The organism is Pseudomonas fontis (genome assembly GCF_028656955.1).
GTDB classification, from domain to species: domain Bacteria; phylum Pseudomonadota; class Gammaproteobacteria; order Pseudomonadales; family Pseudomonadaceae; genus Aquipseudomonas; species Aquipseudomonas fontis.
Genome location: NZ_JAMDGY010000007.1, coordinates 54,800 through 111,829, shown reverse-complemented (window position 1 = coordinate 111,829; position 57,030 = coordinate 54,800). Strand labels below are relative to the sequence as shown.

The 57,030-nt window shown below is 57.1% G+C and carries 57 protein-coding genes and 1 tRNA gene (1 of these 58 running past the window's edge); 49 read left to right on the top strand and 9 right to left on the bottom strand.

The window, feature by feature from the left end:
- Positions 1–367 precede the first annotated feature (367 nt).
- Complete coding sequence (locus M5G11_RS01760; RefSeq protein ID WP_273911835.1) at positions 368–1,093, top strand: amidotransferase; 726 nt, start codon at positions 368–370, stop codon at positions 1,091–1,093.
- Positions 1,094–1,102: 9 nt separating this feature from the next.
- Here the strand turns inward: M5G11_RS01760 and M5G11_RS01755 are convergent, their stop codons facing one another.
- The 3 genes from M5G11_RS01755 to M5G11_RS01745 all read right to left on the bottom strand — a co-directional run bounded on the left by M5G11_RS01755 (position 1,103) and on the right by M5G11_RS01745 (position 3,771).
- A complete protein-coding gene (locus tag M5G11_RS01755) occupies positions 1,103–2,074 on the bottom strand; it encodes a magnesium and cobalt transport protein CorA (RefSeq protein ID WP_273911836.1) in 972 nt (323 codons plus the stop codon).
- Between the two features lie 66 nt (positions 2,075–2,140).
- On the bottom strand, positions 2,141–2,863 hold the full coding sequence (locus M5G11_RS01750; RefSeq protein ID WP_273911837.1) for a lysophospholipid acyltransferase family protein: 723 nt from the start codon (positions 2,861–2,863) through the stop codon (positions 2,141–2,143).
- Positions 2,864–3,081: 218 nt separating this feature from the next.
- On the bottom strand, positions 3,082–3,771 hold the full coding sequence (locus M5G11_RS01745; RefSeq protein ID WP_273911838.1) for a crotonase/enoyl-CoA hydratase family protein: 690 nt from the start codon (positions 3,769–3,771) through the stop codon (positions 3,082–3,084).
- A 256-nt stretch (positions 3,772–4,027) separates the two neighbouring features.
- On the opposite strand from M5G11_RS01745, the gene M5G11_RS01740 reads away from it, so the two are divergent.
- Positions 4,028–4,117: transfer RNA gene (locus M5G11_RS01740), tRNA-Ser, on the top strand.
- A gap of 159 nt (positions 4,118–4,276) precedes the next feature.
- Here the strand turns inward: M5G11_RS01740 and M5G11_RS01735 are convergent.
- Together M5G11_RS01735 and M5G11_RS01730 are read right to left on the bottom strand one after the other, a co-directional pair.
- Positions 4,277–6,436: a TonB-dependent siderophore receptor gene (locus M5G11_RS01735; protein WP_273911839.1), complete on the bottom strand. Its 2,160-nt coding sequence runs from the start codon at positions 6,434–6,436 to the stop codon at positions 4,277–4,279.
- Positions 6,437–6,662: 226 nt separating this feature from the next.
- Complete coding sequence (locus tag M5G11_RS01730; protein ID WP_273911840.1) at positions 6,663–7,055, bottom strand: hypothetical protein; 393 nt, start codon at positions 7,053–7,055, stop codon at positions 6,663–6,665.
- Positions 7,056–7,523: 468 nt separating this feature from the next.
- On the opposite strand from M5G11_RS01730, the gene M5G11_RS01725 reads away from it, so the two are divergent.
- The 5 genes from M5G11_RS01725 (at position 7,524) to M5G11_RS01705 (ending at position 13,904) form a co-directional block, all read left to right on the top strand.
- Complete coding sequence (locus M5G11_RS01725) at positions 7,524–8,981, top strand: serralysin family metalloprotease (protein ID WP_273911841.1); 1,458 nt, start codon at positions 7,524–7,526, stop codon at positions 8,979–8,981.
- Between the two features lie 63 nt (positions 8,982–9,044).
- Positions 9,045–9,425: an AprI/Inh family metalloprotease inhibitor gene (locus tag M5G11_RS01720; RefSeq protein ID WP_273911842.1), complete on the top strand. Its 381-nt coding sequence runs from the start codon at positions 9,045–9,047 to the stop codon at positions 9,423–9,425.
- A 56-nt stretch (positions 9,426–9,481) separates the two neighbouring features.
- Positions 9,482–11,224 (top strand): type I secretion system permease/ATPase, encoded by a 1,743-nt coding sequence (locus M5G11_RS01715; RefSeq protein WP_273911843.1) that lies wholly within the window; start codon positions 9,482–9,484, stop codon positions 11,222–11,224.
- Entirely contained in the window at positions 11,221–12,549 is a 1,329-nt protein-coding gene (locus M5G11_RS01710) for an HlyD family type I secretion periplasmic adaptor subunit (RefSeq protein WP_420793830.1), read from the top strand. Before M5G11_RS01715 ends, M5G11_RS01710 begins: the two co-directional genes overlap by 4 nt.
- A gap of 11 nt (positions 12,550–12,560) precedes the next feature.
- Positions 12,561–13,904 (top strand): TolC family outer membrane protein, encoded by a 1,344-nt coding sequence (locus tag M5G11_RS01705; protein ID WP_273911845.1) that lies wholly within the window; start codon positions 12,561–12,563, stop codon positions 13,902–13,904.
- A 100-nt stretch (positions 13,905–14,004) separates the two neighbouring features.
- On the opposite strand, the gene M5G11_RS01700 is transcribed toward M5G11_RS01705, so the two are convergent.
- A complete protein-coding gene (locus M5G11_RS01700; RefSeq protein WP_273911846.1) occupies positions 14,005–15,195 on the bottom strand; it encodes an MFS transporter in 1,191 nt (396 codons plus the stop codon).
- A gap of 103 nt (positions 15,196–15,298) precedes the next feature.
- On the opposite strand from M5G11_RS01700, the gene M5G11_RS01695 reads away from it, so the two are divergent.
- Complete coding sequence (locus tag M5G11_RS01695; protein WP_273911847.1) at positions 15,299–16,186, top strand: LysR family transcriptional regulator; 888 nt, start codon at positions 15,299–15,301, stop codon at positions 16,184–16,186.
- A 6-nt stretch (positions 16,187–16,192) separates the two neighbouring features.
- Here the strand turns inward: M5G11_RS01695 and M5G11_RS01690 are convergent, their stop codons facing one another.
- Positions 16,193–16,942 carry a 3-oxoacyl-ACP reductase family protein gene (locus M5G11_RS01690; RefSeq protein WP_273911848.1) on the bottom strand — a complete coding sequence of 250 codons (750 nt, stop codon included), beginning with the start codon at positions 16,940–16,942 and terminating at the stop codon, positions 16,193–16,195.
- A 125-nt stretch (positions 16,943–17,067) separates the two neighbouring features.
- Between M5G11_RS01690 and M5G11_RS01685 the strand changes: the two genes are divergently transcribed.
- Complete coding sequence (locus tag M5G11_RS01685) at positions 17,068–17,994, top strand: LysR family transcriptional regulator (RefSeq protein WP_273911849.1); 927 nt, start codon at positions 17,068–17,070, stop codon at positions 17,992–17,994.
- A 146-nt stretch (positions 17,995–18,140) separates the two neighbouring features.
- Here M5G11_RS01685 and M5G11_RS01680 read toward each other — a convergent pair whose 3' ends face one another.
- Together M5G11_RS01680 and M5G11_RS01675 are read right to left on the bottom strand one after the other, a co-directional pair.
- Positions 18,141–18,623 (bottom strand): GreA/GreB family elongation factor, encoded by a 483-nt coding sequence (locus M5G11_RS01680; RefSeq protein WP_273911850.1) that lies wholly within the window; start codon positions 18,621–18,623, stop codon positions 18,141–18,143.
- Between the two features lies 1 nt (position 18,624).
- Positions 18,625–19,035: a hypothetical protein gene (locus M5G11_RS01675; RefSeq protein WP_273911851.1), complete on the bottom strand. Its 411-nt coding sequence runs from the start codon at positions 19,033–19,035 to the stop codon at positions 18,625–18,627.
- Positions 19,036–19,170: 135 nt separating this feature from the next.
- Between M5G11_RS01675 and earP the strand changes: the two genes are divergently transcribed.
- From earP to M5G11_RS01485, 40 genes are all read left to right on the top strand, one after another.
- Positions 19,171–20,310: an elongation factor P maturation arginine rhamnosyltransferase EarP gene (gene earP, locus M5G11_RS01670; protein ID WP_273911852.1), complete on the top strand. Its 1,140-nt coding sequence runs from the start codon at positions 19,171–19,173 to the stop codon at positions 20,308–20,310.
- A 194-nt stretch (positions 20,311–20,504) separates the two neighbouring features.
- On the top strand, positions 20,505–21,773 hold the full coding sequence (locus tag M5G11_RS01665; protein WP_273911853.1) for a tyrosine-type recombinase/integrase: 1,269 nt from the start codon (positions 20,505–20,507) through the stop codon (positions 21,771–21,773).
- A 342-nt stretch (positions 21,774–22,115) separates the two neighbouring features.
- A complete protein-coding gene (locus tag M5G11_RS01660; protein WP_273911854.1) occupies positions 22,116–22,454 on the top strand; it encodes a hypothetical protein in 339 nt (112 codons plus the stop codon).
- Positions 22,455–22,949: 495 nt separating this feature from the next.
- Entirely contained in the window at positions 22,950–23,129 is a 180-nt protein-coding gene (locus M5G11_RS01655; RefSeq protein ID WP_273911855.1) for a hypothetical protein, read from the top strand.
- Positions 23,130–23,204: 75 nt separating this feature from the next.
- Positions 23,205–23,630, top strand: coding sequence for a hypothetical protein (locus M5G11_RS01650; protein WP_273911856.1), 426 nt, complete (start codon positions 23,205–23,207; stop codon positions 23,628–23,630).
- Positions 23,631–23,759: 129 nt separating this feature from the next.
- Positions 23,760–24,476, top strand: coding sequence for a 2OG-Fe(II) oxygenase family protein (locus M5G11_RS01645; RefSeq protein WP_273911857.1), 717 nt, complete (start codon positions 23,760–23,762; stop codon positions 24,474–24,476).
- A complete protein-coding gene (locus tag M5G11_RS27735) occupies positions 24,473–24,865 on the top strand; it encodes a hypothetical protein (RefSeq protein ID WP_476453914.1) in 393 nt (130 codons plus the stop codon). Before M5G11_RS01645 ends, M5G11_RS27735 begins: the two co-directional genes overlap by 4 nt.
- Before the next feature lie 184 nt (positions 24,866–25,049).
- On the top strand, positions 25,050–27,743 hold the full coding sequence (locus M5G11_RS01640) for a DNA-directed RNA polymerase (RefSeq protein WP_273911858.1): 2,694 nt from the start codon (positions 25,050–25,052) through the stop codon (positions 27,741–27,743).
- 151 nt (positions 27,744–27,894) lie between these two features.
- Complete coding sequence (locus tag M5G11_RS01635) at positions 27,895–28,041, top strand: hypothetical protein (protein WP_273925235.1); 147 nt, start codon at positions 27,895–27,897, stop codon at positions 28,039–28,041.
- Positions 28,041–28,295: a hypothetical protein gene (locus M5G11_RS01630; protein ID WP_273911859.1), complete on the top strand. Its 255-nt coding sequence runs from the start codon at positions 28,041–28,043 to the stop codon at positions 28,293–28,295. Before M5G11_RS01635 ends, M5G11_RS01630 begins: the two co-directional genes overlap by 1 nt.
- On the top strand, positions 28,295–29,317 hold the full coding sequence (locus M5G11_RS01625) for an ATP-dependent DNA ligase (protein WP_273911860.1): 1,023 nt from the start codon (positions 28,295–28,297) through the stop codon (positions 29,315–29,317). Before M5G11_RS01630 ends, M5G11_RS01625 begins: the two co-directional genes overlap by 1 nt.
- Positions 29,318–29,381: 64 nt before the next feature.
- A complete protein-coding gene (locus M5G11_RS01620) occupies positions 29,382–29,579 on the top strand; it encodes a hypothetical protein (RefSeq protein ID WP_273911861.1) in 198 nt (65 codons plus the stop codon).
- The gene (locus M5G11_RS01615) at positions 29,572–30,243 is read left to right on the top strand and encodes a nucleoside/nucleotide kinase family protein (protein WP_273911862.1); all 672 of its coding nucleotides are present in this window, start codon (positions 29,572–29,574) and stop codon (positions 30,241–30,243) included. The genes M5G11_RS01620 and M5G11_RS01615 overlap by 8 nt, the downstream gene beginning before the upstream one ends.
- Positions 30,243–30,434, top strand: a complete 192-nt coding sequence (locus tag M5G11_RS01610; RefSeq protein ID WP_273911863.1) for a host cell RNA polymerase inhibitor — start codon at positions 30,243–30,245, stop codon at positions 30,432–30,434. Before M5G11_RS01615 ends, M5G11_RS01610 begins: the two co-directional genes overlap by 1 nt.
- Positions 30,431–30,790, top strand: coding sequence for a hypothetical protein (locus M5G11_RS01605; RefSeq protein ID WP_273911864.1), 360 nt, complete (start codon positions 30,431–30,433; stop codon positions 30,788–30,790). The genes M5G11_RS01610 and M5G11_RS01605 overlap by 4 nt, the downstream gene beginning before the upstream one ends.
- Positions 30,791–30,898: 108 nt before the next feature.
- Complete coding sequence (locus tag M5G11_RS01600) at positions 30,899–31,594, top strand: DUF2815 family protein (protein WP_273911865.1); 696 nt, start codon at positions 30,899–30,901, stop codon at positions 31,592–31,594.
- 2 nt (positions 31,595–31,596) lie between these two features.
- Positions 31,597–32,046: an endodeoxyribonuclease gene (locus tag M5G11_RS01595; RefSeq protein ID WP_273911866.1), complete on the top strand. Its 450-nt coding sequence runs from the start codon at positions 31,597–31,599 to the stop codon at positions 32,044–32,046.
- A 3-nt stretch (positions 32,047–32,049) separates the two neighbouring features.
- Entirely contained in the window at positions 32,050–32,496 is a 447-nt protein-coding gene (locus M5G11_RS01590; protein WP_273911867.1) for a peptidoglycan recognition protein family protein, read from the top strand.
- Between the two features lie 81 nt (positions 32,497–32,577).
- Positions 32,578–33,132 (top strand): hypothetical protein, encoded by a 555-nt coding sequence (locus M5G11_RS01585; RefSeq protein WP_273911868.1) that lies wholly within the window; start codon positions 32,578–32,580, stop codon positions 33,130–33,132.
- Positions 33,119–34,813, top strand: coding sequence for a DnaB-like helicase C-terminal domain-containing protein (locus M5G11_RS01580; RefSeq protein WP_273911869.1), 1,695 nt, complete (start codon positions 33,119–33,121; stop codon positions 34,811–34,813). The genes M5G11_RS01585 and M5G11_RS01580 overlap by 14 nt, the downstream gene beginning before the upstream one ends.
- Positions 34,814–34,824: 11 nt before the next feature.
- A complete protein-coding gene (locus M5G11_RS01575) occupies positions 34,825–35,019 on the top strand; it encodes a hypothetical protein (RefSeq protein ID WP_273911870.1) in 195 nt (64 codons plus the stop codon).
- A 90-nt stretch (positions 35,020–35,109) separates the two neighbouring features.
- Positions 35,110–35,562: a hypothetical protein gene (locus tag M5G11_RS01570; RefSeq protein ID WP_273911871.1), complete on the top strand. Its 453-nt coding sequence runs from the start codon at positions 35,110–35,112 to the stop codon at positions 35,560–35,562.
- Positions 35,549–37,696: a DNA polymerase gene (locus M5G11_RS01565; RefSeq protein ID WP_273911872.1), complete on the top strand. Its 2,148-nt coding sequence runs from the start codon at positions 35,549–35,551 to the stop codon at positions 37,694–37,696. Before M5G11_RS01570 ends, M5G11_RS01565 begins: the two co-directional genes overlap by 14 nt.
- Positions 37,697–37,719: 23 nt before the next feature.
- Positions 37,720–38,064, top strand: a complete 345-nt coding sequence (locus M5G11_RS01560; protein WP_273911873.1) for a hypothetical protein — start codon at positions 37,720–37,722, stop codon at positions 38,062–38,064.
- A gap of 205 nt (positions 38,065–38,269) precedes the next feature.
- On the top strand, positions 38,270–39,148 hold the full coding sequence (locus M5G11_RS01555) for a hypothetical protein (protein WP_273911874.1): 879 nt from the start codon (positions 38,270–38,272) through the stop codon (positions 39,146–39,148).
- Positions 39,149–39,295: 147 nt separating this feature from the next.
- Positions 39,296–39,544, top strand: coding sequence for a phage protein (locus M5G11_RS01550; protein WP_048731864.1), 249 nt, complete (start codon positions 39,296–39,298; stop codon positions 39,542–39,544).
- 11 nt (positions 39,545–39,555) lie between these two features.
- Positions 39,556–39,828 (top strand): DUF5476 domain-containing protein, encoded by a 273-nt coding sequence (locus tag M5G11_RS01545; RefSeq protein ID WP_048731862.1) that lies wholly within the window; start codon positions 39,556–39,558, stop codon positions 39,826–39,828.
- A gap of 21 nt (positions 39,829–39,849) precedes the next feature.
- Entirely contained in the window at positions 39,850–40,101 is a 252-nt protein-coding gene (locus M5G11_RS01540) for a hypothetical protein (RefSeq protein ID WP_273911875.1), read from the top strand.
- Positions 40,102–40,111: 10 nt separating this feature from the next.
- Positions 40,112–41,737: a portal protein gene (locus tag M5G11_RS01535; protein ID WP_236238529.1), complete on the top strand. Its 1,626-nt coding sequence runs from the start codon at positions 40,112–40,114 to the stop codon at positions 41,735–41,737.
- Between the two features lie 32 nt (positions 41,738–41,769).
- Complete coding sequence (locus tag M5G11_RS01530) at positions 41,770–42,711, top strand: capsid assembly protein (RefSeq protein WP_273911876.1); 942 nt, start codon at positions 41,770–41,772, stop codon at positions 42,709–42,711.
- Between the two features lie 102 nt (positions 42,712–42,813).
- Positions 42,814–43,839, top strand: coding sequence for a major capsid protein (locus M5G11_RS01525; protein WP_273911877.1), 1,026 nt, complete (start codon positions 42,814–42,816; stop codon positions 43,837–43,839).
- Positions 43,746–44,099, top strand: a complete 354-nt coding sequence (locus tag M5G11_RS27475; RefSeq protein ID WP_420793878.1) for an Ig-like domain-containing protein — start codon at positions 43,746–43,748, stop codon at positions 44,097–44,099. Before M5G11_RS01525 ends, M5G11_RS27475 begins: the two co-directional genes overlap by 94 nt.
- Positions 44,100–44,181: 82 nt before the next feature.
- Complete coding sequence (locus M5G11_RS01520; RefSeq protein WP_273911878.1) at positions 44,182–44,760, top strand: hypothetical protein; 579 nt, start codon at positions 44,182–44,184, stop codon at positions 44,758–44,760.
- Positions 44,761–44,782: 22 nt separating this feature from the next.
- Positions 44,783–47,167, top strand: a complete 2,385-nt coding sequence (locus M5G11_RS01515) for a phage nozzle protein (RefSeq protein ID WP_273911879.1) — start codon at positions 44,783–44,785, stop codon at positions 47,165–47,167.
- 26 nt (positions 47,168–47,193) lie between these two features.
- Positions 47,194–47,634 (top strand): phage protein Gp13 family protein, encoded by a 441-nt coding sequence (locus tag M5G11_RS01510; protein WP_273911880.1) that lies wholly within the window; start codon positions 47,194–47,196, stop codon positions 47,632–47,634.
- Positions 47,635–47,649: 15 nt separating this feature from the next.
- On the top strand, positions 47,650–48,225 hold the full coding sequence (locus M5G11_RS01505) for a virion core protein, T7 gp14 family (protein ID WP_273911881.1): 576 nt from the start codon (positions 47,650–47,652) through the stop codon (positions 48,223–48,225).
- A complete protein-coding gene (locus tag M5G11_RS01500) occupies positions 48,225–50,429 on the top strand; it encodes a hypothetical protein (protein ID WP_273911882.1) in 2,205 nt (734 codons plus the stop codon). The genes M5G11_RS01505 and M5G11_RS01500 overlap by 1 nt, the downstream gene beginning before the upstream one ends.
- Positions 50,430–50,449: 20 nt before the next feature.
- Positions 50,450–54,499 (top strand): transglycosylase SLT domain-containing protein, encoded by a 4,050-nt coding sequence (locus M5G11_RS01495; protein ID WP_273911883.1) that lies wholly within the window; start codon positions 50,450–50,452, stop codon positions 54,497–54,499.
- 89 nt (positions 54,500–54,588) lie between these two features.
- On the top strand, positions 54,589–56,814 hold the full coding sequence (locus M5G11_RS01490) for a phage tail fiber domain-containing protein (protein ID WP_273911884.1): 2,226 nt from the start codon (positions 54,589–54,591) through the stop codon (positions 56,812–56,814).
- 24 nt (positions 56,815–56,838) lie between these two features.
- Positions 56,839–57,030, top strand: the 5' portion of a protein-coding gene (locus M5G11_RS01485) for a phage holin family protein (RefSeq protein WP_273911885.1). Its footprint extends 9 nt past the window's final position; 192 of the gene's 201 nt are visible here — the first part of the coding sequence; its start codon is at positions 56,839–56,841; the stop codon falls past the right edge of the window.

Genomic DNA, 57,030 nt, shown 5'->3' with positions numbered 1-57,030 from the left:
GGCTGACTGCCTTTTTTGTTGTTATTCCTGATTGCCGAATGGCGTCCTTGTCCAGGGGCCGGAACACATGAAAAGGGTCTGCAGCCCTTATGCCCCGAGCCTGCTACCTATTCGGTATACAACTAACCTTAGGGTCAACGTCACCTACGTTTTAGAACGCTTTAATCTTTATATATTTCTTGTCCTTTGAAATGGCTATGAGGCCCATTGCCATCCAGGGAGAATCCGGCCAGCTAGACGTGTTGCTTTGTGACAAGGTGGGATCCCGTGCCGATGACCGTTCGTCCGACTCCGCTATTGCTTACAGCGGCCTTTCGCGGCAGGCTCTACGGGGCATTTCCGCCTTCTGTCGTTCAGGACTAAATCTATGTCGTTACGCATCTGCATCCTGGAAACCGACGTCCTGCGACCTGAGCTGGTAGATCAGTATCAGGGCTACGGACGGATGTTCGAGCAGTTGTTCTCCCGCCAGCCAATTGCCGCTGATTTCGATGTCTACAACGTGGTGACGGGCGTGTACCCAACGGAGGACCAGGTATTCGATGCCTACCTGGTGACGGGCAGCAAGGCCGACTCGTTTGGCGGAGATCCGTGGATCGAGAAACTCAAGGTATTCCTGCTGGATCGCTACCAGCGCGGCGACAAGCTGCTGGGCGTGTGCTTCGGCCACCAGTTGCTGGCGCTATTGCTCGGCGGCAAGACCGAGCGCGCAACCCAGGGCTGGGGCGTGGGCACCCACCGCTACGTGATGAACGCCAAGGCGCCATGGATGAACCCTCAGGTCGAGGAGCTGACCCTGCTGATCAGCCACCAGGACCAGGTCACCCGCCTGCCAGAAAACGCCACGGTGATCGCCTCCAGCGATTTCTGCCAATTTGCCGCGTACCACATCGGCGATCAGGTGCTGTGCTTCCAGGGCCACCCGGAATTCATCCACGACTACTCGCGCGCGCTGCTTGAACTGCGCAAGGAGAGCCTGGGTGACAAGGTTTACCGCAACGGCGTCAACAGCCTGAGCGAGGAACACCAGGGCAGCACCGTGGCCGAATGGATGATGCGTTTCATTGCGCACAAACCCCACACTTCGGCCTGAGGGCAACAGCTAGAGCCAGCCGGAGCGCTTGAAGCTGGCGAACAGCCCGACACAGCCAAACACGATCACCCCCAGTACGGCGAAATAGCCGTAATGCCAGGACAGCTCCGGCATGTTCTGGAAGTTCATCCCGTAGATCCCGGCAATTGCCGTGGGGAAGGCCAGGATCGCCGCCCAGGCGGCGAACTTGCGCTGGGTGATGCTTTGCCGTGACGACTCCAGCAGCATGCCGATCTCGATGGTCTGGCTGGCGATATCGCGAATCCCGGCCAGGTCTTCCATCTGCCGGGTGACGTGGATCTGCACATCGCGAAAGTACGGACGCATGTTCTTGTCGATGAACGGGAAGGTCAGGCGCTGCAGTTCCTCGCTGATCTCGACCATCGGCGCCACGTAGCGGCGCAAGCGCAGGATGTCGCGGCGCAGGCCGTGGATGCGGCGGATATCCGCTTCCTGCAGCGAGCCGCCGAGCACGCTTTGCTCCAGCTCTTCGATCTCGCCATGAATGGCTTCGCTGACCGGCTGGTAGTTCTCGGTGACGAAGTCGAGCAGGGCGTAGAGCACGAAGTCTTCGCCGTGCTCCAGCAGCAGGGGCCGGGCCTCGCAGCGCTGGCGCACCAGGGCGTAGGATTTCGAGTGGCCGTTGCGGCAGGTGATGATGTAGCCGTTGCCGGCAAAGATGTGCGTCTCGATGAACTCCAGCTTGCCTTCATGGCGCACCGGCGAGTAAGTGACGATGAACAGCGCATCGCCGAATGTCTCGAGCTTGGGCCGGCTGTGCTTTTCCAGGGCATCTTCGATGGCCAGTTCGTGCAGGTTGAACTGGCGTTGCAGGTTGGCCAGCTCCTGGGCGTTGGGCTCTTCCAGGCCAATCCAGACGAAATGCCCGGGCTTTACCGCCCATTGAGCACCTTCGTCGAGGTTGATATTGGTGACTTTCCTGCCGGCGCTGTACACCGCTGCCGCAACGACTCGACCCATGGTTATCCGCTTCTGCTGGTATTCGTGACCCGTAGCTTGGTCCGACTACCGACAAACGGCAACTGTTCAGGCGATCTGCAGCTCGTTTTCCATGCTATCGATGCAGCGTTGCATCTGCGCGCGGCACTGCTCCATCAGCTCGGGCACGTCCTGGTGGGTCAGGCCGGCGGTGGCGATGGGGGGCAGGGAGCGGATGATGACCTTGCTGCGCCGCCAGCCATTGAGGTTGACCCGACGGGCGTAGCGGCTGACGCACACCGGCACGATCGGCACACCGGCGTCGACCGCCATGTGGAAGGCACCTTTCTTGAACGGTGCCAATTGATCGGCAGGGTTGCGCGTGCCTTCCGGGAACACCCAGATGGAGGTGTTCTCTTCCTGCAACGTCAAGGTGGTCTTTTGCATGGCGCGGCGGGCCAGGTAGGCGTTGCCACGGTCGATCAGCACATTGCCGCCGAGCCAGAACAGCTGGCCGAACAGCGGTACCCACTTGAGGCTTTTCTTGCCGATGCACACGGTGCGCGGCGGCACCACGTGGCCGAGCACGAACAGGTCGTAGTTGGACTGATGGTTGGCGACGATGACGCAGCCCGGCGGCTGGTCGAACAGCGGGCCGACTTCTGCCCGAATGTCCATGCGCATCAGCCAGGTGGCAGGCCAGCCATAGATGCGGGCATACAAGCGGCTGTTGTCCGGGTTGAACGGACGGCACAGACCAATCAATACGCCGAGAATACCGGCCAGAATAAAGTGCAGCGCCAAGAGCGGCACGCGGATCAGATAAAGCATTTGTACGACTCACACCAGGCAAACGCGGCGCAGTGTACGGTTGTGCACAGCCTTCAGCAAACGATGGTTTTTCTTGTTACAAATACAGCGCCGGCAAGGCTGACCCCCTCAAATGAATATCCATCAATTCACTGTGGGAGCCGCTGACTTGCACCACTATTTGTAGCCGCTGCCGACAGGCTGCGCTGGAGCCCGTGAGGGCTCCCAAAGGCGGCGAATTAGCCCATATGTTTCTGGTCGCGGATGATCGCGTCATCCAGCAGCTCAAGCAGGGCTTTGCGCACTTTCAGCTTGGTGTGCTTGTGCGCATTCATATTGATCTTCTTCAGGCGGCGCGCTGCGCTCAGGGCGGCTTCGTGCAATTGCTCGGCCGGCACCACCTGGTCGAGGAAACCGGCATCTACCGCGCTGGCCGGGTCGAACATCTCGGCGCAGATCACCGAGCGATGGAATGCCGAGCGACGCAGGCGATCACGGGCCAGCTCGATGCCGGCATGGTGCATGGTCATGCCGATCTGCACTTCATTCAGGCCGATGCTGAACGGGCCTTCGACGCCGATGCGGTAATCCGCCGACAGCAGCAGGAATGCGCCCTTGGCCACGGCGTGGCCTGGGCAGGCGACGATCACTGGGAAGGGGTGCGAGAGCAGGCGACGCGCCAGGGTGGAGCCGGCGGTCACCAGCGCCACGGCTTCTTTAGGGCCGGCGGTCATGACCTTGAGGTCGTAGCCACCGGAGAGGATGCCTGGCTGGCCGGTGATGATTACCACGGCGCGGTCCGTCACGGCCTGGTCCAGTGCGGCATTGAAGGCGGCGATGACGTCGGGCGAAATGGCGTTGACCTTGCCATTGCTCAGGGTCAGGGTCGCGATGCCGTCGTCCAGGTGGTAGGTAATCAGCTCACTCATGACAGGGTTCCTTTATAAGAAGTGAGCAGACGTTACCCAGCCGCCGCGTTCTGGTAAAGCACGAAGGTTGACCGATAAGTCACGTGCTTGAGGGGTTTGCTGAAGCACGCCCGCGTTTGGCGGCTTTGCCCTGTACCGAGGGGGATTTTGCATAAAGTGCTTAAGCGCATGAAAATTCTGAAAAAAACCTTTGCCATCTGTAAGGCTCTCGACTATATTAGCGCGCCTCGACAGGCTGAATAGCTTGAAGAGATACGGTGAAGTGTCCGAGTGGCTTAAGGAGCACGCCTGGAAAGTGTGTATACAGGAAACTGTATCGAGAGTTCGAATCTCTCCTTCACCGCCATATTCGATACGCGAAAAGCCCCCGAACTTGAGAGAGTTCGGGGGCTTTTTGTTTGTGCTGGGTTTCTGTAGGCGTCGGCCTCATCGCCGGCAAGGCCGGCTCCCACAGGTTTGAGCATCACCCCGCTCACTGTGGGAGCCGGCCTTGCCGGCGATGCTGTTAGAAGCTGACCGTCGCGGCCATGCGCGCCGTGCGTGGCGCACCCGGGAACAGGTAGCCATCCCCCAGATACTCCCCGGCATCGCGCCAGTAAGTGCGGTCAAACACGTTGTCGACCATCAGGTGCAGCACCGTGTCGTAGCCGCCAATGCGCGTGCGGTAGCGGCTGCCCACATCAAACACCGCATAGCTACCCACCTCGACCGTCCCGGCATAGTTGGCATGCTTGCTCGCGCTGTACCGCGCGCCAGCCAGCAAGGCCAGGCCCGGTACCTCGGCAATGCTGTAGTCAGCCTGCAACGCTGCACGCAAGTTCGGCACGTTCAGCGCTTGATGATCGTCATAGGCATCGGTGCCGCTGCCCTCGACCCGCGCGCGGATCGCCGCGGCACTGGCGTTGATCTGCAACTGCGAGGTCAGCCAGCCGCTGGCGCTCAGCTCCAGGCCGATATTCTTCTGCTCGCCCTGCTGCACATAGGTGAAGCTGCCATCCCCCTCAGGCCGCGCGTACTGGTACGCCTGGCGCAGCTGGAACAGCGCGGCGCCGAAGCTCATGCGCTGCCAGTCGCGCTTGATGCCCAGTTCGAGTTGGTGCGAGGTGGTGGGGGCGAGGATCTCAGCCGCATTGCTGGCAAACCACGGTGAGGTGCCCCCTGCCGAGAGGCCCTTGCTGTAGCTCACATAAAGCGAGGTGTCCGGGCGCGGCTTGTAGATCAGTGCTGCATTGGGCAGCAGCTCATATTGCTGGGTATGGCGGCGCGGCTCACCCTGTTCGCTGAAGGTCTTCTCGTCCAGGCGCACCACGCGTGCGCCAAGCACGGTCTGCCACTGCTCATTGAAGCTGATCCGGTCACTGGCAAATACACCGTACTGACGGCTGTCCAGGCGACGGGTGCTTCGCCCCGGCGTGCCGTCAAACGGTTCCACTGCGGGGGTCGGCTGGTAGATATTGCCGCTGCCGACCCACTGGTTGAAGGTCGGGCGCTGGTCCAGCGTGCGGCGCTGCGCGCTGCTGCCCACGGTCAGCTCGTGGCTCAGCCCAAGGGCCGTGAAGTGGCCATTCAGTGAAGCCTGGGCCTCGTCGATCCGGCGGGTGTCGTCAGGGCTGCGGAAGTCATAGACGTCGTAGTCGCCTTCCGGGCTGAAGTGGTTTGGCACGGCACTACCGGCGCAACTGGCGGCGCCGTAGCAACCCCAGGCAAACGAGCTGTAGTCATCAATCACCACCCGGCTACGCGACGCACTCAAGCTCCCGGTCCAGGCCTCGCTGAAGCGGTACTCGAACCGTCCACCGAGGTTCAGCGAGTCGATCTGCACCGGCTTCGCCCAGCGCTGATAGGCCAGCCGGTCCTTGGGGTCGACGTCGTGCGGCAGGCTGTTGCCGCCCAGCAGCTGATACCCCGGCACCGAACGCTGCTCGCGTTGCTGGTACTCGACGTCCAGTTGCAGCAGGGCGTCCGGGTTGATCTGCCAGTCGAAAGCCAGCGAGGCGAAGTCGCGCTGGCCATCGGCATGGTCGACATACGAGCGGATATCCTCGTGCGCCAGGTTGGCGCGCAGGCCGAACTGGCGCTCGCTGCCAAACCAGCCGCCCAGGTCGGTGGCGATATAGCGCTCACCCTGTTCATTGCTCGACACGGTTACGCTGCGCACGTCGTCCGGGCGCTTGGTCACGTAGTTGATCAGCCCGCCCGGTTCCGACACGCCGCTCTGCAGGCCGGACAGGCCCTTGAGCAATTCGACCTGCTGCTTGTTCTCCAGCGCCACGTTCTGCTCGCCGGCGATGGTCTGGCCGTTGATCTTGTAGCTGTTCGCCGCATCCAGGCTGAAGCCGCGCACCATGAAGTTCTCGTAGTACCCCACCGGCGCATAGCTCTCACCCACCGAAGCATCGCTTTGCAGCACTTCGCTGAGCAGGCGCACCTGGCGGTCCTGCAGCAATTGTTCGGTAAACACCGACACCGAGGCGGGGGTGTCCAGCAGTGGCGCCGGGGCGAAGCCTGCGACCGAGGCCTGGCGCGGCTGATAGCCATCGCGGTACTCATCGGCAATGGTCAGCGGGGCCAGGGTGACGTTCGGCGCGGCCAGGGCGGCAGGGGTACTCAGTGCCAGGCCCAGACTCAGCAGGCTCAACGGCAGGCAGGGGCGATGCGAGTTCATGCGGAAAAGCTCCTAGAGGGCCCGCAGCGGGTGCGCCGTTATTGCTCGGCAACTACCCGATCGCTGAAAGCCCGGTACGGCAACAGGTGAGCGCAATGGAGGCGCAAATACGAAGGCTGCCGGCGTTGCGCGGGCAGGGCGCCGAAGCGCGGGCGCCATCTTAGCAGGGGCAACCGCCTGGCGGTGCCCCGAATGTCACAGCTTATATAAAGAAGGAAACGTTGGCTCAGGGCACGGATTTACTGCTCGGCTGCACCTGGCCAGCGCGGCGCCAGTTGCCATCGATTTTCGACCAGGTCTTGCCGTCCGTCACGGCGCACAACTTGCGGCCGTCCTTGAAGGTGGCAAGGAAGGTCACTTCTTCATCCTTGCCGCCAAGCCAGATGCCGGCAATCAGGCCGATCGGGCCGGCGACCAGGGCCCCGGCCATGCCCCAGCCGATGGCACTGCCCAAATTGCGGCTGTACTCCTGGTTGGCGACCTTCATGTCCAGAATGCGTGAAACAGCGATTTTTTCGCCCGGTGAGGGGCTGCGGGCGGTCTTGAGTGTGAGCGATCCATTGCGGTACTCGCCTTCACCTTGCAAGAAATCGCCGGATTGAACCGTGAGTCTTGTCATGGGTTTTTCCATATTGAGAGGGCTTTTGACCAATCCCTACTCAGCGCTTCAGTGCCCTTCAAGTCAATCAGCAGGCGACGGAGGGTAGCGCGGCATTGTCATGAAAGAGAAATATTCGCAGCTGTGAAGTTTGATTAAAGTTGCCGGAGGTCGCGTTTTCATAACTAAAGTTCGGCATTGGCTAAATAGAACCACCCAGTCATTTTAAATTTATACGGGTCAGTGTTGTTGTTTAGATATATCTCGGTTTGCGCAAATAGCAGAAACACCAGCAGCCGCGGGATATGCAGGTTTTGTTCTTTTGTCTAGTTGTGCGCCAGTTAAAATTGACGCCAGAAAAAGCTGGACAGTTGATTTCTTGATGTGTCAGTTTTTCCCGGCCTTATAAAGGCGAGTGATAGGACGATCTCGCCAAGGGAGCGTCCTGTCGGACAAAAACGACTTTTTTGTAAACAAGGAAGTGTCTGTATGTCGAAAGTCAAAGAAAGTGCTATTGCTTCGGCGCTGTCAGCAGTAACCCCGCAGGGCGCAAGTTCTGCGTACAGTGCGATCGATAGCTTCAGCCACCAGTACGATCGCGGCACCGGGACCGTCAACGGCAAGCCGTCGTTCACCGTCGATCAGGCCGCTACCCAATTGCTGCGCGATGGCGCTGCCTGGGTAGACCTGAACCGCGACGGCACGATCAACCTGACCTATACGTTCCTGACCCGTGCACCGGCCGATTTCGATCGTTCGCTGGGTTCGTTCAGTGCCTTCTCCGCTCAGCAGAAGGCCCAGGCCAAGCTGGCGATGCAGTCCTGGTCGGACGTGTCCAAAGTGACGTTCCAGGAGTCAGCATCGGGTGGCGACGGTCACATGACCTACGGCAACTACAGTGACGGCAGCAGTGGTGGTGCGGCATTTGCCTACCTGCCATTCCAGCAGCCGGGCTCGCACAAGGGTGAATCCTGGTACCTGATCAGCAATGATTACCGCCAGAACGTCAACCCGGACAACGGCAACTACGGTCGCCAGACCCTGACCCACGAGATCGGCCATGTGCTCGGCCTGTCCCACCCCGGCGACTACAACGCAGGTGAGGGCTACCCGACCTATGGCGATGCGTCCTACGCACAGGACACCCGTGGCTACAGCGTCATGAGCTACTGGAGCGAAAGCAATACCAGCCAGAGCTTCAGCAAAGGCGGTGTAGTGACCTACTCGTCGGCGCCATTGGTCGATGATATTGCGGCGATCCAGAAGCTCTACGGCGCCAACTACGCCACCCGTTCGGGCGACACCGTCTACGGCTTCAACTCCACTGCCGACCGCGACTTCTACTCGGCGACCTCCGCGTCGTCGAAAGTGGTCTTCGCCGTGTGGGATGGCGGTGGCAACGATACCCTGGACTTCTCCGGCTTCACCCAGAACCAGAAGATCAACCTCAATGAGACCTCGTTCTCCGACGTCGGCGGCATGACTGGCAACGTTTCCATTGCCAAGGGTGTCACCGTGGAGAATGCCATCGGCGGTTCGGGCAACGACCTGCTGATCGGCAACGCGGCAGCCAACGAGCTCAAGGGCGGTGCCGGCAACGACATCATCTACGGCGCCGGTGGGGCTGACAAACTGTGGGGCGGCGCTGGCAAGGACATCTTCGTGTTCACCGCCAGCAGCGACTCCAAGCCAGGTGCAGCCGACCGGATCATGGATTTTGTCAGCGGTCAGGACAAGATCGACCTCTCCGGCTTCAGCGCCTTCGCCCAGAGCAAACTGCCTCTGAACTTCGTTGATGCCTTCACCGGTCATGCCGGCGAAGCGGTACTCAGCTTTGATCAGGGCAGCAACCTGGGTAGCCTGGCAGTGGACTTCAGCGGGTTCGGCCAAGCCGACTTCCTGGTGACCACTGTTGGTCAGGCAGTCGCCACGGATATCGTGGTCTGATTGCTGGTCAAACGGGAGTGGCGCGCAAGCGCTGCTCCCTTTAACCGTGAAGGCAGACGGCCCATGACCCTGAAGAAACTCTTCGCGCTGAGCGCGTTTTCCCTGATGTTGAGCACAGAGGTAAGTATGGCGAGCAGCCTGTTACTCCCCAACCCTGGCCAGTTGGCCGGCAGTTGGCAGTTGTACCCGGAAGATGACCAGGGCGCAGGCTGCCAGGTTCAGCTCAAGGCACCGGAAACCCTCCTGGGTGGCGACCTTGATTGTGTGGCACGGCTGATCGGCGAACGCGCGACCGGCTGGCAAGTGACCCCGGACACGGTGGCATTCATGGGCGGTGACGGCACTGCAGTAGTGCACTTCAATCGCTACAAACCGAATATCTACAAGTGGACTAACTCCGCCGGTCAGCACCTGTTGTTGGAACGTATAACCAACGCACAATAAAGTTGCGCGGCGAGTTATAAGGAAGCGCCGTATTTTCAAGGATCGAAAGGCGGACAATGAATACACCGACTCGCAAAGCCGGTGCCCCACTATGGGCGGCACTGGCGGACTATAAGTCCATTCTGATCAGCGTCGGATGTTTTACCGCGTTGATCAATATTCTCATGCTGGTACCGTCGATCTACATGTTGCAAGTGTACGACCGTGTGCTCTCTTCGCAGAATGAAACGACCTTGTGGATGCTGACCCTGATGGTCGTCGGCTTCTTTATCTTTATTGGTGTGCTGGAAGCGATCCGCAGTTTCATTGTTATTCGTGTCGGTAGCCAGTTGGAACAGGGTTTCAATCGCCGGGTGTACCGCGCAGCCTTCGAGCGCAATGTGCGCCAGGGCGACGGGCACGCTGGCCAGGCCTTGAACGACCTCACCCAGGTCCGTCAGTTTGTTACCGGCCCGGCGCTGTTCGCCTTCTTCGATGCGCCGTGGTTTCCGATCTACCTGGGCGTGATGTTCCTGTTCAATGTGTGGCTGGGGGTCATGGCCTGCGCCGGCGCGTTGCTGCTGATCGTGCTGGCGATTCTCAACGAACGCCTGACCCACGCGCCGCTGATCGAAGCGAGCACCTACCAGCAGCAATCGTCCCACTTGGCCGGCAGCCATTTGCACAATGCCGAAAGCATCCAGGCCATGGGCATGCTGGATGCATTGCGCCAGCGCTGGTTCAGCCTGCACACGAAATTCCTTGGCCTGCAGAACAAGGCCAGTGACACCTCGGCGGTGATCACCGCGATGAGTAAGGCCCTGCGCCTGTGCCTGCAATCGCTGGTACTGGGCCTGGGCGCGCTGCTGGTGATTGAAGGGCAGGTGACCCCCGGCATGATGATCGCGGGTTCCATTCTGATGGGGCGGGTCTTGAGCCCGATCGACCAACTGATCGCCGTGTGGAAGCAATGGAGCGGCGCGCATGAAGCGTACAAGCGCCTGGACGGTTTGCTGCGCGAGTTCCCCGAGCCGCCAACGCCGATGGACCTGCCAGCCCCGACCGGGCGCCTGGGCGTCGAGCAACTGAGTGCCGGGCCGCCGGGCAAGCGCGTGGCGACCTTGCAGCAGGTGAGCTTCAGCCTGAACGCTGGCGAAGTGCTCGGGGTACTGGGGACGTCCGGTTCCGGCAAATCGACCCTGGCGAAAGTACTGGTAGGCGTCTGGCCGACCCTGGCTGGCACCGTGCGCCTGGATGGCGCCGACCTGCACCAGTGGGACCGCGCCGCGCTGGGCCCGCACATCGGCTACCTGCCGCAGAACATCGAACTGTTGCGCGGCAGCATCGCCGAGAACATCGCCCGCTTTGCCGAGCTGGACGGCCTCAAGGTGGTCGAAGCGGCCCGCCAGGCCGGCGTACATGAGCTGATCCTGCGCCTGCCGCAGGGCTATGACACGCGCCTGGGCGAAGACGGCGGCGACCTGTCCGGTGGGCAGAAGCAGCGCATCGCCCTGGCCCGCGCCCTGTATGGCGGGCCGAGCCTGATCGTGCTCGATGAGCCGAACTCCAACCTCGATACCAGTGGTGAAGCGGCATTGGCGCAAGCCATCGCACAGATGAAAGCCCAGGGCCGCACCGTGGTGCTGGTGACCCATCGCTCCGCCGCGCTGGCCCAGGCCGACAAATTGCTGGTGCTGAGCGAAGGCCGCATGCAGGCCTTCGGCCCCGCCCGGGAAGTGATGCAGGCCTTGAGCCAGGCGCAGGAACAGGCACAACGCCAGGTACCCGCCGTAGCGGTCGCCGGGAGCACCGGCGCATGAGCAAGGACGCACAAATGACACAGGCAGTTTCGGCACCGGCCAGCGGCCGCGATGCGCGATTTTATGTTCGTCTTGGCTGGTGGCTGACCCTGGTCGGCTTTGGCGGGTTTGTCGCCTGGTCGACCCTGGCGCCGTTGGACCAGGGCATTGCGGTGCAGGGCACGGTGGTGGTGTCGGGCAAGCGCAAGGCGGTGCAGTCGATGGCCGGTGGGGTGGTCAGCCGCATCCTGGTTCACGAGGGGCAGAGCGTCAAGCAGGGGCAGCCGTTGTTCCGCCTCGACCAGACCCAGGTGCAGGCCGATGTGCAGTCGTTGCAGGCGCAGTACCGCATGGCCTGGGCCAGCCTGGCGCGCTGGCAGAGCGAGCGTGACAACCTCGGCGCGATTGCCTTCCCGGAAGCCTTGAGCCACGACCCGGACCCGCAACTGGGCCTGCTGCTGGAAAGCCAGCGCCAGTTGTTCAGCAGCCGCCGCGACGCCCAGGCCCGCGAGCAGGCCGGGCTGAAGGCCAATATCGACGGCAGCATCGCCCAGTTGGCCGGCATGCGCCGCGCGCGCGGTGACCTGGAGGCGCAAGCCGACTCGCTGCGCCAGCAACTGGAGAACCTCAAGCCGCTGGCCAGCAATGGCTATATCCCGCGTAACCGCCTGCTCGACTATCAGCGCCAGCTGTCGCAGGTGCAGCGCGACCTGGCGCAGAACATGGGGGACAGCGCGCGCCTGGAGCAGGGCATTGTCGAATCGCGGCTGAACCTGCAGCAACGCCAGGAGGAATACCAGAAGGAAGTACGCAGCCAGTTGGCCGAAGCCCAGCTGAAAAGCGTGACCCTCGAACAGCAACTGACCTCCGCGTCCTTCGAACTGCACCACAGCGAGATCGTTGCCCCGGCTGATGGGATCGCGGTGAACCTCGGTGTGCACACCGAAGGCGCCGTGGTGCGGGCCGGCGAAACCTTGCTGGAGGTGGTGCCGCAGGGCACCGCACTGGAAGTGGAAGGGCACCTGCCGGTGCACCTTGTGGATAAAGTCGCGCTGCAGTTGCCTGTGGATATCCTCTTCACCGCCTTCAACCAGAGCAGCACGCCGCGGGTATCAGGGGAGGTGGCGCTGATTTCCGCCGACCAGATGGTCGATGAAAAAACCGGCCAGCCCTATTACGTGCTGCGCAGCACCGTCAGCGAAAACGCCTTGGCGCGGCTCAACGGCTTGGTGATCAAGCCGGGCATGCCGGCTGAACTGTTTGTGCGCACGGGCGAGCGTTCGCTGATCAATTACCTGTTCAAACCTCTGCTCGACCGAGCAGGGACCGCGTTGACCGAACAATAGGAAGCCCGTGTATGAAACGCTTGATAACCGGGCTGATGGCGGCGTTCGCCTTGGCAATGGGAACGGCGGCGCAGGCCATGGGGCCGTTCCAGGTGTATGAGCAGGCGTTGCGCAAGGACCCGGTGTTCCTTGGCGCGATCAAGGCCCACGAAGCCGGCCAGGAAAACCGCGCGATTGGCCGCGCCGGGCTGCTGCCGAATATTTCCTACAACTACAACAAGGGCCGCAACGACTCCAAGGCGACCTATCTGGGCGACAAGGGTCGCGGCACCGAGAACCGCAACTACGACAGCTATGGCTCCAGCTTCATCCTCCAGCAGCCGTTGTTCGACTACGAGGCCTATGCCAGTTATCGCAAGGGTGTGGCGCAGGCGTTGTATGCCGACGAAGCCTTTCGCGGCAAGAGCCAGGAACTGCTGGTGCGGGTGATGGGCAGTTATACCCAGGCGTTGTTTGCCCAGGATCAGATCGCGATCAGCGTGGCGAGCAAGCAGGCCTACGAGCAACAGTTCCGCCAGAACGAGCAGTTGTTCCAGCAGGGCGAGGGCACACGCACCGATATTCTTGAGGCGCAGGCGCGCTATGAGTTGGCCGATGCCGATGAGATCCAGGCGCGCAATGACCTGGATGCGGCACTGCGCGAGCTGGGCGCGCTAATTGGTGAGCCAGCCATGCGCATCGATGAGCTGGCGCCGTTGAACGAGCGCTTTGCGCTGTTCACCTTGGAGCCGGCGAATTACCAGGCCTGGCATGAGCTGGCGCTGGCCAACAACCCGGAGCTGGCCTCGCAGCGTCAGGCGCTGGAAGTGGCGCAGTATGAAGTGGAGCGGGCACGGGCCGGGCATCTGCCACGGGTGAGTGCGTTTGCCACCTCGCGGCGCATGGAGTCCGACAGCGGCAATACCTACAACCAGCGTTATGAGACCAATACCGTGGGTATCGAGATCAGTGTGCCGATCTTTGCCGGTGGCGGGGTGTCGGCTTCGACGCGTCAGGCCAGCCGCAACCTGGAGCAGGCCGAGTATGAGCTGGATGGGCAGACGCAGACGACCTTGATCGAGCTGCGCCGGCAGTACAACGCCTGTGTGTCGGGGGTGGCGCGGTTGAAGGCCTATCAGCGGGCGTTGACCTCGGCCGAAGCGCTGGTGACTTCGACCCGGCAGAGTGTGCTGGGCGGCGAGCGGGTCAATCTGGATGTGCTCAATGCCGAGCAGCAATTGGCGACTACCCGGCGCGATCTGGCGCAGGCGCGGTATGACTATTTGCTGGCGTGGATCAGGTTGCAGTTCTACGCCGGGACGTTGCGCGATGAGCACCTGGCGCGGGTGGATGAGGCGTTCCTGCAAGTGCACTGACCGCTAGGCGGTCAATCGCTGGCAAGGCCAGCTCCCACAGGTATTCGCGGCGCTGTCGATACCTGTGGGAGCCGGCCTTGCCGGCGATGGGGCCCACCCGTTACGCAACCCTCACCTGTACCACCTTGCGCTCCGCCCACCACCACACCATCAGGGCAATCGCGCCAATCACGAACCCGGCCGCAACGATTCCCATCCAACCATGGCGCTGGTACAGCTGCGTGCCCAACAACGAACCCAGCGCCCCGCCGATGAAGTAGCAGGTGATGTACCCGGCATTCAGCCGGTTGCGCGCTTCAGGGCGCAGGGCAATCACCGCGTTCTGGTTGCTCACGTGCACCAGTTGCACCGCCAGGTCCAGCACCAGCACCCCGACCAGCAACGCGGCCAGGGAAGACTGCGCAAACGCCAGCGGCACCCACGACAGCAACAGCGCCAGCAAACCAGCCGTGGTGCCCAGGTTGCCCTTGCCACGATCCGCCAGGCGCCCGGCCCAGCTCGCGGCCAGTGCACCCGCCGCGCCGGCCAGGCCAAACAGGCCGATCACTGCATCGGAATACTGGTATGGGTCGGACGACAGCAGAAACGCCAGCGGCGTCCAGAACAGCGCGAACAGGCAGAACGCGAGCAGCCCCAGCAGAGAGCGCAGGCGCAGCACCGGCTCTTCGGCAAACAGGCGGAACACCGAAGCGATCAGCGCCGGGTAGCGCAGCCCGGCATGCTGCTGGCGCTCCGGCAGGGCACGGGCGAGGGCGATGGCACTCAGCGCCATCAATGCCGCCGCCAACAGGTAGATGCTGCGCCAGTCCCCCAGGGTCGCCATGAACCCGGCCGCCGTCCGCGCCAGCAAAATGCCCAGCAGCAAACCACTCATCAGCGTGCCGACCACCCGGCCACGGTGCTCGGGCTCACTGAGCCCTGCCGCCATGGGCACCATCACCTGGGCGACCACCGAGAACAGCCCGGTCAGCGTGGTGCCGACCAGCAGCCAGGTCAGGCTGGGGGCGAAGGCGCTGATCAACAGGCCAACCGTGCTGATCGCAATCATCACCACGATCAGCCGCCGCTGTTCGAACAGATCACCCAAAGGGGCGAGCAGCAGCAAGCCCGCGCCATAACTGAGCTGGGCGGCGATGACGATGCTGCCGGCAACGGCGCTGGTCAGGCCGAAATACTCGGCGATGCTGTGCAGCAGCGGCTGCGCGTAATAGTTGCTGGCTACTGCAAGGCCGGTGGCGGTAGCCATCAGCAGGAGAAGTGCGCGACTCAGTGGTGCAGGGGAGGTGGCCATGGCCCGTCTCGCTTCAGGGGGGTGAGGTGCCCAGTATCGAAAATGCGCTAGCATGAATCCAACGCATCATTTTCATTGAATCAATCTCTAAAACAGATAAGTCATGAACCTCAAACAACTCGAATACGCCTTGGCTGTCGCCGACACCGGCAGCTTTACCCGCGCCGCCGAACGCTGCCATGTGGTGCAGTCGGCTCTCAGCCATCAGGTTGCCAAACTGGAGGATGACCTCGGCACCTTGCTGTTCGAGCGTAGCTCGCGGCGGGTGCGCCTGACGCCGGCTGGCGAGGCCTTCGTGCTCAGTGCCCGCTCTGCCCTGGAGGCGACGCGGCGCATTGCCGAAGACGTTGCCGCTGCGTGCGGGGTGGTGCGCGGGCAGCTGTCGATTGGGGAGATCAGCTCGTTGACGGAGCTGGACCTGGTCGACTTGCTGGCGGGCTTCCATCATCAATACCCCGAGGTGGATATCCGCTGGTTGATGGGGCGCAGCGAGCTGCTGATTGCCGATGTGCGCGAGCGGCGCCTGGACGTGGGCTTCATTGGCGTGTGGTCTGGCGAGTCGCTGGACGGGGTGGAGCACCTGCTGCTGGCCAAAGAGGAGCTGGTGGCCGTGCTGCCGCCGCAGCATCCGCTGGCGCGCATCGAGCGCCTGGCCCTGGATCAGTTGCAGGACCAGCCGCTGGTGGACTTCCCTGCCGGTACCGGCGCGCGTCGCCAGACCGACGAAGCTTTCGCGGCGGTGGCGGTGCGTCACCGTGTGCAGTTCGAGGTGGGCAATATCCGCCTGGTGGAAAAGTTCGTGCAGCGCGGGCTGGCGCTGGGGCTGGTGCCGGCGCGGATCGCCAGTGGCTTCAGTGGCGTGGTGGCGGTGCCGGTGTGTGATGCGCCGGTCCGCCACCTGTATGCGATCTGGTCGAAAACCCCGACCCCGGCGGCCCGCGCCTTTGTCCAGTTGCTGGTACAAAGTCGCGGCGCCAAGGCGGGAGAGTGATCGGCTTCAGGCCGCGAAGCCACCGTCGATGGTCAGGCTGGCGCCGGTGATGTAGGCCGCGTCCGGGCCGGCGAGGTAGGTGACGAAGCTGGCAATCTCGTCGACGTGGCCGTAGCGCCCGACCGCCATGAAGCACATCAGGCTGTCGGCGAACTCGCCCTTGGCCGGGTTCATATCTGTATCCACCGGTCCTGGCTGCACGTTGTTGATGGTGATGCCGCGTGGCCCGAGGTCGCGGGCCAGGCCGCGTACCAGGCCGACCAGCGCCGACTTGCTCATGGCATAGGGGCCGCCGCCGGCAAACGGCATGCGCTCGGCGTTGGTGCTGCCGATGTTGATGATGCGCCCGCCCTGGCCCATGTGCCGCGCGGCGGCCTGGGTGGCGACGAAGACGCTGCGCACGTTCACCGCCAGGGTGCGGTCGAAGTCCTCCAGGCTGAATTCTTCCAGCGGCGCGACGGCCAGTACCCCGGCATTGTTGACCAGAATATCGAGGCCCCCAAAATGTTCGGCGGCGCTGTCGACGGCGCGCTGCACGGCGGCGGCATCGGCGCTGTCGGCCTGGATCGCCAGGGCTTTGCCGCCCTTGGCGATGACCGCCTGTTGCAGCGCCTGGGCCTTGTCTGGCGAGCTGACATAGGTGAAGGCCACGGCAGCGCCGGCGGCGGCCAGGTGTTGGACGATGGCGGCGCCGATGCCACGCGAGCCCCCTTGGACCAGGGCGACTTTACCGATAAGGCTGTTTTGACCGGACATTGCAGGTGCTCCCGAAACGACAAGGCCGGATGCCTTGTGGATGGGCTGAGTATCTGCCTGGGATTACCCTTCGATAAGCCAGTAATCGCTATAGTCTGTATAAACCGTTGGTATGGAATTGCCGAATGGAAACCTTCAGCAGTATCGAGTGTTTTGTGCGCAGTGCCGAGGGTGGCAGCTTTGCTGAAGCCGCGCGGCGCCTGAGTTTGACGCCTGCGGCGGTGGGCAAGAATGTCGCCCGGTTGGAGGCGCGCCTGGGCGTTCGGCTGTTCCAGCGCAGTACCCGGCGGTTGACCCTGACCGAAGCCGGCCAGCGCTTTCTCGATGAAGTGCGCAGCAGCTTCCAGACCATCCAGCATGCCGTGGCCAACCTCGCCAGCGCCGAGGGGCAGCCGGCGGGGACGCTCAAGGTGAGCATGGGCACGGTGTTTGGCCGGCTGTACATCCTGCCGATGCTGGGGGAATTTCTGCGGCGCTTCCCGGCGATTTCGCCGGATTGGCATTTTGACAATCGCCAGGTCGACCTGATCGGCCAAGGCTTTGATGCGGCGATTGGTGGCGGCTTCGAGCTGCCGCCGGGGGTGGTGGCGCGCAAACTGGCGCCGGCGCATCGGATACTGGTAGCGTCGGCGGATTATCTGGCTGATTGCCAGCCGCTGGTGCGGCCCGATGATTTGCGTGATGCCGAGGGTATCCTGATTCGCTCGCCGCAGACGGGGCGGGTGCGCTCGTGGCCGTTGACCAGCCGCTGGCAGGAGCAGAGCCCGTTGAGCCTGCGCCAGCGCATGACCATGAGCGATTCGGAGGCGGCCTGCGCCGCTGCGGAGCAGGGGCTGGGGGTTGCGCTGGTGAGCATGCCGTTTGCGCTGCCGTACCTGACGACGGGGCGCTTGCTGCGGGTATTGCCGGATTGGTACGTGGAGGACGGCAACCTGTCGCTGTATTACGCACAGCACAAATTGTTGCCGGGCAAGACCCGGGTGTTTGTCGACTTCATCATCGAGCAGTTTGCCCAGCAGGGCTTGGCGCAGCGCTTTGATGCGTTGGCCTGAAGGCCTCATCGCGGGGCCAGCCCTGCGCGCCGCCTTTGGGAGCCCTGGCGGGCTCCAGCGCAGCCTGTCGGCAGCGGCTACAAAAGTTGTGCAGTGAGTTGAAGTGAGCCTTGTCCTGTGGGAGCGGGCTAGTCCCGCGATGCTCTTCAGCTTGCCTCGATAATGTCGAAGGACTGCCGCGCAGCGCCCAGCACCAGTTCGACCTCATCCCCGACAAACCTGCCCACCAGGCGCTGCCCCAGCGGCGAGCGTGGGGTGATCACGGTTACCAGTTGCTCGCCCGAGCCAATCCGCAAACCCGCCGCCTCCGGGCCGAGGAACAGCTGCTGACGCTTGCCGTCCAGGTCCTCAAGCACCACCAGGTTGCTCACCTGGACCCCACGCTCTGGGTCATATTCGCGCACGTTCAACTGTTCGAAGGCGATCCGCGCCTGACGGATCTCCTCCATCCGCCGCGCCTGCCCGGTGGCCAGGTACGACGCCTCCAGCCCCAAGGTGTCGTACTTGTTCTCGGCAATGTTCTCTTGCGCCGTCGCCGCTTCGTAGGCCGTTTGCGCGGCGCGCTGGAGCACGTCGTAGTCCACGCCCAGTTGCTCGATGATGCGTTGCAGCAGTTCGGTCTTGCTCATTTCAGTTACACAACTCAAGGACATTGGCGCGGCTTTTCTCGGTCGGGGCGGTGCGGTTCTGTTGCAGCCAGAACTGGCATTTGGGGTTGGACAGGTTGCGCGGGTTGTCCTGCAACTGTTGCTCAGCCTGCTGCACCTCCTGCTTGCGCAGGATCTCCTTGTACTGCTCGAACATGTGGTTCTGCTCCGGCGCCTGCTGCTGGGTGCCATAGGCAGGCGGCAGCGGCGCTATCACGGGCGGCACGAGCGCTTCACGCAGCGGCTGCTGCACCTGCGGCAGGTAGCTCCAGAGCAACCACGCACTCAGGGCAATGGCCACGAACCCCAGCCACAAACCCACGGCTACGCTGAGTATCAATGACAGGGGGCTGAGGGAAATCTTCATTTCACGACGACGCGCGCGGTAAGGCATGGCAGCCTCCTGGCCAGGGCAAGGGTCGGGATTGTCGCATGCCAACGCCTGTTTATTCTGCGTCGGCTCTGTTGCTCACAAGCAATTACCCGGACAATTGACGATTTTTTACCGCAGGCGCAAGAGGTGCCCGACATGAAACCTTCCTGGGATATCTTCTGCTGCGTGGTCGACAACTATGGCGACATCGGCGTGACCTGGCGCCTGGCCCGGCAACTGGTGGCTGAGCAGGACGTCGCGGTGCGCCTGTGGGTGGATGACCTGAACGCCTTCGTGCGGCTGTGCCCCGGCGCCGATGCCAGCGCCGCGCAGCAGTGGCAGGCCGGTGTTCAGGTATGCCAGTGGCCCACTGAGTGGCAACCGACAGCGGTGGCCGATGTGGTGATCGGCGCTTTCGCCTGCCAGTTACCGGCCGGCTATGTCGAGGCGATGTGCGCCCGGGCGACCCCGGCGCTGTGGCTGAACCTGGACTACCTCAGTGCCGAGGACTGGGTCGAGGGTTGCCACGGCTTGCCGTCGCCGCAGCCCAATGGCTTGCGCAAGGTGTTCTTCTTCCCGGGCTTTACCGAAAAGACTGGCGGGCTGCTGCGTGAGGCGAACCTGCTGGAGCGTCGTCATGCCTTCGAGCAGGACCCGGCCGCCCGCCAGGCGTTTCTCGACGGGCTGGGCGTGCAGCCACAGGCCGGTGCGCGGCTGATCTCCCTGTTCGCCTACGAAAACCCCGGGCTGGCCAGCTGGCTCGGAGCCTTGGCCGCCGACAGCCGGCCCAATCACCTGCTGGTGCCGGAAGGGCGCGTGCTCGGTGATGTCGGGACCTGGCTTGGTGAGGCGGGGCTGAGTGCCGGCAGTTGTGCGCAACGCGGGGCGCTGACGGTGCAGATTCTGCCTTTCGTCAGCCAGGACGACTATGACCGCCTGCTGTGGAGTTGCGAGTTCAACGCCGTGCGCGGCGAGGACTCCTTTGTCCGTGCGCAGTGGGCCGGGCGGCCGCTGCTGTGGCACATCTATATCCAGGAAGAGTACGCTCACTGGGAAAAGCTCGAGGCGTTTCTGGACCTGTATGTAGTGGGCCTTTCGGCCGGGGCGAAGCTGGCCATGGTCGATTTGTGGCGCGCCTGGAACATGGATCGCGACATGGGCCAGGCCTGGACCCAGGTGCTGGCGCACTGGCCGGAGCTGAGTTTGCACGCCGAGCGCTGGTGCGCCACACAGGCCGCTCAGCCGGACCTCGCCACGGCGCTGGTACAGTTTTACCGAAGTTGGAACGGGCACTGAGGGAACCCAATGGATACTGGGAGATTCCTACTGTGTACGCCAAGCCTGCTACAACGCTGCTACAAACTGTCCTTGCCCGTCCTTATCTGTACAGGAGGGAGGGTGTCTACTACCTGCGGATGAGGACAGTTGGGTCTACCAAAGGACTCTTTACGGTATCCTTGCGAACCACCGAACGACCACAGGCGACAGAGTTGACCAAAGACATCCTTGCGGCCCTTGCAGTGTTCCACCTCGATAACCCTGAAGCATCCTGGTCAGACATCAAGGCGCGGCTCTCAGAGGTCGCACAGAACGCCCTGACAGTGGCCCACACAGACGCCTCTCTATCGGCCTATGAGTCGATATACGAGGATCTACAGGTAAACCTAAGCATTGCTACCGCTCAACAGCCCTTCACCTTGAATCAACACCGAGGGGCTGTAGGTGCCCAAAGGATTCTTGCTGCCGCTGTTAAGCGCATTAAGGGCGACTCACGGGACCTTGTGGACATCGTTGATGACCTTGAAGGCGTCGTAGGGAAGGGGCCTGCTGACTCTCTTAAAGCCGTCCGTGAGCCACTCCACTGGGATGACTTGTGGCCGCTGTACCTCAAAGAGAAAGAGGGCGACGTTAAGAAGTCCACGTTGGATGGATACAAGACCAACTACGCCCAGGTCGGGGAGGCGCTTGAAGTCACCGGCCTATCAGACCTCAGAAAGCACACACGCGAAGACCTCATAGCGATGCGTGACGAACTCTTAGAGACTCGCAAGCCTCTGACGGTGAACAACGCGCTAACCCACTTTGCCTCTGTGATGAACTGGGCTGTGAATAACGATTACCTTACGAAGGCGTACACCTCAAAGCTCAAGCTCAAGAAGGGCGCTGAGAGTGAGCGTATTCCGTTTGAGCGCGCCCAGGTGCAAGCGTTGGTTGCTCACGCGGGTTCTCTTCCTGCGGATAGCTGGGAGCGCTGGTGCATGGTGGTACTGGCGATAACTGGTGCAAGGTCCCGTGAAGTAACCCAACTGACCCGCAAAGACATCCATGAGGTGGACGGGGTTATGTGCATCAACATCCGTGAAGACTCCGAGGGGCAGTCTGTTAAGAACAAGCACAGCGTGCGTGTGGTGCCGTTGGTCGATGGTGTCTTAGGGTTCGACCTCAAAGGCTTCCTAACGGCCCTCGACAGTCCTAAACCGCCGCTACCGGTCTATCACGGCGTGGACAATGTACAGGCGCGTAAGGCCTTGGGCTTAATGGTCCGTAAGGCTCTCCCCGAGAAATCACCACACCAGACACTGCACTCCCTACGTCACCATATGGCTTCCTCATTCAAGGTCAAAGGGGTTCCTGTAGCCTTCGCACAGGCGCTCCTGGGACACGCAAGTGGGACAATCACCTATGACACCTACGGCGGTGCAGTCACACCAATCGGGACACTCGTGAACGTCATTGAGGGTGTGTTTGCGGAGGTCTGACGGTATCCTTTGCGGCTTTCTAAAAGGGAGCTTCAAACAATGAGCGTAACAGGCAGAACCCAATTGACGCCGCGTAAGTCCATGTCTATTTCTTTGTGGCTTTTGGCTGCTGGTTTTGCAATCACTTTCATATGGTACTTAGGCAGTTCAGTACTGTGGGGATGTGCGCTACGTTGGAGGGCAAGCTACTGCCTTTCACATGATGCTCTGAATTCTGCCCTGAGCCTCGGCAGCTTTGTCCTTCTGCCGGGGTTCTTCTGCCTGCTCATGGCAAGCGTGTGGAGTCTCGTGGCGGCGCTCAGTGGATCAACGACTAAATAGATTTTCACCTGAAGGCAAAAGATGAACACACCAAAGCTCTACACGGACACCTACCAACTATTCAAGCTCCTGAAGGCCCAAGGCGGCATTCAAAGCATGCGGACTCACTCCGACTTCGCAAGGACCTTAGAGAAGGGGCTTGATGAACTTGTGTCGGCGGGCGTGGTGGTCCTGGCTGCTACCCAATGGACAGCGAACGGTCAGGTGGTGGCTGAAGAGACCTACCATAGAGAGGACGGGAAGAGCTTTACGGGTATTAGCTTTGGCTCGTGGTTCTGCCTCGCTATGGCCCTCAAGGTCACGAAGCCAGAAGTGCGCCAAGCGCTCGCTGATTACTTGAAGAAAAACCCTATCTATTGAGGTGGGGTTTTCTTTGCCTATAAAAACACAAAATATGTGTTGACGTGTGGGAGTGCTGACGGTAGATTGAGCGCCTACACCGCTTCCGAGCGGTTTCTTAAAGGCTACAAACACACATAATAAGTGTTTTAGTCTGGCGGTGGATTTAAAACACCCACTTAAAGCGCGACACGTAATCGACCACTTAGGACATCAACGCCATGCAAGCAATCACCATCAAGTACCTGCCAGCTACCGACACTAAAGGTCCCCGCTTCAAGGCAACCGCCGCTGCTGGTTCCATCACTTTGGGCTATGACCACGGCCTGGATTCGGGAGGCAACGTAAGGGCAGTCGTTACGGCTCTCGTCAAGAAACTCGGTTGGGATACACAGGCACCAGGGGTACGCCCGTATATGTGGGATCGTGCTGACACATGGCACATCGGGGCCACTGCTGACGGTCACTGGGTCGCTGTCCGCGCCTCTCACTGCTCCAAGGTCTGAGGACGTCACCATGACGAAAGCACAAGCAGACTGGGCAGTAAAACAGGATTGGTGCGTCTCGGTCTTTGAGGATCTTGACGGTGGATGGTCCGCAATTGTGCGCGACCCTGTACCCGAAGATACCGACAACCGTAGCCTATTCACGACCTTCCAGAACCTTTGCGAATACTTCGCGACGGACATGCAGTAACTCAGTAAGCCACAGCCACCTTTAAAGAATACGAAAGGGCTCCACCTAAAGAGCCCCTAAAGGAACCTCTACGCCATGACTATTTACAACCTGACCAACTTCACGTCCGCCACAGTCGCCAACAAGATCCTTGGGGCCATGCAGGACGCCATCAAGACAGGCCTTGCTCAGTACGTACCAAACCGCAACGGTCGCCTTTGGCTTCGCGTGGACATCAAGCGGGACGACCACGGGCGCCTGTACTTTCAGTTCCTCACAGACACCATGCAGGAAGTCGGACACCACCTCTTGAAGGCCGCTCTTTTCCATTGGTCCCGTGAGGATGAGCGCGAGTTCTCAGGGCTGCACGCTGAGCTGTACCGGCTCCCACAGCATCCACTGGATACCATTCTGGACGCCCAGGAAGCCGAAAGGACCCGTAAAGCTGGCTCATGGGGTCTTTGGGGCAATCTGTGGGGCTGGCTGGGTGAGCGGCTGAATAGGCCTGCGCTCACGCTCTGAAAGGCACCTTTTATCTGGATCTATGCACTGATGCATATTTATGTTGCGTCAATGCATATCTTGTACGAATATGCGCGCCCTCTGCGAAGGCCCGTAGAAGCTGCATACATAGGAAAGGAGGCACACACCATGCAACAACAAGGACAGAACCACGTACTGAGCAAGGCGCTCACAGCGTACCCATCGCTCGATAAGTACCACCCAGACCTAAGATCGCGGCTCGATGTCCTGAAGGAAATGGCTGATTACGCCGAAGGCATTGCACCTCTAAGCGCGTCTGATTACTCGGCAACCTCCAGTTGGGCCCAAGCGCTGAACGTAATCACCCACTACGGACACGGGGTCTACTCGTTCCCGTATCTCTCTGAGGCGTTCTGTAGGGCCCTCATGCTTGAGCTGGATTGCATGAGCTACAGCGTTAACAGCGATGAGCCCGAAGAGGCGCAGATTCCTGAAGTCACCTTCCTGACTGAGTGCCGCCCTCTGTTTGATTGCTTGCACAGCCTATGGGCTAACGCGGGGGTTCCCTTGGCAAAAGTGCTACTCGCACAGGACCCAAGTGAGATACGGACCATACAGGCCGCTCAGTACACACCCGAGAACACACCGCGTGGTCATTGGCATAACGATAAGGATTCAGACGTAACGCTTGTAGTTGCTCTTACAGCAACTCACACAGGCGGCGGGACTTTGGTTCATACGGGGCCTTTCAGCGAAAACATAGTTGTCCCCCAGTTGCCTGTAGGGCACGGGATGTTCTTCAACGGGAAAGCGCATAGGCACTACGGAATGGCCGTAACGGAAGGGGAGAGGAATCTATTAGTGCATTGGAGCGAAGTTAAATGACACCGCCATTTTTTTGCCCACAGTGGGCAATTGAATACGTACTTGGGCAACACCCAGCTAAGAGCGGCCCAAAGATCAACAGTTACAAGGAGAGTAGCACAGTGACATCATTTGGCAACCCTGTAAGCCGTATTCGGTTTATCGCACAGGTTCCAAGTTTCCAAGACTTTCGCCGCCGTCAATACGCTTCAAGCAACCAACGCTGTGAGTTCACATTAGGTCTCGGTCCATGTGGGCGGACTGTGACGCGCCTCGGTTATCACCTGGACAAGGACTTCCTAACGATCCTTCAAGAGTGCGCAGCTCCCAATGAGGGAAAAATCGATGTCAAGAAGTTTATCTACTTAGTAAGCGAAATAACTGGTCGGGTTGAGGTCACTTCCGTGTAACGATCCTCCCTTGGGTTTTAAACACCCACTAAAAGCAGTCCTGCTGTTCCCACTCTATGAGCCTTTAACTTAGAGACTTCTTTAAGTTCCCTCTAAGGACCTTCTACGCCCTCAATTCAGTAAGCACTCAACTAACCAACTTCCATAACTTGTTGGAGGCCCAAGTGGCCTCTAAGGGATTCTTGTGTCCGCAGAAAGCCAAACTATCCAACTAACGAAGCATGACTTTAGCGCAATCACTGATGTTTCATCCTGGGCCTATGAGACCCTTTCTAATATCTATGGTCCCGACCTGGCAGCGGCTCAGTTAAGTCTTGAGCATGAAGCCTATACGCTGGGTGAGGATCACTTTAAGAAAGTCCTTGAGCGTTCTATTGATCGTAATGAGTTTGCTGACAACGCCACAGCGAAGCCTGTGTTGGCCTCCCTGATTCCTTTGATGGCTAAGGCCTTCGAGGACTGGATTGAACACCAAGTAACTAAGGTCAAGCGAAAAAGTATTGGCCTGCCATACCTTCAATTGGTCAAGTCGGAGAACGTAGCGGCAATCACCGTCAAGACAGTTCTCAATATGGTCGCTAAGAAGGGGCCTTTGAGTATTCAACAGGTTTCTGTGGCAGTCGGTAAGGCAGTTGAGGAAGAGGCTCGGTTTGGGCGTATCCGTGAACAGGAGGCGGAACACTTCAACAAGCGTATTCGTCCAGCACTCAACAAGCGTAACGGTCACACCTACAAAGTTAAGTTCATGGAGAAGGTCGAGGCTCACATGATGGCCGCTAATGAGCTGACCACAAAGTGGACCTCCTGGGACGCTCTGGACAACTACGTCACCTTCCAGATTGGCGTGAAGCTTCTCGAACTGCTCATTGAGTCCACTCATTTGGTTGAGATGAAGCGGGAGCATGCAGGCAACGCAAAGCTTGACGGTGAGTTCATCTACCTGACCCCTGAGTGGGCTGAAAAGCTATGCAACCGTGCATACGCGCTGGCTGAGATTACGCCACGTTATCAGCCAATGATCGTACCGCCCCGCGAGTGGACAGGAATGATTGGTGGTGGTTACTGGGCGAAGGGCCGTAAGCCTGTGCCGTTGATTCGGGTCCGCTCAAAGAAGGCCCTACAGCGCTACAAAGATGTGTCCATGCCCGAGGTCTACAAGGCTGTGAACATCGCCCAGGCATCCGCTTGGAAGGTGAACGCAAAGGTTCTCGAAGTCGCCAAGGAGGTGATGCAGTGGAAGCACGTCCCAATCGACAAGTTTCCTGCAGCCGATAAAGAGGCCTTGCCGGTCAAGCCTGCGAACATTGATGAAGACCCCGAGGTCCTTAAGGCCTGGAAGAAAGCCGCGTCCACCGTGTACCGCAAAGACCGGGCACGAGTCAGCCGCCGTTTATCCTATGAGTTCATCGTAGAACAGGCTACAAAGTTCTCTGAATACGAGGCCCTTTACTTCCCGTACAACCTCGACTGGCGGGGCCGTGTCTATGCCATTCCTTCGTTCAATCCACAAGGTAACGACCTAACCAAAGGCCTCTTAATGGCTTCCATTGCGGAGCCTGTAGGCAAGGATGGTATTGAGTGGCTGAAGATCCACGGGGCCAACTGCGCAGGGGTCGATAAGGTCGACTTCGGTCAGCGCAAGAAGTGGGTAGAGGACAACGAAGAGATGATCCTTGCGATTGCTCGGGACCCGCTGGTTAACTCGAACTGGACCGAGATGGACAGCCCTTTTTGCTTCCTGGCGTTCTGCTTTGAGTGGGCCGGTGTGGTTGAACACGGCGAGCTGTGGGAGTCGGCGCTACCTATCGCATTCGATGGGTCTTGCTCGGGTATTCAGCACTTCTCAGCGATGCTCAAAGACGAGCGGGGCGGGCGTGCAGTCAACCTGTTGCCTTCTGAGACCGTTCAGGACATCTATCGACTGGTGTCCGATGGTGTGAACATAGCGGTGCGCGAAGACCTCACTGAGGGCACTGACGACAGCGTAGAGACCGTCACCAATAAGAAGACCGGTGAGATAACCGAGCGCCGCGTACTGGGCACTAAGACCCTTGCTGCTGGCTGGCTGGGCCACGGTATCACCCGTTCAGAAACCAAGCGTTCCGTAATGACCCTGGCGTACGGCTCCAAGACCTTTGGGTTCACTGATCAGGTACGCGAAGACATCATCCAGCCATCGATTGATAACGGCGATGGGGCTCAGTGGTTCCCTGATGCACAGCAGTGTGCCCGCTACATGGCTGTACACATTTGGGACGCCGTGAGTAAGGAAGTAGTAGCAGCCGTTGAGGCAATGAACTGGCTACAGAAAGCGGCCAAGCTGTTGGCCTCAGAGGTCACAGCGACCAAGCGGACCAAAAAGAATCCTGAGCCTGAAATCCTGAAGCCATGCATGCCTGTGTACTGGGTGACGCCTGACGGGTTCCCTGTGTGGCAAGAGTACATGGTGCCTGTGCAACGCCGGGTCGATCTGATCTTCCTGGGCGCTGCTCGCTTGCGCTCTACGATCAACGTCCGGGACTCCAATGAAATCGACGGGGCTAAACAGGAATCGGGTATCTCTCCGAACTTCGTACACAGTCAAGACGGGTCGCACCTGCGGAAGACAGTCGTTAAGGCGTCTGAAAGCTACGGCGTGGAGTTCTTCGCGTTGATTCATGACAGCTTTGGGACCATCCCAGCGAAGGCCGGTGCAATGTTCAAGGCTGTGCGCGAAACGATGGTTGAGACGTACACGGAGAACGATGTGTTGGACGACTTCCGGGAACAGTTCATGGAGCAGCTCCACGAGTCCCAGCTTGAAAAGATGCCAGCAATCCCCGGTAAGGGGACCCTGGACATCACGAAGATCCTTGAGAGCCAGTTTGCTTTCGCATAGTCCCGCTTAAAACACCCACTAAAAGCACAATGAAAACCTCATTGAGATTAACCGGTCTCTCTGAGGTTTTTCTTTGTCCGCATTCTTCACGCTCTAAAACACCCACTAAAAGCACAACCAATCTTCCAACACTTTAGGAGTTCTTTTCGCTATGCAATCCACTCAAACAATTGAACGTAACGCCCGCACTTCCAAGCGCCGCACTGATGACGAAATGGAAGCTGTTCGGACCCGTCGCGGCAAGTTGAACAAAGTGCAGCGCCAAGCAAAGCGTGACATCTGGAAAGAGGCTGAATAATGAGCCGTACAGCCAGCGTATGGGTCGACTCGATGAGCCAAGAGACGACTATCTCCATTATGGAAAGGGGCAAGGGCCGCATGGACATCATCTTTCAAATGTGGAGCGCTCGACATCCTGAAAGTCTATGCAAGATTGCCGAGAGTACTTACGGCGAGCTTTATGACTGGATAAACCCTAAGCCAGGCTCAGTTGTATATATGTCTGGCGATCAGGCGGAACAGACCCTCAACTACCTAAAGGAAGCCAATTAATGAGCAAGGTTCAAAGTGTAATCCTCGAAACCAATCCGCACCGCCCAGTCAACTTTAACGAGAAGGCAGTTAGTAAGGTTCTTGAGGAATCCTATTTGATTGCTGACGTTAAAGAAGACGGCGTCCGGTTGAATCTTTGCGTTATGGGTGAGCGCCGTTCGGGCTATGAGAACGGCTATGACTATCCAGTGGAATGGCTGAGCCGAGAGGGCAAGCGGTTTCCTGTGTTCTGCCACCAGCACGTCGGCAACCCATTGAGCTTTGATAATCGTTGGCCGGACTTCTTCGAGACCGACGAGGCCCTGTTTCCTGAAGGATTCATGCTGGACGCTGAGCTGCGTATTGATGACCTGCCGTGTAAAGACATCGCCGGTACTCTTCGCCGCCACCAGGCTATCGACCTGAGCCGTCTGAAAGTAATCGTGTTCGGGATCTTGCCAATGTCTGTAGTCCGTTCGGGCCAAGACTATGACGTGACCCACAGTGTCATGAAGTACCACGTTGAGTATCAAGTGAAACTTCTGAAAGAGCGCTTCCCTGAGATTGCGTGGTCGGTCGTTGAGTCTTTGGACTGCTTCAGCGTGGAAGAGGTAGACACGCTTTATGAGTCTGTCCGTGAACGTAAGTTGGAAGGCTTGGTGCTTAAAGATCCTAACGGGATCTATAAACGCTCAAAGCAATCGGGCATGTGGAAGATGACCCCGGATGATAACGAAGACGGGAAGGTTGTTGGTCTTGTTTGGGGCACTCCTGGGCTGGCTAATGAAGGCAAGGTGATTGGCTTCGAGGTTCTTCTTGAATCCGGCCATGTTGTGAATGCCTGCAAGATCAGTAAGGCACTTATGGATGAGTTCACGGCGAAAGTTTCGGAGGCTGAATTCGCCAATAGTGGGCGAGTCTCCAATCCCTACGAGGGTCACACAGTTCGCCTCACCTTTATGGAGCGTTACCCGGACGGTTCTTTGCGTCACCCATCTTTCGATTCTTTCCGGGGCATCTCTGAGCCAACGATCAAAGAGTAAATGAGTGCCGGGCAATAGCTAATCACTCTATGGACACCCCACATGAAAATTAAGGAGGACTTATATGTCTCGCTCCACGCCCGCGTTCGCCTATCGTTTGGCGCAGTCCGCAAATGACCGCGCATATAACGCTGCATTGTTTACCTATCAGCGTACTCAACGGCCCGCACAGACACCAAAGCCTAAAGAGGCTCTTTGGGTTCGTATCAAGAACCGCCTGTTGGACATCTGGCAGAAAGTAAAGGAATACGTAAATGACTGACCTCCTGTGTCTTAACAGCATTCGAGGGAAGTCCGGCAAAGATACTTTGATTGGTCTTCTCGAATCTGAAGGCCGCAAAGTTTTCCGGGTTGCATTTGCAGATGTCCTCAAGGAAATGTGCGCCCAAGTTCTTGCGGGTGGTCCCGGTGCCATCGCCGCAGCCTTTCAAAGCGATATGCATAAGTCCAAGAAGGATCATGCACAGTCCTCTCTGAGCGCGCTGAATATCGCCCGAACTTCGTATAGCTATTGGCTGCTGAAGAACGTACTGACCACTGAAACAGAGGCAAGGGCGCCGCGTTCCCTTCGTTGGCATTTACAGACTTTCGGGACCCAATACCACCGCGAATATCTCGGTAAGCCGGATATTTGGTTTGACCTCGGCATGAAAGAAGTTCGGCAGGGTCTCGAAGACTCTTCATATGACCACGTTGTCGTGACCGATATGCGGATGCCCAACGAATACAAGGGGCTTCTATATGTACCTCAAGTTAAGACCATCCGAATAGTCCGCGATTGGTTCATTCCAGGCGTTGACGATCAGCCTTATCACATCTCCGATATTGCACTAATGGCCCATCCCTTCGACGCCCTTGTGGTGAATCGACTTGGCGAGCCGTGGGCGATGTTGGATCAACTAAAAGAGCAAGGAGTAATCAAGTAATGGAACTCGCACAAAAGGCTTTCAAAGCCACCGTTGAAATTGACGACCATGTAGATGAAGTAACCATCTACGCGGTTAGTATTGACGCAGCATGGGAATCTGCCGAAACCCGATTTACTAAAGGTGCCCGTGTAACCCGTATCCGTCCCGTGGTGGCTCCTAACGTAGATCGATTTGGAGTGACTCTGTGAATCTTTCACAAGGCAATGGCCGCGCCAAACCAGACGGCTTCTTACACCTGAATAACTTTAGCCATGTCCGACAGTCGGGCCTTGCCGGTGTTCTGTATGAGCGCCTTATGACCGTAAAGCAACAGGAGCTGGTCGAGCTGACTTTGCTGGAACTTGCAGGTGCTGGTGGTAATTCACACTTCAAGCACGACGTATGGCGATTCAAAAAGTCGTTCTTGAAGGAACACTTTATCCATGTGGTCTATTCGGTGTATCGCTCGGTGCGCAAGTCGCCAGCCCAAGAAATCTCGATGGCAATTAGCCGTGAAGAACTGCAAAGCGAATCCCGCAAGGTTATTCAACCGAGCTTCTCGTAAGTTTTAAACACCCACTTAAAGTACAGACATTTCACTTGAGACCATTAAAAGTCTTGAGCGGACTCCTGTGCCTTCAATTCAGGTAATCAAATAAGGAGACCCATAACTATGGCAGGTCCACGCAAAGAAATTTTCACCACCCCTAAAGGTATCGCAGAACCGTACTGCTCCCTTCAGAAACCGGACTATGGCAATCCTGAAAAGGGTTTCGGCAATCCTCGGGGCCTCTGGAAAGTTGACCTCACCGTTCCTTCCCGTGTGGCTCAGCCGCTGATTGATAAGATCGTTCAGGCACATGAAGCCAACTACAAGAAACTCTTGGCTGAGCATGAGAAGAATCCGCCAGTGGTTCCACGCGGTAAAAAGCCGCTGTTGCCATACGAGGGCGATATGCCTTTCGTGGATAACGGTGACGGCACTGTGACCTTCAAAGTCAAGGGTTACGCCTCGTACATCGACAAGAACACTCAGGAGAACAAAGCGATTCCTCTGAAGGTGGTCGATTCCAAAGGTAAGCGTATCGACAACGTTCCGGCCATCGCTGGTGGCTCGGAGCTGAAAGTGAAGTTCACTCTGTTCCCGTATGGCTGGACTGCCGTGGCCGGTGCTTCCGTGAAGCTGCAAATCGACAGCGTAATGCTGCTGAACCTGAAAGAGTTCGATGGCGGTAACGACTGGGCTGATGATGTGGAAGAGGGTGGCTACTCCGCTGACGATTCCAGTGAATGGGAAGAGGGCGAAGAAGCCAGCTCCCGTGGTCACGCTGAGGAAGAAATCCCGGATGACAACGACGGCGACTTCTAACAGTGGCCGCATTCGGTCGCTACGCCGGACCCCGAAGAACTGCAAGTTCCTTTCGGTCAGGTCTGGAAGAGAAGAATAGCGAACTGATGGACAAGCACGGTATCCCTTACACCTTTGAGCAGCATTGGATTAACTACACGATCCCTGCACGAGTCGCTAAGTATCTCCCGGACTTCATCCTGGGGAACGGAATCATCATTGAGTGTAAAGGGATTTGGGAAGTTGAAGACCGCAAAAAGCACTTGTTGCTGCGTGAACAATATCCCCAGCTTGATATTCGACTGGTCTTCTCATCGAGCAAGGCGAAGCTCTACAAGGGCTCACCCACAACTTATGGGGCGTGGTGTGAGAAACACAATATTCAATTCGCAGACAAGCTGGTCCCACTGGCCTGGATGAAGGAGAAGAAGAAACAGATTCCTGACGGAATTCTGAAAGAGAAAGGAGCGTAACTAATGGCCCGTGTCCAATTTAAACAGCGGGAGGTGACAAACCTTATCGTTCTTCATTGCGCGGCTACACGTCCCTCTATGGACATTGGCCTGCGTGAGATTCGTCAGTGGCATGTACAACAAGGCTGGCTTGACGTTGGTTATCACTACATCATCCGTAGAGATGGAACTGTTGAAACAGGCCGTCCGCATGATGTCGTCGGGTCCCACGTTAAAGGCCGCAACTCCGATTCTGTCGGTGTGTGTCTTGTTGGTGGTGTTGACGACAACTTGAAGCCTCAGAACAACTTCACAGATGCCCAATGGAAAGCCCTGGACCTTTTGGTTTGGGAGACCCTTGTGCCGCTGTATCCCAACGCAACTCTTAAAGGCCATAGAGACCTCGACTCTGGCAAAGCCTGCCCGTCCTTTGATGTGGCCGAATGGGCATTTAAGAGAACTCCTGCGTAATACCCATCAAGCAACTGTATGGCGGACCTGAAGAGGTTCGCTTTAACAGCACTTTCACCTCTTAACTTAGGAGGATTACCTATGTCTGTTAATCGGGCAACTATGCAAGGGGCTTTTGACCTATGTGAATTGTTCCAGAAAGAAGGCGTCCCCAGCATTATCGCGGGTGGTGCGGCCCGTGATATTTACTTTGGGGTCACTCCTAAAGATATTGACGTGATTATCTGCTGCGACGACAAGTTGTATGCCTCTTCGATTCTTGAAAAGGCAGGGGTCGCACACTCTGTCATTCACTTCTACAACGAGTCCTCTTCCGACCGCATCATCGGCGTCTTCAAGGTCGAAGGCACGAACATTGATGTTTGCCTTTACGACTGCACGGATGTCAGCGAAGCCGTTGATGCTTTCGACTTCAACCTGAACCAGTTCGTTATCTCGGGGATTCATCACGGAATCGACGGGGCACATGTTCGTTTTGTGGGGCAGACCCATTGGTCCACTTTGGCGGCTGTTCGTAAAGACTACTCGCTGAAGCGCCTGGAGAAGATGCAGGCCAAGTTCTTGGACCTCCGCAATCGTCGGGCAACCGGGGAAACCATGGAGGTTCCTGTGGGCGGTGTTAATGGACCGTTCTGAGGATCTACCGGAAAGCGAACTGCTCTTCAAGGGTCCTTGCACGAACATCGATGAGTGTTCATCCAGCGATGGCATGGCGACTTACTCAGACGGGCATACCTACTGCTTTGTGTGTCAGCACCACACCCCTGGCGATGGCTCAGAGGGCCACACGACCCGAGCGTCCACCATGCGGGCGAACGGCACTATGGCGATGGGCGATCACCAAGGGCGCTTTCAGGACTTGCCCAAGCGAGGTCTGCAACAGGCCATCTGCAAACAGTACGGATACTGGGTAGGCAAGACCCATAGCGGGAAGAATATTCAGGTCGCTGATTACCGTGACGAACACGGGAACTTGGTAGGCCAGAAGATTCGAGACGCTGACAAGAACTTCTCATCTACAGGCAAGCACGGGGCTGACTGCCTCTTCGGTAAGCACCTGTGGTCGGGCGGCAAGAAGATCATCATCACGGAAGGTGAGATTGATTGCCTGACAGTTGCCCAGTTGCAAGGCGGGAAGTATCCCGTTGTGTCCTTGCCTACAGGCGCCCCAAGTGCCCGTAAAGCCTGCGCGAAGAACTATGAGTACCTCGATACGTTCGACGAAATCATCCTCATGTTTGACATGGATGACGTTGGGCGCGCAGCGGCAATGGATGCTGCTGAGGTGCTTCCCGCTGGCAAGGTGAAGATCGCTGTCTTGCCCATGAAGGACCCAAACGAATGCGTTATGAACGGCCAAGCAAAGGCTGTCATGGATGCAATGTGGAATGCCGCCCCTTTCGTTCCTGACGGCGTGGTCTCCGCGAAGTCCCTCAAGTCCCGCATTAAGAACAAGCAAGACATCCCACGGATTCCCCTGGCGGGTCCTGCTGAGCTGCGCCGGATGACCAAGGATGCACGGGCCGGTGAGCTGCTTATGGTGACTTCCGGGTCAGGCATGGGTAAGTCCACCTTTGTGCGCCAGAACGTCTACAACTGGTTCCAGCAACACGGCCTCGAAGTAGGCGTCGCGATGCTTGAAGAGTCCGTTGAGGAAACCGTAGAGGACCTCGTGGGCCTGCACATGCGGAAGCGCTATAGGCAGAACCCTGATGGCACCACAGAGGAAGAGTTTGACGCTGCCTTTGACGCCATCTTTGAGACGGACAAGCTGTTTCTCTACGACTCCTTCGCGGAATCCGTAGAAGACCGTTTGATGTCGAAGCTTCACTACATGGTGAAGGGGCAGGGCTGCAAGGTGATCGTGCTGGACCACATCTCTATCGTGGTTTCGGGCATGGATGACAACGGTGATGAGCGCAAGACCATCGACCGCCTCATGACCAAGCTGAAGACCTTCGCCAAGACCAACGACATTCTCATGGTCGTTATTTGCCACCTGAAGAACCCCGAGAAAGGGAAGGCCCACGAAGAAGGCCGTCAGGTTTCCATTACGGACCTTCGCGGTTCCGGCTCTCTACGACAGCTCAGTGACACCATCATTGCCATGGAGCGTAACCAACAAGGGGACAACCCCAACGTGGTCACGATTAGGGTCTTGAAGTGCCGCTTCACTGGGGACACTGGCGTAGCTGGTTACCTCATTTACAACAAAGAAACCGGATGGCTCGACGAGACCCCCGATGGCTGGACACCTGAGGGTGACACCGGCTGGGCGGGCGAAGAGGAAGAGCCATCAACCCCTACTGACTATTAAGGAGATTCCCTATGAGCATCGTTCGACTCTACACCTACGTCCTGACCAAGCTGCATACCGCCCTCGTTACTTCCGCACAGAAAGCCGATGACCGCCGCCGTGAACTGGTGGTGAAAGCTGCTCGACTGACGGTTGAAAGCTACCGAGCAGAAGCAGACGCGACTCAGTTGGCAGCCAAGGCCAAAGCATTGAAAGCTCTGATCTAAGAGTGACTCAAGGGTCTCCGTAACGGGGACTCTTCGTTCAACCTTACTTCGAACACCCAACCCGTCACCAATTCTTTTGGAGGATTCACTGTGGACAATCAAAAAGTACGCGCCCACCTGCGTAAAGGTGAACTTGCTGTAAAGCTGCTGGAATCGCTGGGTTATGCCTACGACGACTCGAAGGTCCACCTTCAGCGAGAGCCTCGTTGGATCGCCCCGGCGAAGACTGAGTTGGAGTTGTTCAAGGAGCAGCTTCAAGAACTTCTTACGCCTCCTGAAAAGCGCACCAGTCCTGTACGTGATGGGGCTTCGTTCACCGTGACTTCCCTGCCTCCTGGGCACTTCCTGAACGCGTACATGTATCGCAAGTTTGTGTTCACCGTAGAGTCCTCGGAATGGATCGCGCCAGGTTCTGAAAAATCCGAAAAGCTGAAGGGGTTTTCCGGCTGGGCCGTTCACTTTGAGATGCGCGGTACGGCCCGTACGCAAGGACTGTGGCTGCCGCTGAGCTGCATCAAGGTAACGTCCAATGCTGACTTCTGACATTGAGACGGACGGGCTCCTTGAGAACGTCAGCAAGTTTCACTGTGGGGTCAGCAAGGATTATTTCACCGGTGAGGTCTTCGAGTTCGGTCCTGACCAGCTCAAGCGATACATCGCCCAGCTCGAAGCTGAAGCAGCCAAGCCGGATGGCCTCGTGGTCTTCCATAACGGGATCAAGTACGACATCCCGGTCCTCGACAAGCTAAAGCGCCAATACTTCGGTAAGCGCCTCAACATCCCTCGCAAGAAGGTCATGGACACCCTTGTCCTGTCCCGACTGATCCACGCGAATCTACGGGACACAGATGGTGGCTTATTGCGAACCGGGCGACTCCCAGGTAATCGCTTTGGGTCTCATGCCTTGGAAGCTTGGGGCTATCGCTTAGGCGAGATGAAAGGGGAGTACACGACCGACTTCAAGGCCCAGTGTCTTGCAGATGGCACCGTGTACACGCCGGGTCTCGAATGGAAGAACTGGTCCCGCGCCATGCAGGACTACTGCGTTCAGGACGTTGTGGTCACGACCAAGCTTGTCACCAAGTTGATGTCTGACCCGTACTACTTCCCCGCTGGGCTTGCTCCCAATGGTGAACACTGGATGCAGTCAATCCGTGCGGTTCATCTTGAGCATGAAACAGCGTGGGCTCTGGCTCAGATGGAGCGCAACGGTTTCCCGTTCGACTCTGACGGTGCTGAAAGGCTCTATGCGGATCTTGCAGGCCAACGCTCTGACCTCTTGGTGAAGCTCATCAAGACATTCGGTTCTTGGTATCAACCCAAGGGCGGTAATGAGCTGTTCATAAACCCTAAGACCGGTAAGGCCCTTGAGAAGTGGTCTGACGGTCGCCCAATGCCTCGGGTCAAGTATCCGAAAGTGGGCGGTGTTTACCTCAAAGACGGCAAGAAGAAGGACACGCGGGAGACTTTCGCAGGTGCCCCATATACGCCTGTCGAGTTCGTTACGTTCAATCCTGCATCTGGTGCGCACCTCATACGGGTCCTCAAGATCGCAGGATGGGAGCCCACCGAATTCACTGATAAGGGCGCGCCGAAGGTTGACGACGAGACGCTTGAAGGCGTGACCGTTGCTGACCCTGACGCCCAAGCGTGCATCGCCTTGGTCCGCGATTACCTGATGATCCAAAAGCGAATCGGGATGCTGGCCGAAGGGGATAACGCATGGATGCGACTGGTTCGTTCAGACGGCTCAATGCACGGCTCTATCAACCCCAACGGCGCTGTCACTGGGCGTGCAACTCACAGCTATCCAAACATGGGCCAGGTGCCCAGCGCCAAGAGTCCTTACGGGCCTGAGTGCCGTGCTTTGTTTGGCGCGGTCTTCGCTCGGAAGCGCTTTAAGGGCTGGGAGAACTGCGTGCAGGTTGGCGTGGATGCTTCGGGCCTTGAGCTTCGCTGCCTGGGCCACTTTGGCGCCAAGTACGACGATGGTGCTTACGCCGATCAGGTGCTTAACGGTGACGTGCATTGGGCTAACGGGGTGGCTGCTGGCATCTGTCAGGCGACTATCCGAGACAAGGCCAATCACGACCACGACCGTTGGCGGGACATGGCGAAGACGTTCATCTATGCGTTCTTGTATGGCGCTGGTGACGCAAAGATTGGGTCCATCGTTGGGGGTGGTGCGAAGCGCGGTAAGGAGCTGAAGAAAGCCTTCCTTGAAGGTACGCCCGTTATCGCTGACCTCCGAGCAGCCCTCGAAGACTCCCTTATCTCAGACCAGAAGTGGAACCAAGCCCTTCGCAAGTTTGACATCAAGTGGAAGCGCCGTTGGATCAAGGGCTTGGATGGCCGAAAGATTCACGTCCGCTCACCTCACAGCGCCCTCAACACACTCCTTCAGTCAGCCGGTGCGCTCATCTGCAAGGCGTGGGTAGTAGAAACCGAAAGGCTCCTTATGGAGGACCACGGGTTCATCCATGGATGGGATGGCGACTTCTGCTTCATGGCATGGGTCCACGACGAATTACAGATTGCTGCACGCACCCAAGAGATTGGGGAGGTCTGTGTGGCCGCTGCTCAGCAAGCCATTCGCAACGTAGGCGAGTCCTTCGGGTTTCGCTGTGTCCTCGATACAGAAGGAAAGATCGGGCCGACTTGGCGCGAATGTCACTAACCAATAATTAAGGAGACCTAACCATGGCTTTAACTCTCAACTTCAACGTATCCGCCGATGTTCGCGTGGTAATTCAAGAGTCTGATCTTACTGCGTTTCGCGTATCCCGCGACATGGCACGAGTTGCGGTGAAGCACGGGAAGGAACTCAATGACCAGAAGATGACCAAGCTTGAGCTGGAAACCGTGCGCCGTATGTTGAGCGACGATAGCGACGAAGAGGTGATCAAGTTCCTGATGCGTTCGGGCGCTCGTGAACACGTTCAGGAATCTTTGCGTGAACTCGCTCGGGATAACTGCACTGACAAGAAAAGTGCGCGGGTCAGCCCAGTGAAGGTGGTGTTTAAAGATCGCCCTGAGGTGTCCTGATGGGCGAATACATTCGGATGCTCTACGCCATCAAAAAGGAAGCCCGCACGTTCCAATCCGACTTCTACCGGAAGAATGCACATGGCGTCTCTGAGGCAGCTTCACGGGGCCACATCTCTTGTGTGTCCACTGACGGACGAAACATGGGCGTCTGGTCGCTGACTACAGCGGGTCAGTTGTTCTTGCAGAAACATGGAGGTGCTAAATGACCGCTCGTATCGGAGTGGCCCTCGACATGGACTTCCTGATCTTCGAAGCGATGACTGTAAGCGAGCATGAGCAGGATTGGGGAGACGACATTTGGTCCCTTGAGTGCGACCACGCGAAAGCTCGGGGCATCCTGGGCGGGACCATTAAGTCCATCCTGGCGAGCATCGAAGCGGACATCCGTAAGAAGAACAAGAAGCCCTTCGAGCTGGTCCCGCTGTGCATCATCTCGGGCAACGACAACTTCCGTAAGGAGGTCTTGCCGACCTACAAAGCGAACCGTAAAGGCAAGCGTAAGCCTGTGGGATACCCGGCCTTTGTCGAAGCCTGTATGCAGCACTACGGCGACAATGCGTTCCGATGGGATGGCGTAGAGGGTGATGACGTTTGCGGGATTTTGATGACCAACCCAGCGCTGGCTGGCTGTGTCGCTGTGGTCTCCGCAAGTTGCGACAAGGACTTCAACACGGTCCCAGGCATGTTCATGTGGCTCACTAAGGGCAAGATGATGCGCAACAGCGAAGCCCAGGCAGATCGTTATCACATGTACCAGACCCTCATAGGCGACGTGACAGATGGCTACTCGGGGATTCCCGGTGTGGGTCCTGTGGTCGCTGAAGAGTTCTTGGATTCCCCGCTGTACTTCTACGAGGCTAAAAAGGTCATGAAGTCCGGGCCACGGAAGGGCGAAGAGGTTGCCTACTGGGCTTCCCGTGCCCCGACCGAAACGGAAACGCTGTGGGATTGCATGGTTTCGTTAGCTGCCTCTAAGGGCATGACTGAGGCTGAGCTTTTGCAGCAGGCCCAGGTCGCTCGAATCCTTCGATGGTCGGACTGGGACCATGAGAATAAGAAGCCGATTCTATGGAAGCCGTAGAGATATTCTTCACGGGCCTCACTTTCGGTGTGTTCCTGGGCGTGTCCCTGATCAGGCTTTAAAGCACCCACTATAACCATAGGAGACTGAAAGTTTCTGTCTTCATAAAGGCATCTTTTCGTCTCCGATAAAGGAGGTGTCATTCTTGTGTTAAATGATATTCAAGCGGTAATCAGTGATCCTGAAAACATCCCTGATATTCCGAATGCTTCCGCGCAATACCTTAACGTCCGCTGCAATGCTTCTTATCTAATCCGTACTGGTGTACTTGAGGACCTCCGAAAGTCGGGCTACTCCGAGTCATTCATTGGCGGGTTCCTTGAGGGCATGACTGCTGTCACTGAGATTATCGAATTGATGCAGGAGCAGCGGAACACTCCAACCGAAGAAGAATGACAGGAGGTTCTATGTGCTTCTCATCTAAGGCCAAACAGCCAAAGGTCGACCCGTCAACTATTGCTGCTCCAGCTCCCGTAATGGAAGAACCACCGAAGGGTGTTGAGTTTGGTGACGGCAGTGATAGCGATAAGTCGGAAACAACCGATGGCATTAAAGACTTGAAGATTAAAAAGGAAGACCAGGGCGATGGTACGCCAGCCGCTGCGGTCGCAAAGGACACAGGACTTGCCAAGAAGGCAACTTCAAGTTCATCCGTTAAACGAGCCCTTAAACGAGGTTAATAAAACGACAAGGAGGAACCAATGGGTTTTTTCAAGAAAGTATTCAAGAAAGCAACAGGTGGTCTCATCGGGGGTGATGAAAAACCTAAAGCCGCCCCGGTAGCTGCTGCTGTTGAGCCACCGGCTCCCGCTGCCGCACAAGTCGAAGCCCCGAAAGAGGACAAGACGGCTGACGAAGAAGGCGATAGCGAAGCGGCGAAACGAGCCGCCAAGGCCAAGGGTAAACGAGCCCTTTCCGTATCACGCAGCCAGGGGACCGGTCTGAACATCTAAGGAGGTCTCTATGGCCTCTACGGCTCGCACAGGGCTTGGAGAGGAATCGGCCAAGGCAGTCTATGACCGCTTGAAGAATGACCGTGTTCCCTACGAGACCCGCGCTGAAAACTGCGCAAAAGTAACAATCCCCTCGCTGTTCCCAAAGACCTCTGATAACGCCTCGACTGACTACACCACACCGTGGCAGGCAGTGGGTGCCCGTGGTCTTAACAACCTGTCCGCCAAGGTGATGCTCGCACTGTTCCCGCTGCAAAGCTGGATGAAGCTGAAAGTATCCGAGTGGCAGGCAAAGCAACTGGTTACTGATCCTGAGCAGTTGGCAGTGGTTGAGCAGGGCCTGGGCATGGTTGAGCGAATCATGATGTCTTTCATGGAAGCCAACAGCTACCGCGTGACGCTCTTTGAGCTGATTCGACAGTTGGCACTGGCAGGCAATGGATGCCTTCACCTACCACAACCGGACGCAAGCTCTACGGGCTACAACCCGATGAAGCTGTATCCCCTGAGTTCCTACGTGGTGCAGCGCGATTCCTTCGGGAACGTCTTGCAGATAGTCACGTTGGACAAGGTGGCCTATGCGGCCCTTCCTGAAGATGTCCGTAACTCCCTCTCTGATGGTGGCGATAAGAAGCCCGATGAAGAAGTGGAGGTCTACACACACGTTTACCTTGACGATGAGTCAGGTGACTTCTTGAGCTATCAGGAAGTGGACGGCGAGGAAATAGATGGCACTGACGGGCAATACCCACCTGATGCTGTCCCCTGGATCGCTGTGAGATGGACCAAACGGGACGGTGAAAACTATGGCCGCTCCCACTGTGAGGAATACCTGGGCGACTTAACGTCCCTGGAGAACCTTCACGAATCCATGATCAAGTTTTCAATGATCGCCTCGAAGATCGTGGGCTTGGTTAACCCCAATGGCATGACCCAAGTGCGGCGCTTGACCAAGGCCCAAACAGGCGACTTCGTAGCTGGCCGGAAGCAGGACATTGAGTTTTTGCAGCTCGAAAAGACTGCTGACTTCACGGTCGCTAAGTCCGTAGCAGATGCCATTGAGTCCCGGCTTGCCTATGTCTTCATGCTGAACTCAGCCGTACAGCGGTCGGGCGAGCGTGTGACTGCTGAAGAGATTCGGTACGTGGCAAGCGAGCTTGAGGACACTCTTGGCGGGGTCTATTCGATTCTCTCCCAGGAGCTTCAGTTGCCGCTTGTGCGGATCTTGCTGAACCAACTTCAGGCCACCTCTCAGATTCCAGACATGCCCAAGGAGGCCGTAGAGCCGACTGTTAGCACCGGCCTGGAAGCTCTTGGCCGTGGTCAAGACCTCGACAAGTTGACTCAGTTCTTCAATGGCCTGCAAGCAATTGCACCGCTGATGCAAGACCCCGACATCAACATGAGTAACCTCAAGATTCGACTCGCCAACGCTATTGGTATGGACACCGCTGGGCTCCTGCTCACGGACGCCGATAAGGCCAAACGCCAAGCAGAACAGATGGTCGCCCAAGGTGGTCAGGCTGCTGCTCAAGGTCTCGGCGCGGGTGTGGCTGCACAAGCAACCGCAAGCCCGGAAAACATGCAGTCAGCCATGGACACAGCTGGCATCCAAGCGGGCCCTATCGGGGCCTGACAGAACATCTCAACAATACATAAGGAGACCCTATGCGATTCAACATGCTGGCTCTGGCCGTGGGCCACGTTTACCAATCCGCTGACGTCTATGCATCCTTCGGCGTGAATAGCGCAGTGATGTCTTCCAGCGATCCTGCTGAACACGCACAGAACATGTTGGCCCTGGACGTGGCAACGCGGGACGGTGACACCTCTATTGACCTTGCAGTGGACTCGGAAGACCAAACCGAGGACGGCGACGAGGGAGAGGAATCCAGCGAAGACGAAGAAGAGGGCGACGAAAGCGAAGAGGGCGACGAAAGCGAAGAAGACGAGGAAGGCGGTGAGGCTGAGCAGGAAGAGGACGGCTTTACGCCCCTTGGTGATCCTGACGCGGAGCTAACCGAAGCATCGAATCAGCTTGAAGAATACTCCACGGGTTTCGATGAGATGCGCGCCCAGGCCATCAAAGCGGGTCTTCCTGCTGAGGTTGCGGCCCGTATCGAGGAAGAATACGAAGCTGACGGGAAACTCTCCGAAGACTCGTATGCGCAGTTGGCTAAGGCTGGCTATTCCGCTGGCTTCGTCAATTCGTTCATGAAGGGCCAGGAGGCTGTCGCAGAAGCCTATGTCTCCAAGATCGTGGCGTACGCAGGCGGCAAGGAGAAATTCGACCGCGTGCTGGCCCACCTCAAGGCCAACTCCCCGAAGTCCATGGACTCGCTGTACGACGCCATTGAGCGCCGGGACCTGAACACCGTTCAAACGGTAATCAACCTGGGCATGGCAAGTCAGGCTAAGAAGTTCGGTAAGCAGCCTGAGCGAACTTTGAACCGCCGTAATGCAACACCTGCGGGCCGTGCCCCTTCTCAACAAGCTGAGGGCTTTGCTACTCAAACCGATATGGTTAAAGCGATGAACGACCCGCGCTATGGTCGAGACGCTAAGTACACCCAGGAAGTTCGCAATAAGGTACTCGCCGCCTCTTGGTAAGACCTCGTATTTAAAACCCCCACTATAACAGAAAGATACTTTCGGACATCCGTCTGAAGGCCTTTCTGCGCCCGGAGATAACTGAATAAGGAGAACTAATACATGGCAAATGCAAAAGGTCAACAGATTGGTAAGAACCAAGGCAAAGGCGTTACCGATGCGGACAAACTGGCTAACTTTCTAAAAGTTTTCGGTGGTGAAGTTCTGACTGCTTTCATGCGTCGGGCTGTAACCATGGACAAACATATGGTCCGTACCATTCAAAACGGTAAGTCCGCTTCGTTCCCGGTTATGGGCCGTACTGCTGGTTACTACCTTGCAGCCGGTGAGAACCTGGATGACAAGCGTGGCGATATTAAGCATGCCGAAAAAGTTATCACCATCGACGGCTTGCTGGCTTCGGACGTTCTGATCTTCGATATTGAGAACGCCATGAACCACTATGATGTTGGTGCTGAATATTCGGCTCAACTGGGCGAGGCTCTGGCTATCGCTGCGGACGGTGCTGTATTGGCTGAGATGGCTAAGCTGTGCAACTTGCCAGCCGCTGCTAACGAAAACATCGAAGGCTTGGGCACTGCGACCGTTCTCAAGATCGGCTCTAAGGCCACTCTGGAAGCTGACGCCGAGGCACTGGGTAAAGCGATCCTGAAGGCCCTCACCGTTGCCCGTGCGAAACTGACCCGCAACTATGTGCCTGCTCAAGATCGTAAGGTCTACACCAAGCCTGAATACTACAGCGCTATCCTGGCCGCATTGCTGCCTAACGCTGCTAACTTCTCGGCGCTGACCGATCCTGAAACTGGCAACATCAAGAACGTGATGGGCTTCGAAATCATCGAAGTGCCACACCTGACTGAGGGCGGCGCGGGTGATGACCGTCAAGGCACCAACCGTAAGCATGCCTTCCCTGAGACCACTGGCGGTGACGTACAGGTGGCCCTGGATAACGTGGTCGCACTGTTCAACCACCGTTCGGCTGTGGGCACCGTGAAGCTGAAGGATATGGCTCTGGAACGTGCCCGCCGTCCTGAATTCCAGGCAGACCAGATCATTGGTCGCTACGCAATGGGCCACGGCGGTCTGCGTCCAGAAGCTGCGGGTGCATTGGTTTTCACAGCGGCCTGACCTCAGTAACTGGCGTAACGCTAAGCCAAGCGACCATGACTCTCCAAATCGGAAACTCTAAGTCCCTGACGGCTACCGTTGCGCCCGCTGAGGCCACTAATACTTCTGTCACATGGAAGTCCAGCAATGATGCTGTGGCTACTGTGAGTTCTGCGGGAGTCGTTACGGCCGTTGCTCAAGGAACCGCTGGGATTACATGCACAACTGTAGATGGCTCTTTCTCTAAGAACTGCGCAGTGACTGTGCCCGCTGCCTCCTAAAACCACCTAAAGCCCCTCATCCCGTTTTCTTAAAGGGTTAGAGGGGCTTTTTGTTTCCTGCAATTAACTTCAGGAGGGCCATATGGCAAGCCTCGAATCATTCATTGAGTCCGACGATGAGTTGTCAGCAGTTAACGACATGCTTGCAGCTATTGGCGAGTCGCCTGTTAGTTCCCTGGAAGGGGACCCGAACGCCGATGTGGCTAACTGTCGTCGCTTACTCAACCAAGTAAATCGTGAAGTCCAATCTAAAGGCTGGGCTTTCAATATCGAAGAGGACGCAACGTTAACCCCTGATAGTTTTTCGGGGCTCATTAACTACCTCAGCGATTACCTGAAAATCACAACAGGTAATTATTCAAATCGTGGTGGGTTCCTTTACGACCGCGCGGCGAAGACCGATGTATTTACGGCACCCATAACTGTGTCTCTGGTTCGCCTTCGGGAGTACCAAGAGATGCCTGAGTGTTTCCGTTCTTACATCGTCGCTAAGGCATCCAGGCGTTTCAACATTCGGTTCTTTGGGGCCGGTGAGATTGAAGGGTCCTTACAGGAACAGGAGGCAACCGCCTGGGCTGAGTGCCAGGAGTACGAACTTGATTATGGTAACTACAACATGCTCGATGGTGATGCATGGACTGGTGGCCGAATCTCCCGTTAACTAATAACAAGGAGGTCACTGCATGGGTCTTGTTTCCCAAAGTGTTAAGAACCTTAAAGGAGGTATATCGCAACAACCGGATATTTTGCGTTTCAGTAACCAAGGCAAGCTTCAAATCAACGGGTGGTCCTCTGAAACTGAGGGCCTACAGAAGCGACCCCCGACCACCTTTGTGAAGCGTTTGGGTGCTGTCGGAATGTTCGGGGCGAAACCTCTTATCCACCTCGTGAACCGTGATGCATCCGAGCAGTATTTCATGGTGTTCACAGGGCAGGGCGTTGAAGTCGCTGACCTCAAGGGGAACCGCTACAGCGTCCGGGGCTACAACGGGTATGCCAACTGTGAGCATCCTCGGAATGACCTGCGGTTAATCACCATCGCTGACTACACGTTCGTTGCCAACCGCAACAAGCTGACCGCAATGAAAAGCGCGCGGACCCATGCTGACTACGGTTCGATGACGCGGCGCTGTGTAATCAACGTTCGGGGTGGTCAGTACGGGCGAACCCTGAAGATACTCATCAACGATATTCAACTGGCAATCTTGAAGATGCCCGTGGGTGACTCGGTGGTGACCAATCCGCCCCAGGTGGAGCAGACAGACGCCGGATACATCGCTACTCAGATGGCCGCACAGATCAACACCAACGGTGTTCCCCATGGGATTACCGCTCAGGCCGGTCAAGGTTGGATCGTGGTGACAGCCGCGAACAACAACATCAAGACCGTGAAGACCGAGGACGGTTACGCTAACCAGTTGCTCAACTCGTTCATCTATCAGGTCCAAACGTTCGGCAAGCTGCCTGCGCAGTGCATTGACGGATACCTCGTGGAAATCACAGGGGAGGCATCGCGCACCGGGGATAACTATTGGGTCCGCTTCGACGCGGCAGGTCAGGTGTGGAAGGAGACAGTAAAGCCGGGGATCATCACAGGGATTGAGCCGACCTCAATGCCTCACGCCTTGGTCCGCGCTGCTGACGGCCAGTTCGATTGGAAGGTCCTAACGTGGCCCGACAGAACCTGTGGGGATGACCTGACGAACCCAATGCCTTCGTTTGTGGACGCGACGATCAATGACATTTTCTTCTTTAGGAATCGCCTCGGCTTCCTCTCGGGTGAAAACGTTGTGATGTCGCGTACCTCGAAGTATTTCAACTTCTTCCCGGCCTCTGTCAGCTCCATCAGTGACGACGATCCTATTGACGTAGCGATCAGTCACAACCGGGTGAGCATCCTCAAGTACGCCGTACCGTTCTCTGAACAGTTGCTGCTGTGGTCTGATCAGGCTCAGTTCGTTCTGTCCTCTCAAGGGATCATGTCGACCAAGACGGCCCAGTTGGACCTCACCACAGAGTTCGACGTGAGCGACGGAGCGCGGCCTTTTGGCATCGGGCGGGGTGTTTACTTCGCTGCACCACGAGCGGCCTACACGAGCCTCAAGCGTTACTACGCGGTACAGGATGTGAGCGACGTGAAGTCGGCTGAAGACATCTCTTCACACGTCCCAAGCTACCTGCAAAACGTGATCTATCACATCCATGGGTCAGGCACTGAAAACTTCGTCTCCATCCTCTCGGACACCGAAGAGAACAAGGTTTACATCTACAAGTTTCTCTACCTCAAGGAAGAGCTGGTGCAGCAATCGTGGTCGCACTGGGAGTTCGGTATCAACAACCGGGTCCTGGCCGCTGACTGCATTGGCTCCTACATGTATCTACTCAATGAGCGTGTGGGTGTAGGTATGTGCCTTGAGCGTATCGAGTTCACAGCGGACACCGTGGATTACATGCAGGAGCCTTACCGCGCCTATATGGACATGAAGAAGCTGATGATGCCGACGCGGTACGACGAGGACTTGAACGAGACCTATGCAAGTCTCAGCGACATCTACGGGGGCGTCCCTGATTCCCTTTCAGTGTTCTACACGCTGGACCCTAAAGGCGTCTTAGAGCGCCACACCTCGGACAACTGGAACGTAGACGACCGTATCAGGTTCGTCGGGAATCGCATGGGCACGACTTTCATCATCGGCCATGAGTACGGTTTCCAGTATGAGTTCTCGAAGTTTCTCATCAAGCAGACAGCGGATGACGGTACGACCAACACCGAGGACATCGGACGCCTTCAGCTACGCCGTGCCTGGGTCAACTACGACTCTTCCGGTGCCTTTGAAATCAACGTGAACAACGGGTCTTCCCAGTTTGTGTACGTGATGGCAGGCGGTCGCGTGGGTACTGAAGCGGTACTTGGCGGGCTCACGCTGGGCACTGGGCAGTACAAGTTCCCGGTGACAGGTAATGCCAAGGTTCAAAGCGTCACCCTTTCGTCCTATGCGCCGGTCCCCCTGAACATCATCGGGTGTGGCTGGGAGGGCAACTACATGCGCCGTTCAAGCGGCGTGTAAGGAGATAACAAACACAAGGAGGAAAAATGTACAAAGTGAAAGCAACGGAGGCTGACCTTCGAGCCGCCGCCAACGATTTATCCCCTGGCGATCTTGCGGAGTTCCGAGCGCTGCATGGGGATGCGAAGTGTCCTGTTGAAGTTCTTACTGACGCCTTGGACGCTACGACACACGCGATTAAATGCGGAGCCCTCGTGCTGGCCGTGGGTGGGCACGGGAACGGGATAATTTGGTTCGTGACAACCAACGTGGTCCATATGCTGACGCGGTCCCAACGGTTCCAGTTCTACCGCATTCTCAAAGAACACTATCGCTCGCTTGAGAGTATTCAAAACTTTCAATATTCGAACTGCGTATCCACTGCGAACCATGCCCATATTCGGCTTTTGGAGTCCTTAGGCGCGACGTTCGCCAAAGAGAACTCAATGAGTCCAGCAGGGTTTCAATTCAAACAATTTTGGTTATAGAAGGAGGATCGCTTTATGTGTGACCCGACTGGCGGTATCGCCACCGTTGCCATTATCGGTGCAATGAGTGCGGCAATGAGTGCATCTGAAGGCGCCAAGATGAAGGGCCAGATGACGGACAACGAACGTAAGTCTCAAAACGAAATCGTGAAACAAGCCAACTTCGCCGATAACGACGCAAAGCTTGCCTCTGTGGACAAACACGATGAAGCGCGCCGTCAGCTCACAGAGGTGAACCTACAGGCCCTACGGAACCAAGGGACCATCAATGCTGCTGTGGGTGAGTCTGGTCTTGCAGGCAACTCAATGGACCGCATCAAGAACTCTGTAGCCAACGATGCGTCGGCGCAGAAGATGAACATTACCGAAAACTACGAGCGGGACTATCAGGCGATCTTTGCGAATCGCGTGGGTAGCTCTGAGAACGCTAAGGCCGCTGTGCGTGGTGCAGGTGGCAAAAACTACAAGGTGAACAACATCGCCAACGCCCTGAATATCGTGACTTCCGGTGGGAGTGCCTACATGGCTGCTGGTGGGAAGGTTGGTAAGGGAACGGCAGCAACAACACCACAGGGAGGTAAGACAGCGTAATGGCTAATGAAATTGCACAGGCACTGGGCCAATCAGCCCAAACAACAGGAGGCCGTCAAGGCTTCCGTCCGGGGTCGGGTACAGGCTATCAGGCTGCCCGCATAAGGCCTCAAACCACGGACACCTCTCTTGGGGATGCCATGCGGAACTTCGTGAAAGCTGGCGGGGATGCCTTTGCTTCCTATGCGCAGAACCGTAAGTCCCAGGCCGATGAACGCTCGAACGAAATTATCCGCAAGCTAACTCCTGAGCAGCGCCGACAGGCAATCGGGGAGGGGACTTTACTCTATGCAGATGACCCGGATGCAATGCAGCAACTGCGCCTCAAGTCGGGCCGCAACGCCGCCTACGAGGTGGACAATGAGGTCCAGACGGAAATCCAGAAGGGGACCTTTCGAACCCGTAAAGAGCTGGATGAATGGCGCCAGACTCGCATGGAACAGAAGGCTAAGAATTACGCGGAGATGGCGGGCATTGATCCCAATGACTCCATGTACCAGCAGGGTTTCAACTCAGACATCACGCAACGAAACGCAGCCGTCTACGACCTGCATTCGCAATTCCTCTCGAAGAACCTTGAGACCCAAGCAGTCCTTGAGACACAGGCTGACCTACAGCCGATGTTGGATGACCCAAAGATCCTGGGGAACCCTGCAAGCGCGGAACACTTTGCGAGCTACTTCAATAACAACTTGAAGACTGGTGTGTTCCCAAGTGACGGCCATGCAGTCCAGGCACTTCAACGAGTGGCCTCAGCGGCTGTAGAGAAGGACGGCGGTGTGACGCTGCTGGACAACCTGGGAGACAAGACAATCAACGTCTACGGGGGCCAGCGTAAGGTCTCCGATTTGTTGGGTCCTGAGATGATGGACAACCTGAAAATGAAGGCCGCTACGTCCACCTATACGCGCAACTCAAAGCGCAACGAAGAGTTCGAGCTGGGCCTTGCGAACGCGGTCCATCAGGCAGACCCCGCCGCTGGCTGGCAGGCTCTCAACAAGCTTGAGCAGGGGAACGACTGGATTCAGACAGGCGAGCAAATGACGCCTCAACGTCAAAAGCTGATCGACGCGAAGAAACAGATGATTGCTAAGGTCGCCCAGGACTCACAGGCGGGTCTCTTGAAGTTGCAACAAGCAGCCCAGGCAGACAACCGTCAGGCTGTCATTGATGACGCTTACACCCGCCGAATGAGCCAGGAGAACGTCGCGGTATCCCCCAAGTTCCTCCCAGTGAATGCCAACACCGGGGAGTTCAAAGAGAGCGACATGGCGACCTATGCGGCCAATAAGCTGAATCAGATCAACGCTATGTCTATCCCCGAAGAGAGTAAGTCCGCAATGAAGGCTGCGTTGCTTCGCGCTGACTACGACAAGGGGCCGTTTCAAGAGAACTTCAAGACCCTCTTAACGGACGCCTCTCGGGAATGGCAGGGAGCCTTGCTTAACCCTGAACCGACCGAGGACATGCCACGCCTGAAGGAGCTTCAAGCTGCCTATCAGCAAGATCCTTCAACCATCGCCCAGCTCTTCCCGGATCAAGCGGGCCTCCTTGAAAAGCTTCGGTATTCAGCGGAATCGGGGATTGATCCACAAATCCTGATAGACGCCGAGAAGTCCAAGAAGGGGCTCAGTAAGGACGAGTCTAAGTTTCGAGATGAGCAGTGGTCTTCGGTCAAGAATGACAGCGGCTACAAGGAACTGAAGTTCATCCCTGGGCAGTTCGAGAGCCAAGCCCGTCAGGTATTCGATGCGGTGACGTTGCGGTCCGGTGACTCCAACGAAGCAGCAAGTGCAGTCTCGGAGTACCTGAAGAAAACCGCTGTGTCGTTCACTGACGACAAGGGCACCTTCAGCTCGAACAGCTTCCACGGGATGGTCAGTAAGCGGGACCTCATGACGGACGTTAACGATGTCACTTCCTGGGAGACCGGCAAGTCGATCATCGACGAAACCATGCAGAACCTTCGTAAAGACGCTGACTGGGGAGCGGGTGGCCTAACCGTCACAGCGACCCAAGGCAACATCATCATTCAGTCCCTCACCGGGCGCCGACTCCGAATCAGTAAGGACGCTCTTGGCAACCTTGCGCGGGATCGTGCTGCACAGCAGAAACAAGCGGCCTTCGACAAGAACGTGAAGTCTGCCCAAAAAGATCAAGAGCTACATGACCGGTACATCCTCGGAGGTGCCCGCAAACAATGACCTAATTAAAGGAGACCTCTATGAGTGACGACTATGAATCCGTGAAGGCCAAGGGCACACCCTACGATGCCTTGATTCGACAAGAAGCTGACCGCAACGAAATCCCTTACGAGTTCATGCACAAGCTCATCTACAACGAGTCGAGCTTTAACACCGTTGCTAAGTCCCGCACGGGCCCACTCGGTCTCGGACAGTTCACAGAGTTGACCGGTAAGGCTTACGGCCTGATGACCCCTGAAGACCGTATGGACCCACAGAAGGCAGTCCCTGCGATTGCTCGTCACCTCAAGGACCTCAAAGGTGCCTATCAGGGCGACTTGCTGAAGGCCGCTTTGGCATACAACCAAGGCCAGGGCCGTTTGGGCTCCCCTCAGTTGGCCGCACTGGATCAAGGTGACTTCACCAAGATCAGTCCCGAGGGTCAGAACTACATGCGCAAGCTGCTGGACGTGTCCGGTGATTCACCTTCCCGCCAATGGTTCGATGCCCAAGGAGTGACCAATCCCGGTATCAACCCAAAGGCCCAAGCCGTCAGCTTTGAGGATGCTACTCGGGGTGTGACGGCAGGCTCTAAGGTCCGAGTGGGTCAGGACCTCCCTCAGTTGGGCAATATGAATCTGGACGGTGGCACAGCCCCTCAGACTCAACAGGACTTCATCACCCTTGAGAACCATATTAGAAAGCCCGAAAAGGGCACCTTCGAGGGGACAGGAGATGCTACAGCGGCCTCCCTGGCAACTTCACCACTGGCCTCTCTGTTTCGGTACGCCACTCAGGAGGACCATGACCCGCTGGACTGGGTGAACCCAAGCGATAACTCTCAGTGGACCGCTGACGATTACGACATGATTCGTAAGGAGGGTGTGGACCCTCAATACTTCAGCTTCGTGCAGGACTACGCCAAGGGCAAAAGGGCCAACCTTCCGAACGCCATTGCGATGGCAAAGGAGAACATGGCCTATGAGCAGCGCATTGCTAACGCTGGGACAGGCGCTCAGATTGTCGGTGGGTTTGCGGGTGCCGGTCTGGACCCTCTGACCTACACGCCTATTCCAGGGACAACCGGTGTGCGCCTCATCTCTCGGGTTGCTCAAGGTGCGATGTACTCGGGGGCTGCTGCTGTTGCCTCTGAGGGCCTACGTGAAAACATCACGGGAATTGAGGGACACTACGGGACAGCTCTCGTGGGTGGTGCATTGTTCGGTGCCGGTGCTACAGCCCTGTTTGATAAGGCGCTGAGGGCTGCACCGCTTGAGGCTCCCCGCGTAGATGTTCCAGACGCTGACCTTGAGTCTATCCTTGCGCGACACGGTGAGTCGGCCTTACCGAATGAGCGCTTTGACCTGCATCCTGATATGGAGCCTGATTTGAACGACTTCGCGGGGCCGAGCATTCGCTTGGAGGCCCGTGAGACCGCTCGCCAGTTGGGTCAGGATGATCCTTCACGGTTCCCATGGTTGGCCGGTGAGGAACCCAAGGAAGCCTTTGGGGTGACCTATGTTGACCACCCTAACGAGCCTGGGGCAGTGCGCTTGCAGGACGGTTCAATCCTGTCTGCTGACAATCCGCTGAACCCTAAGACCCTTCAGGACGCCATGGAGGTTATGCCTGATGACCGTGCAGCCCGAGGGGTGACGATGGGCGGCTTTACCGAGATTGGCTATACGCTGAATCGCTCGGAGAACCCTGAGATTCTGGCTATCGGCAATCAGTTGTTCCGGTCTCCTACAGGGACCATCAGCGGCTCTAATGGGAAGTTCGGGGCTACTGCTTCGGACATCATTGAGCGTATCCGGGGTCAGGACCATGTGACCTACAACAAGATGTCTGATGAAGTTCTTGAGGCGATCAAAGACCCAAGCTATGCGATGACTGACGGCGGTCGGCAAGCTCACATTGAGCGTGCTTTCAGGCGTGTCGCTGAGGCCACTGAGGACCTTTCGGGTTCCAAGGCGGCGCAGCTCACAGCCGGTGAGAAGAAGCTGATGGATACCGTTAAGGCTCACTACGACCGTAAGGCTGACTACCTTGCATCGCCTGCACAGTTCGGCAACAAGAACGCCCGTGCGGTTCTTTCGGGGACCCGTCACGCTGGCTCGTACATTCCAAACGTCTACAGCTCAGCTGCGAAGAACCTGAACATCCAACGCTTTGGCGGTGCTGATGGTCTGCGAGATGCCATTAAGGAATCCTGGCTTGCTTCGTATGCCGCACGGCCTCACGTAAAGACCCGTGTGGACACGCACCTGAAGGAACTTGCGATTGCTGAAGGGCGTGTCTTGGAAGACAAGGACCTTCCCGCCGCTGTTGAGCTGTACGCCAACAACAAGGCTTACGGCATTAGCCACTCTGACCAGTTCGACAGGGCGTCTCTCGTGGATAACAGCCCCGAAGGACTCACAGGTGTGGAGAACAACAATTTCCTTGAGGGCCGTCACTTGTTCGATTCGGACATGTCAGTGCCCCTTAGCGATGGCTCGCAGTTCTCTGTGAATGACCTGCGTGAGTTTGACCTGGCGCGCATCACCCTAAGCTATGACCGCCGTGTGAACGGTGACATTGGGATCATGGGGGCCACTGGGAAAACTACGAAGGAACTGAAGGAGCAGATTGCAGCGGTCAAAAAGGGCAACGGTACAGCCCGTGAGGTGAAGGCTCTACAGGATGCCCTACAGATTCTTACAGGCCGTGCCCGAAGAGACCCCGAAGGCGCCCTTGCAACCGCTTCCCGTGCCCTGGCAGATATGAGCTTCTTCGCTAAGAACGCCTATATGGGTGTGCAGTCCATCACTGAGGTTGCTGCAATGGTGACTAAAGGGCACACACGGATGCTCCTGAAGGGCGTCCCGCTGCTCAAGGAGATGACCGCTTGGGGCTCCAAGATCAAGGCAAAGGACCTTGCGGACATGCACTCACTGGTCTTCGGTCGGGAGCTGGATAACCACATTCGGCCAACCCGTCAGGACATCGTTCAGCGTCTTCGAGAGCAAGCGGATACAAACCCAATGCTTGCCCAGGTTGTGGGCTCACTGAAGTACGGTACACAGGAGCTGTCAGCGTGGTCCCCGTTCACCAAGTTCCTTACTGAGTCCTCTAACTACATCGCAGATGCGGGGCGTTCAGGGGTTCTTTCGGACTTCGTGAATCATGTGGTTGACGGTCGGGCCTCGAAGCTCTTTGAGGACACGCGGTTGAAGTCGATGTCGATCACCCCTGAGCAATTCAGCGGCATGAAAGACCTGATTAAGACCTACGTGAAGAAGCAACCTGACGGGTCCTACAAGATCACCGATAGAGCCGCCTTTCAGCGCGACCCCCGTACCATGGACCTGTGGCGTATGGGCGACAAGATTGCCGACGAGACGATCCTACGACCACACAAGCTGTCCTCTGTAGACACCGAGGCATACGGCGCAGGCGTCAAGATGGCGATGCAGTTCAAGAACTTCACCATGCGCTCTGTTAACTCCCGACTTATCCGTGGCTTCCACGACTCCACTAAGAACGGTCGGGCTATTGATCAGACCATGCAGGCGGTTATCTCTACAGGCTTGGCGGTTTCGGGCTACGTGGCGATGAAGTACAGCCAAGCAGCGGGGATGCCCAAAGACCAGCGTGAGAAGTTCTTACAGCAATCCCTTGACCCCAAGATGCTGGCCTATGCGGCTCTGTCCCGTAGCTCACACATTGGGGCACCTTTGGGGTTGGTGAATATCGTAGCGGCACCTTTGGGCTTCGAGCAGGCGGCAGCTGTGCGCTCTTCGATTCTCCCAAGGGGTCCCAAGGAACAGCGTCCTCAAGGGGCCATGAAGTACTCCCCGACAAAATCTGATGGATTCACGGGGTTCCTTGGCCGGGTGTCCGAACAGGTTCCAGCAATTGGGACTGTGGCAAGCGGATATCAGGTGGGGTTCAACTCAATGGGCGCTGTTGGTACGGACTCGCGTAGAGCAGACCAAGAGTATATGACCGGCGTGTTTAATGGCCTGCGTGGTCTTGTGCCTAATGACCCGGTTTCCCAAAAGCTGTTGCTCATGGTGATGGAAGAGCAGGGCGTCGAGATTCGCTGAGAAATAACCTCCCGCTAAAACCCTCCACTATAAGCAGATGTCTCCACGAGTCTGCTTCCGTTCACCTATAAAAACTCAAGGAGGACTTAATGGCCGCTCCAAAGACAGTCCTTACGTACCCGCTTAACGGTGCGCAAAAGGACTTTGCAATTCCCTTCGAGTATCTTGCGCGCAAGTTCATTACCGTGACCCTTATTGGTAAAGTGCGGAAACCCCTTACGCTGAATTCAGATTACCGGTTCACTTCTCGTACCAATATCACGACCACAAAGGCGTGGGGGCCGGGGGATGAGTTTGAAAGTATAGAAGTCCGCCGAGTTACATCCGCAACCGAACGTCTCATAGACTTTTCTGATGGTTCTATTCTGCGGGCCTATGATTTGAATACGGCGCAATTACAGGCCCTTCATATTTCTGAAGAGGCTCGTGATATTACTGCTGACACTATCGGGGTTAATAACTCTGGCGATTTGGATGGCCGTGGCCGGAAAATCGTAAACGTGTCTAATGCTACTGAGGATGGCGATGCGGTAAGTTTCCGGCAGATAAAAAATCTTGACCAACAGCACCGTTTCCTAACGCCCAAAAGCTCACCGCCCACATTGCGGGATGACGGAGGCGCGCTTCAGGTCGGTGATCGATTTTTATTGATTACTGATGGCATTGAGTACATTTACAAGGTTGGCGGTATGTGGCAGGCATCCAATCTTGATAGTGACATCCTCGCATCTGTTGAGCCAGCTATAGCAGGAGCTGCAACAGTGGGTAATGCGGCAAAGGTCGTCAACGCCTCCCAGCATGCTTGTATTGAGGGAACTGATATAACTGCTGCGTTGAATTCGGCGGCGAGAAAGGCCGATAGACTGCGCTGGCCCTTAGTACTCGATATTGACCACGCCTATCTGACAGGAGACTTTGAGCCTCCTCTAAAATTCCACGGTAACTACTGCACCCTATCCGGGGGGCGGGTTGTCGGTAATCGCTTGAAGCATCTGCAGTGGGATGGCTTAACTTGCTCTGAGCTGTTGCTGTCTGGTGTATGGCATGCCAATGTAAATAACTTCAATGTGTTGGGGCGTTGGACAGTAGACGGTAACGATTCTGACTTTGGTTCACTTTGGAATACATTTAATAACGTTCGATGCGGTCAGATCATTCTTGATGTGCGCTATCAGGCAGTTAATCAAAATCAGTTTACAAACTGCATGGGCAATACTCCCGGTGTTTACGGCTTGCTAATTACAGATGGTGGCGCCGCAACGTCACCTACTGGTGGTGTAATGGAGGCGCATAACAATGTGTTCCAGGGGTGTGATTTTTCACATTCAAAGGGATGTTGGAACGATATTAAGGTGCGTAATCACGACAATATACTGATCGGCTGCTACTTTGAACGCGGCGCGATCCCCGTAGGCCGTTGGATTATCATGGGTTGTCAACTCGACGGTTCGACCATTCCGCTCGTACCTTCTCGCTCTCATGTGTTCGGTATGACCGATGTGAGTCCAGCCACTTCTGGAGACTCGTTGAGTCTGACAGCGACCAACCTGTGTAAGGGAGGGGACTGGACTGTACGTAAAGGCGGGAAGCCCGTGGGGTTCAGCTCCACGGTGCCTGGCGCGGGTGCTGTGGTAGTTTCTGATTTTGTAACGCCGTGGGGCTATCAGGCCGTATACGGCGGTAGGGCCACTAATGGCTATCAAACACTATCAGTTGATTTTAAAAGTCCTACCGGGAAGTTTAGCGCTGTAGTGTGGATGTACCTGCCTGACGGTGATTTCCCAAAAGCTGTCTCTGTTGTTAGTGATGGTGCCGAATCTTTCAGGGGCGCTGAAATGGTTCCCGAAAGACTTGGCGTTTATTTGTTTCGGGTGTCGGGGGATGTTACGCCTAACGTGCAATCCTCAATTCGCTTCTATCAAACCCTAACGCAAATTTCATCCGGGAGAATGTACATCGGTGCGGCTTTTGTAAGCCCTATGAAGGCCGCTATTTATCCGTCCTTTCCTAATGCTGTCGAGCATGATACTGCTATCGACTCGGCGGGTGTCGAGCGTAAACGTGGTGTCCAAGCTGTTAAGTACTCCACTGCGAGCGTCCTTGATGTTCCTATTCGGTTTGCGCAGAACTTCGATGGGCCAGCCTCTTCACTAATCCCCCAGTATTCACTTGAGGTGGTATCTGACTACGGAGGTAACTTTCAGAAGTCATTTATTAAACAGGGCTCCGTATCCACTTCTGGATTTGATGTGAGAATCATCGTTGGGGGCACCGGGGAATTTGCAGGGGCGATACGTTGGAGTTGCACAAACTGATATTCAAAATTTAAAGGAGCCGTAATGATCGAGCTTAATTTTAACGAGGGGGTGGTAAGAGCCACTCCTGTTGTCGCGGCGGCTGGTGCTGATGTAGCAAGCCGCTTTGCGGGCTTAACAATGTCCGACTGGTTCTATGCAGCGGCCATCATCTATTCACTTACTCAATGCGCCGTCTTAGTCTACAAGACTGTGAAGGGGGTCCAAATAAAACAG

What these genes read in the sequence shown, in the direction of transcription:
- M5G11_RS01745 (WP_273911838.1), bottom strand. Translation starts at nt 3,771, where the DNA reads ATGAGTGAGCTGATTACCTACCACCTGGACGACGGCATCGCGACCCTG.
- M5G11_RS01585 (WP_273911868.1), top strand. Translation starts at nt 32,578, where the DNA reads ATGTCTGTTAATCGGGCAACTATGCAAGGGGCTTTTGACCTATGTGAA.
- M5G11_RS01750 (WP_273911837.1), bottom strand. Translation starts at nt 2,863, where the DNA reads ATGCTTTATCTGATCCGCGTGCCGCTCTTGGCGCTGCACTTTATTCTG.
- M5G11_RS01560 (WP_273911873.1), top strand. Translation starts at nt 37,720, where the DNA reads ATGGCTTTAACTCTCAACTTCAACGTATCCGCCGATGTTCGCGTGGTA.
- M5G11_RS01655 (WP_273911855.1), top strand. Translation starts at nt 22,950, where the DNA reads ATGACGAAAGCACAAGCAGACTGGGCAGTAAAACAGGATTGGTGCGTC.
- M5G11_RS01715 (WP_273911843.1), top strand. Translation starts at nt 9,482, where the DNA reads ATGAATACACCGACTCGCAAAGCCGGTGCCCCACTATGGGCGGCACTG.
- M5G11_RS01660 (WP_273911854.1), top strand. Translation starts at nt 22,116, where the DNA reads ATGAACACACCAAAGCTCTACACGGACACCTACCAACTATTCAAGCTC.
- M5G11_RS01580 (WP_273911869.1), top strand. Translation starts at nt 33,119, where the DNA reads ATGGACCGTTCTGAGGATCTACCGGAAAGCGAACTGCTCTTCAAGGGT.
- M5G11_RS01645 (WP_273911857.1), top strand. Translation starts at nt 23,760, where the DNA reads ATGCAACAACAAGGACAGAACCACGTACTGAGCAAGGCGCTCACAGCG.
- M5G11_RS01535 (WP_236238529.1), top strand. Translation starts at nt 40,112, where the DNA reads ATGGCCTCTACGGCTCGCACAGGGCTTGGAGAGGAATCGGCCAAGGCA.
- M5G11_RS01680 (WP_273911850.1), bottom strand. Translation starts at nt 18,623, where the DNA reads ATGAGCAAGACCGAACTGCTGCAACGCATCATCGAGCAACTGGGCGTG.
- M5G11_RS01515 (WP_273911879.1), top strand. Translation starts at nt 44,783, where the DNA reads ATGGGTCTTGTTTCCCAAAGTGTTAAGAACCTTAAAGGAGGTATATCG.
- M5G11_RS01710 (WP_420793830.1), top strand. Translation starts at nt 11,221, where the DNA reads ATGAGCAAGGACGCACAAATGACACAGGCAGTTTCGGCACCGGCCAGC.
- M5G11_RS01520 (WP_273911878.1), top strand. Translation starts at nt 44,182, where the DNA reads ATGGCAAGCCTCGAATCATTCATTGAGTCCGACGATGAGTTGTCAGCA.
- M5G11_RS01730 (WP_273911840.1), bottom strand. Translation starts at nt 7,055, where the DNA reads ATGACAAGACTCACGGTTCAATCCGGCGATTTCTTGCAAGGTGAAGGC.
- M5G11_RS01650 (WP_273911856.1), top strand. Translation starts at nt 23,205, where the DNA reads ATGACTATTTACAACCTGACCAACTTCACGTCCGCCACAGTCGCCAAC.
- M5G11_RS01540 (WP_273911875.1), top strand. Translation starts at nt 39,850, where the DNA reads ATGGGTTTTTTCAAGAAAGTATTCAAGAAAGCAACAGGTGGTCTCATC.
- M5G11_RS01620 (WP_273911861.1), top strand. Translation starts at nt 29,382, where the DNA reads ATGTCTCGCTCCACGCCCGCGTTCGCCTATCGTTTGGCGCAGTCCGCA.
- M5G11_RS01755 (WP_273911836.1), bottom strand. Translation starts at nt 2,074, where the DNA reads ATGGGTCGAGTCGTTGCGGCAGCGGTGTACAGCGCCGGCAGGAAAGTC.
- M5G11_RS01690 (WP_273911848.1), bottom strand. Translation starts at nt 16,942, where the DNA reads ATGTCCGGTCAAAACAGCCTTATCGGTAAAGTCGCCCTGGTCCAAGGG.
- M5G11_RS01630 (WP_273911859.1), top strand. Translation starts at nt 28,041, where the DNA reads ATGAGCCGTACAGCCAGCGTATGGGTCGACTCGATGAGCCAAGAGACG.
- M5G11_RS01575 (WP_273911870.1), top strand. Translation starts at nt 34,825, where the DNA reads ATGAGCATCGTTCGACTCTACACCTACGTCCTGACCAAGCTGCATACC.
- M5G11_RS01565 (WP_273911872.1), top strand. Translation starts at nt 35,549, where the DNA reads ATGCTGACTTCTGACATTGAGACGGACGGGCTCCTTGAGAACGTCAGC.
- M5G11_RS01495 (WP_273911883.1), top strand. Translation starts at nt 50,450, where the DNA reads ATGAGTGACGACTATGAATCCGTGAAGGCCAAGGGCACACCCTACGAT.
- M5G11_RS01600 (WP_273911865.1), top strand. Translation starts at nt 30,899, where the DNA reads ATGGCAGGTCCACGCAAAGAAATTTTCACCACCCCTAAAGGTATCGCA.
- M5G11_RS01500 (WP_273911882.1), top strand. Translation starts at nt 48,225, where the DNA reads ATGGCTAATGAAATTGCACAGGCACTGGGCCAATCAGCCCAAACAACA.
- M5G11_RS01625 (WP_273911860.1), top strand. Translation starts at nt 28,295, where the DNA reads ATGAGCAAGGTTCAAAGTGTAATCCTCGAAACCAATCCGCACCGCCCA.
- M5G11_RS01505 (WP_273911881.1), top strand. Translation starts at nt 47,650, where the DNA reads ATGTGTGACCCGACTGGCGGTATCGCCACCGTTGCCATTATCGGTGCA.
- M5G11_RS27735 (WP_476453914.1), top strand. Translation starts at nt 24,473, where the DNA reads ATGACACCGCCATTTTTTTGCCCACAGTGGGCAATTGAATACGTACTT.
- M5G11_RS01735 (WP_273911839.1), bottom strand. Translation starts at nt 6,436, where the DNA reads ATGAACTCGCATCGCCCCTGCCTGCCGTTGAGCCTGCTGAGTCTGGGC.
- M5G11_RS01635 (WP_273925235.1), top strand. Translation starts at nt 27,895, where the DNA reads ATGCAATCCACTCAAACAATTGAACGTAACGCCCGCACTTCCAAGCGC.
- M5G11_RS01685 (WP_273911849.1), top strand. Translation starts at nt 17,068, where the DNA reads ATGGAAACCTTCAGCAGTATCGAGTGTTTTGTGCGCAGTGCCGAGGGT.
- earP (WP_273911852.1), top strand. Translation starts at nt 19,171, where the DNA reads ATGAAACCTTCCTGGGATATCTTCTGCTGCGTGGTCGACAACTATGGC.
- M5G11_RS01490 (WP_273911884.1), top strand. Translation starts at nt 54,589, where the DNA reads ATGGCCGCTCCAAAGACAGTCCTTACGTACCCGCTTAACGGTGCGCAA.
- M5G11_RS01525 (WP_273911877.1), top strand. Translation starts at nt 42,814, where the DNA reads ATGGCAAATGCAAAAGGTCAACAGATTGGTAAGAACCAAGGCAAAGGC.
- M5G11_RS01615 (WP_273911862.1), top strand. Translation starts at nt 29,572, where the DNA reads ATGACTGACCTCCTGTGTCTTAACAGCATTCGAGGGAAGTCCGGCAAA.
- M5G11_RS01610 (WP_273911863.1), top strand. Translation starts at nt 30,243, where the DNA reads ATGGAACTCGCACAAAAGGCTTTCAAAGCCACCGTTGAAATTGACGAC.
- M5G11_RS01705 (WP_273911845.1), top strand. Translation starts at nt 12,561, where the DNA reads ATGAAACGCTTGATAACCGGGCTGATGGCGGCGTTCGCCTTGGCAATG.
- M5G11_RS01675 (WP_273911851.1), bottom strand. Translation starts at nt 19,035, where the DNA reads ATGCCTTACCGCGCGCGTCGTCGTGAAATGAAGATTTCCCTCAGCCCC.
- M5G11_RS01510 (WP_273911880.1), top strand. Translation starts at nt 47,194, where the DNA reads ATGTACAAAGTGAAAGCAACGGAGGCTGACCTTCGAGCCGCCGCCAAC.
- M5G11_RS01555 (WP_273911874.1), top strand. Translation starts at nt 38,270, where the DNA reads ATGACCGCTCGTATCGGAGTGGCCCTCGACATGGACTTCCTGATCTTC.
- M5G11_RS01760 (WP_273911835.1), top strand. Translation starts at nt 368, where the DNA reads ATGTCGTTACGCATCTGCATCCTGGAAACCGACGTCCTGCGACCTGAG.
- M5G11_RS01590 (WP_273911867.1), top strand. Translation starts at nt 32,050, where the DNA reads ATGGCCCGTGTCCAATTTAAACAGCGGGAGGTGACAAACCTTATCGTT.
- M5G11_RS01725 (WP_273911841.1), top strand. Translation starts at nt 7,524, where the DNA reads ATGTCGAAAGTCAAAGAAAGTGCTATTGCTTCGGCGCTGTCAGCAGTA.
- M5G11_RS01720 (WP_273911842.1), top strand. Translation starts at nt 9,045, where the DNA reads ATGACCCTGAAGAAACTCTTCGCGCTGAGCGCGTTTTCCCTGATGTTG.
- M5G11_RS01545 (WP_048731862.1), top strand. Translation starts at nt 39,556, where the DNA reads ATGTGCTTCTCATCTAAGGCCAAACAGCCAAAGGTCGACCCGTCAACT.
- M5G11_RS01530 (WP_273911876.1), top strand. Translation starts at nt 41,770, where the DNA reads ATGCGATTCAACATGCTGGCTCTGGCCGTGGGCCACGTTTACCAATCC.
- M5G11_RS01695 (WP_273911847.1), top strand. Translation starts at nt 15,299, where the DNA reads ATGAACCTCAAACAACTCGAATACGCCTTGGCTGTCGCCGACACCGGC.
- M5G11_RS01700 (WP_273911846.1), bottom strand. Translation starts at nt 15,195, where the DNA reads ATGGCCACCTCCCCTGCACCACTGAGTCGCGCACTTCTCCTGCTGATG.